This is a genomic window from Bacillus sp. USDA818B3_A, assembly GCF_009928415.1.
GTDB lineage: Bacteria > Bacillota > Bacilli > Bacillales > Cytobacillaceae > Neobacillus.
Genome location: NZ_JAABNN010000012.1, coordinates 57,672 through 115,342 on the forward strand (window position 1 = coordinate 57,672; position 57,671 = coordinate 115,342).

The 57,671-nt window shown below is 39.0% G+C and carries 49 protein-coding genes (2 of these 49 cut by a window edge); 23 read left to right on the forward strand and 26 right to left on the reverse strand.

The genetic code is table 11. The features are described from left to right. Nucleotides 1-211, reverse strand: partial view of a ParM/StbA family protein gene (locus tag GXK58_RS17770; protein WP_160724513.1) — the start only. Its footprint begins 947 nt before the window's first position; only the first 211 of its 1,158 coding nucleotides appear in the window; it begins with the start codon at nt 209-211; its stop codon lies beyond the left edge, outside the window. A gap of 994 nt (nt 212-1,205) precedes the next feature. Between GXK58_RS17770 and rluF the strand changes: the two genes are divergently transcribed. Beyond that, nucleotides 1,206-1,922 carry a 23S rRNA pseudouridine(2604) synthase RluF gene (gene rluF / locus GXK58_RS17775; RefSeq protein ID WP_160724514.1) on the forward strand — a complete coding sequence of 239 codons (717 nt, stop codon included), beginning with the start codon at nt 1,206-1,208 and terminating at the stop codon, nt 1,920-1,922. Between the two features lie 55 nt (nt 1,923-1,977). On the opposite strand, the gene GXK58_RS17780 is transcribed toward rluF, so the two are convergent. The 4 genes from GXK58_RS17780 to GXK58_RS17795 all read right to left on the reverse strand — a co-directional run bounded on the left by GXK58_RS17780 (nt 1,978) and on the right by GXK58_RS17795 (nt 7,410). Next, nucleotides 1,978-3,372 carry a sigma-54 interaction domain-containing protein gene (locus tag GXK58_RS17780; RefSeq protein ID WP_160724515.1) on the reverse strand — a complete coding sequence of 465 codons (1,395 nt, stop codon included), beginning with the start codon at nt 3,370-3,372 and terminating at the stop codon, nt 1,978-1,980. A gap of 133 nt (nt 3,373-3,505) precedes the next feature. Then, nucleotides 3,506-4,471 carry a DUF561 domain-containing protein gene (locus GXK58_RS17785; protein WP_160724516.1) on the reverse strand — a complete coding sequence of 322 codons (966 nt, stop codon included), beginning with the start codon at nt 4,469-4,471 and terminating at the stop codon, nt 3,506-3,508. A gap of 27 nt (nt 4,472-4,498) precedes the next feature. Further along, a complete protein-coding gene (locus GXK58_RS17790) occupies nt 4,499-5,743 on the reverse strand; it encodes an L-lactate MFS transporter (RefSeq protein ID WP_237389709.1) in 1,245 nt (414 codons plus the stop codon). Between the two features lie 65 nt (nt 5,744-5,808). Then, entirely contained in the window at nt 5,809-7,410 is a 1,602-nt protein-coding gene (locus GXK58_RS17795) for an acyl CoA:acetate/3-ketoacid CoA transferase (protein ID WP_160724518.1), read from the reverse strand. A 1,199-nt stretch (nt 7,411-8,609) separates the two neighbouring features. Between GXK58_RS17795 and GXK58_RS17800 the strand changes: the two genes are divergently transcribed. Then, entirely contained in the window at nt 8,610-9,848 is a 1,239-nt protein-coding gene (locus GXK58_RS17800; protein ID WP_160724519.1) for a saccharopine dehydrogenase family protein, read from the forward strand. Between the two features lie 2 nt (nt 9,849-9,850). After that, a complete protein-coding gene (gene nspC / locus GXK58_RS17805; RefSeq protein ID WP_160724520.1) occupies nt 9,851-10,978 on the forward strand; it encodes a carboxynorspermidine decarboxylase in 1,128 nt (375 codons plus the stop codon). A gap of 221 nt (nt 10,979-11,199) precedes the next feature. Here nspC and nasC read toward each other — a convergent pair whose 3' ends face one another. Both nasC and nirB read right to left on the reverse strand, forming a co-directional pair. Beyond that, nucleotides 11,200-13,335 (reverse strand): assimilatory nitrate reductase catalytic subunit NasC, encoded by a 2,136-nt coding sequence (nasC, locus tag GXK58_RS17810; protein ID WP_160724521.1) that lies wholly within the window; start codon nt 13,333-13,335, stop codon nt 11,200-11,202. A gap of 60 nt (nt 13,336-13,395) precedes the next feature. Further along, on the reverse strand, nt 13,396-15,759 hold the full coding sequence (nirB, locus tag GXK58_RS17815) for a nitrite reductase large subunit NirB (protein ID WP_160724522.1): 2,364 nt from the start codon (nt 15,757-15,759) through the stop codon (nt 13,396-13,398). A gap of 134 nt (nt 15,760-15,893) precedes the next feature. Here nirB and GXK58_RS17820 point away from each other — a divergent pair, with 134 nt between their 5' ends. Together GXK58_RS17820 and GXK58_RS17825 are read left to right on the forward strand one after the other, a co-directional pair. Then, entirely contained in the window at nt 15,894-16,049 is a 156-nt protein-coding gene (locus GXK58_RS17820) for a hypothetical protein (protein ID WP_160724523.1), read from the forward strand. A gap of 70 nt (nt 16,050-16,119) precedes the next feature. After that, on the forward strand, nt 16,120-17,325 hold the full coding sequence (locus tag GXK58_RS17825; RefSeq protein WP_160724524.1) for an MFS transporter: 1,206 nt from the start codon (nt 16,120-16,122) through the stop codon (nt 17,323-17,325). A 78-nt stretch (nt 17,326-17,403) separates the two neighbouring features. On the opposite strand, the gene GXK58_RS17830 is transcribed toward GXK58_RS17825, so the two are convergent. The 3 genes from GXK58_RS17830 to GXK58_RS17840 form a co-directional block, all read right to left on the reverse strand. Further along, nucleotides 17,404-18,411 carry a bifunctional glycosyltransferase family 2/GtrA family protein gene (locus GXK58_RS17830; RefSeq protein ID WP_160724525.1) on the reverse strand — a complete coding sequence of 336 codons (1,008 nt, stop codon included), beginning with the start codon at nt 18,409-18,411 and terminating at the stop codon, nt 17,404-17,406. A gap of 208 nt (nt 18,412-18,619) precedes the next feature. Then, nucleotides 18,620-19,570 carry a phosphodiester glycosidase family protein gene (locus GXK58_RS17835; protein ID WP_160724526.1) on the reverse strand — a complete coding sequence of 317 codons (951 nt, stop codon included), beginning with the start codon at nt 19,568-19,570 and terminating at the stop codon, nt 18,620-18,622. A gap of 92 nt (nt 19,571-19,662) precedes the next feature. Next, nucleotides 19,663-21,621, reverse strand: a complete 1,959-nt coding sequence (locus GXK58_RS17840) for a carbohydrate-binding domain-containing protein (RefSeq protein WP_160724527.1) — start codon at nt 21,619-21,621, stop codon at nt 19,663-19,665. Between the two features lie 197 nt (nt 21,622-21,818). Between GXK58_RS17840 and GXK58_RS17845 the strand changes: the two genes are divergently transcribed. After that, entirely contained in the window at nt 21,819-22,517 is a 699-nt protein-coding gene (locus GXK58_RS17845) for a polyphosphate polymerase domain-containing protein (protein WP_202171395.1), read from the forward strand. 42 nt (nt 22,518-22,559) lie between these two features. Further along, a complete protein-coding gene (locus tag GXK58_RS17850; protein WP_160724528.1) occupies nt 22,560-23,243 on the forward strand; it encodes a DUF4956 domain-containing protein in 684 nt (227 codons plus the stop codon). 55 nt (nt 23,244-23,298) lie between these two features. Here the strand turns inward: GXK58_RS17850 and GXK58_RS17855 are convergent, their stop codons facing one another. The 3 genes from GXK58_RS17855 to GXK58_RS17865 form a co-directional block, all read right to left on the reverse strand. Then, the gene (locus GXK58_RS17855; protein ID WP_160724529.1) at nt 23,299-23,856 is read right to left on the reverse strand and encodes a phospholipase D-like domain-containing protein; all 558 of its coding nucleotides are present in this window, start codon (nt 23,854-23,856) and stop codon (nt 23,299-23,301) included. A 133-nt stretch (nt 23,857-23,989) separates the two neighbouring features. Then, the gene (locus GXK58_RS17860) at nt 23,990-25,462 is read right to left on the reverse strand and encodes a tagaturonate reductase (protein WP_160724530.1); all 1,473 of its coding nucleotides are present in this window, start codon (nt 25,460-25,462) and stop codon (nt 23,990-23,992) included. 194 nt (nt 25,463-25,656) lie between these two features. After that, on the reverse strand, nt 25,657-26,535 hold the full coding sequence (locus tag GXK58_RS17865) for an AraC family transcriptional regulator (protein WP_160724531.1): 879 nt from the start codon (nt 26,533-26,535) through the stop codon (nt 25,657-25,659). Between the two features lie 194 nt (nt 26,536-26,729). Between GXK58_RS17865 and GXK58_RS17870 the strand changes: the two genes are divergently transcribed. The 3 genes from GXK58_RS17870 to GXK58_RS17880 all read left to right on the forward strand — a co-directional run bounded on the left by GXK58_RS17870 (nt 26,730) and on the right by GXK58_RS17880 (nt 30,722). Next, nucleotides 26,730-28,235, forward strand: a complete 1,506-nt coding sequence (locus GXK58_RS17870) for a UxaA family hydrolase (RefSeq protein ID WP_160724532.1) — start codon at nt 26,730-26,732, stop codon at nt 28,233-28,235. A gap of 69 nt (nt 28,236-28,304) precedes the next feature. Beyond that, on the forward strand, nt 28,305-29,318 hold the full coding sequence (locus GXK58_RS17875; protein WP_160724533.1) for a zinc-binding alcohol dehydrogenase family protein: 1,014 nt from the start codon (nt 28,305-28,307) through the stop codon (nt 29,316-29,318). A gap of 138 nt (nt 29,319-29,456) precedes the next feature. Further along, nucleotides 29,457-30,722, forward strand: coding sequence for an MFS transporter (locus GXK58_RS17880; RefSeq protein ID WP_160724574.1), 1,266 nt, complete (start codon nt 29,457-29,459; stop codon nt 30,720-30,722). 81 nt (nt 30,723-30,803) lie between these two features. On the opposite strand, the gene GXK58_RS17885 is transcribed toward GXK58_RS17880, so the two are convergent. The 7 genes from GXK58_RS17885 to GXK58_RS17915 form a co-directional block, all read right to left on the reverse strand. Next, nucleotides 30,804-31,508 (reverse strand): GntR family transcriptional regulator, encoded by a 705-nt coding sequence (locus GXK58_RS17885; RefSeq protein WP_160724534.1) that lies wholly within the window; start codon nt 31,506-31,508, stop codon nt 30,804-30,806. A 163-nt stretch (nt 31,509-31,671) separates the two neighbouring features. Next, nucleotides 31,672-32,682: a sugar kinase gene (locus tag GXK58_RS17890; protein WP_160724535.1), complete on the reverse strand. Its 1,011-nt coding sequence runs from the start codon at nt 32,680-32,682 to the stop codon at nt 31,672-31,674. 2 nt (nt 32,683-32,684) lie between these two features. After that, on the reverse strand, nt 32,685-33,332 hold the full coding sequence (locus GXK58_RS17895; RefSeq protein WP_160724536.1) for a bifunctional 4-hydroxy-2-oxoglutarate aldolase/2-dehydro-3-deoxy-phosphogluconate aldolase: 648 nt from the start codon (nt 33,330-33,332) through the stop codon (nt 32,685-32,687). Nucleotides 33,333-33,440: 108 nt separating this feature from the next. After that, the gene (locus GXK58_RS17900) at nt 33,441-35,078 is read right to left on the reverse strand and encodes a mannitol dehydrogenase family protein (RefSeq protein ID WP_160724537.1); all 1,638 of its coding nucleotides are present in this window, start codon (nt 35,076-35,078) and stop codon (nt 33,441-33,443) included. Next, entirely contained in the window at nt 35,044-36,156 is a 1,113-nt protein-coding gene (gene uxuA / locus GXK58_RS17905) for a mannonate dehydratase (protein WP_160724538.1), read from the reverse strand. Before uxuA ends, GXK58_RS17900 begins: the two co-directional genes overlap by 35 nt. A 15-nt stretch (nt 36,157-36,171) precedes the next feature. Beyond that, complete coding sequence (locus GXK58_RS17910) at nt 36,172-37,245, reverse strand: zinc-binding alcohol dehydrogenase family protein (RefSeq protein ID WP_160724539.1); 1,074 nt, start codon at nt 37,243-37,245, stop codon at nt 36,172-36,174. A 223-nt stretch (nt 37,246-37,468) separates the two neighbouring features. Continuing rightward, on the reverse strand, nt 37,469-38,731 hold the full coding sequence (locus GXK58_RS17915; RefSeq protein WP_160724540.1) for an MFS transporter: 1,263 nt from the start codon (nt 38,729-38,731) through the stop codon (nt 37,469-37,471). Nucleotides 38,732-39,105: 374 nt separating this feature from the next. Between GXK58_RS17915 and GXK58_RS17920 the strand changes: the two genes are divergently transcribed. The 3 genes from GXK58_RS17920 (at nt 39,106) to GXK58_RS17930 (ending at nt 41,480) form a co-directional block, all read left to right on the forward strand. Further along, nucleotides 39,106-39,543, forward strand: a complete 438-nt coding sequence (locus GXK58_RS17920) for a LytTR family DNA-binding domain-containing protein (RefSeq protein ID WP_160724541.1) — start codon at nt 39,106-39,108, stop codon at nt 39,541-39,543. A 14-nt stretch (nt 39,544-39,557) separates the two neighbouring features. Continuing rightward, on the forward strand, nt 39,558-40,007 hold the full coding sequence (locus tag GXK58_RS17925; RefSeq protein WP_160724542.1) for a DUF3021 family protein: 450 nt from the start codon (nt 39,558-39,560) through the stop codon (nt 40,005-40,007). A gap of 168 nt (nt 40,008-40,175) precedes the next feature. Next, the gene (locus GXK58_RS17930) at nt 40,176-41,480 is read left to right on the forward strand and encodes an alpha/beta hydrolase family protein (protein ID WP_160724543.1); all 1,305 of its coding nucleotides are present in this window, start codon (nt 40,176-40,178) and stop codon (nt 41,478-41,480) included. Nucleotides 41,481-41,598: 118 nt separating this feature from the next. On the opposite strand, the gene GXK58_RS17935 is transcribed toward GXK58_RS17930, so the two are convergent. Further along, nucleotides 41,599-41,880 (reverse strand): hypothetical protein, encoded by a 282-nt coding sequence (locus GXK58_RS17935; RefSeq protein WP_160724544.1) that lies wholly within the window; start codon nt 41,878-41,880, stop codon nt 41,599-41,601. A gap of 260 nt (nt 41,881-42,140) precedes the next feature. Beyond that, nucleotides 42,141-43,580, reverse strand: coding sequence for a 6-phospho-beta-glucosidase BglA (gene bglA, locus GXK58_RS17940; RefSeq protein WP_160724545.1), 1,440 nt, complete (start codon nt 43,578-43,580; stop codon nt 42,141-42,143). Nucleotides 43,581-43,754: 174 nt separating this feature from the next. Between bglA and GXK58_RS17945 the strand changes: the two genes are divergently transcribed. Beyond that, a complete protein-coding gene (locus GXK58_RS17945; RefSeq protein WP_160724546.1) occupies nt 43,755-44,465 on the forward strand; it encodes a GntR family transcriptional regulator in 711 nt (236 codons plus the stop codon). 42 nt (nt 44,466-44,507) lie between these two features. Here GXK58_RS17945 and GXK58_RS17950 read toward each other — a convergent pair whose 3' ends face one another. Both GXK58_RS17950 and yiaK read right to left on the reverse strand, forming a co-directional pair. Beyond that, entirely contained in the window at nt 44,508-46,067 is a 1,560-nt protein-coding gene (locus GXK58_RS17950; protein ID WP_160724547.1) for an MFS transporter, read from the reverse strand. A gap of 182 nt (nt 46,068-46,249) precedes the next feature. Further along, nucleotides 46,250-47,266, reverse strand: coding sequence for a 3-dehydro-L-gulonate 2-dehydrogenase (gene yiaK / locus GXK58_RS17955; protein ID WP_160724548.1), 1,017 nt, complete (start codon nt 47,264-47,266; stop codon nt 46,250-46,252). Nucleotides 47,267-47,504: 238 nt separating this feature from the next. Between yiaK and GXK58_RS17960 the strand changes: the two genes are divergently transcribed. Both GXK58_RS17960 and GXK58_RS17965 read left to right on the forward strand, forming a co-directional pair. Beyond that, on the forward strand, nt 47,505-48,341 hold the full coding sequence (locus GXK58_RS17960) for an AraC family transcriptional regulator (RefSeq protein ID WP_160724549.1): 837 nt from the start codon (nt 47,505-47,507) through the stop codon (nt 48,339-48,341). A 284-nt stretch (nt 48,342-48,625) separates the two neighbouring features. Continuing rightward, nucleotides 48,626-49,081: a staygreen family protein gene (locus GXK58_RS17965; protein ID WP_160724550.1), complete on the forward strand. Its 456-nt coding sequence runs from the start codon at nt 48,626-48,628 to the stop codon at nt 49,079-49,081. A gap of 37 nt (nt 49,082-49,118) precedes the next feature. Here GXK58_RS17965 and GXK58_RS17970 read toward each other — a convergent pair whose 3' ends face one another. Beyond that, nucleotides 49,119-50,081 (reverse strand): helix-turn-helix transcriptional regulator, encoded by a 963-nt coding sequence (locus GXK58_RS17970; RefSeq protein WP_160724551.1) that lies wholly within the window; start codon nt 50,079-50,081, stop codon nt 49,119-49,121. 111 nt (nt 50,082-50,192) lie between these two features. Between GXK58_RS17970 and GXK58_RS17975 the strand changes: the two genes are divergently transcribed. The 4 genes from GXK58_RS17975 (at nt 50,193) to GXK58_RS17990 (ending at nt 53,444) form a co-directional block, all read left to right on the forward strand. Beyond that, nucleotides 50,193-50,672, forward strand: a complete 480-nt coding sequence (locus GXK58_RS17975) for a GyrI-like domain-containing protein (RefSeq protein ID WP_160724552.1) — start codon at nt 50,193-50,195, stop codon at nt 50,670-50,672. A 14-nt stretch (nt 50,673-50,686) separates the two neighbouring features. Beyond that, entirely contained in the window at nt 50,687-51,154 is a 468-nt protein-coding gene (locus GXK58_RS17980; RefSeq protein WP_160724553.1) for a phage tail protein, read from the forward strand. A 253-nt stretch (nt 51,155-51,407) separates the two neighbouring features. Then, nucleotides 51,408-52,187 (forward strand): putative protein N(5)-glutamine methyltransferase, encoded by a 780-nt coding sequence (locus GXK58_RS17985; RefSeq protein ID WP_160724575.1) that lies wholly within the window; start codon nt 51,408-51,410, stop codon nt 52,185-52,187. A gap of 420 nt (nt 52,188-52,607) precedes the next feature. Next, nucleotides 52,608-53,444, forward strand: a complete 837-nt coding sequence (locus GXK58_RS17990; protein ID WP_160724554.1) for a class II fructose-bisphosphate aldolase — start codon at nt 52,608-52,610, stop codon at nt 53,442-53,444. Nucleotides 53,445-53,504: 60 nt separating this feature from the next. Here GXK58_RS17990 and GXK58_RS17995 read toward each other — a convergent pair whose 3' ends face one another. After that, nucleotides 53,505-54,125, reverse strand: a complete 621-nt coding sequence (locus GXK58_RS17995) for a GntR family transcriptional regulator (protein WP_160724555.1) — start codon at nt 54,123-54,125, stop codon at nt 53,505-53,507. Between the two features lie 300 nt (nt 54,126-54,425). Here GXK58_RS17995 and garR point away from each other — a divergent pair, with 300 nt between their 5' ends. The 3 genes from garR to GXK58_RS18010 all read left to right on the forward strand — a co-directional run. Further along, the gene (gene garR / locus GXK58_RS18000) at nt 54,426-55,319 is read left to right on the forward strand and encodes a 2-hydroxy-3-oxopropionate reductase (protein ID WP_160724556.1); all 894 of its coding nucleotides are present in this window, start codon (nt 54,426-54,428) and stop codon (nt 55,317-55,319) included. A 3-nt stretch (nt 55,320-55,322) separates the two neighbouring features. After that, nucleotides 55,323-56,759, forward strand: a complete 1,437-nt coding sequence (locus tag GXK58_RS18005; RefSeq protein WP_160724557.1) for a four-carbon acid sugar kinase family protein — start codon at nt 55,323-55,325, stop codon at nt 56,757-56,759. A 93-nt stretch (nt 56,760-56,852) separates the two neighbouring features. Continuing rightward, nucleotides 56,853-57,671 carry the 5' portion of a gluconate:H+ symporter gene (locus tag GXK58_RS18010; protein WP_160724558.1) on the forward strand. It continues 501 nt past the right edge of the window, so 819 of the gene's 1,320 nt are visible here — the first part of the coding sequence; the start codon lies at nt 56,853-56,855; its stop codon lies beyond the right edge, outside the window.

The following is a 57,671-nucleotide window of genomic DNA, read 5'->3' on the forward strand; positions in this document are numbered from 1 at the left end:
CATTGTTATCTTTTAGGGCAGGGGAGTGAACTTTGATATGAATACCATCCAGCGGGTTTTTATTATCAAGCTCTTCAATCCCAATGACAGGGCGATCCTCTGTATCACGGGCGATTATATTAGGTATATTCAATTGGTACTCTAATTCTCCGAAAATAGCCTTAATTGAATCATTTCCAACATCAATTGCTGCAACTCTAGACTTAGTCATTTATATCATTCCCTTTCATATTTAAGAGTTTTATGTATTAAATCTCTGTAACTATAAGGCTATATCAAATTGATAGATTCTTCAATGGGACATTTAGAATAGAAATAAAAGTGTAAAAAAGTAAACACTTTGTAAACTTTTCCAATGTTGTACACAGTTGAGTAAACATGAATACACAAATTGTATACATCCTTTGGTTTCAACGTGTATACCCTTTTGTTTTCATGTAAACAGATACGTAAACAAATTGCAAACAAAATGTATACATGTATACGCTAGAAGTCTACTAATTCGTATACACGTAAACAACTTTGTCTACTTGATTGTGTTCTTGTAAAAAATATTAGATCCGTTCAACACATAGTTACCTTTGTACCACTTGCATTCACTTCAAGCCACGATGTCCAGATTGCTTATTCTGGCACTTCACTGAATATTTTTTATAACAATGCTGATTCTTCATCAATTGACAAATATTTAAACGGACGTGATCTAGGTACTCACACCTGCCGTTGCTTCTCTTAATTCCCAACTACTAGTACTACATAAAAGGCAAGGGATTTATATAGGTAGAATCCTGCGCTGTTGATAAGATTGTTCCTTGAACCCAGCGAACTGAACAAGTTGACATGTAACTAGCAACCATTTTGTAATCATGTACACAATAATGTATACATGATTACAAATCCGTTTGCACCCCGTCATATTAACATGTATACAGTGTTGTTTACAAGAAAACAAATATGTATACATGTAAACATATTATTTTTTAATGGAAAATCCCCAATGAAATAACCCTCCCTTACTAAGGATTAGGCATGATACTTCTGTCATAAAATGGAGAGAAAATTGTCGTAACAGCAGAATCATGCTTTAAAATGGTAAGGTATGATTATAATAGTGCAAATAGGAGTTATGGTGACAGGCACCTAAACCCCTTGAAAAGGGCTGGGAATTTAGGTTATTCTTTTATCAGACAATTCCACTGAAGGTTGTGGTTAACATTAGGATTAATAAGTTTATTAGTGAATCAGGTAAGAGCTCCAGAAGAGGAGCAGATAAGTTAATTAGTGAGGGCAGGGTCACGATTAATGGGAAAACTGCTGAGATGGGCAGCCAGGTAGAGTCGGGTGATGAGGTTCGGGTTGATGGAAGTCTCATTAAGGTAAAGAAAGACTATGTCTATATTGCCTTAAATAAGCCTGTGGGCATTACTTGCACCACGGAAAAACATATAAAAGGGAATATTGTTGATTTTGTTAATCATCCTCAAAGGATTTTCCATATTGGCCGGCTAGATAAAGACTCAGATGGGCTGATCCTCCTTACAAATGACGGGGATATTGTAAATGAAATCCTCCGGGCAGAAAATAAACACGAAAAAGAATATATTGTCACTGTGAACAAGCCAATTACAGCTGAATTCGTTAAGAAAATGGCTGCTGGAGTGGAAATTCTAGATACCAAGACCCTCCCCTGCAAAGTTACACAGGTGTCGAAATATGTCTTCAAAATTATTTTAACCCAAGGTCTCAACCGGCAAATCCGCCGCATGTGTGCAGCCTTAGGCTATGAGGTGGCCAAGCTGCAGCGGACAAGGATTATGAATATCCATCTTGGCAATATGCCCATTGGCCAGTGGCGGGATTTAACCAAGAAGGAAAAAGAGCAATTATTTGAAGATCTTAACTACCAGCCAAGGGAATGGTAACACAACACGAAATAAGGGATGAACCGATAATCATAATTGCGGTTCCTCCCTTATTTCAGTCAACTCCTTGAAGAACACTCTCCATCTTCTTCAACTTCCGATAAATAACCGACCGGTCGATACCTAATTTCTTCGCCGCTTCCGTCGCATTTCCATTAAACTTTTCAAGAACATGCTTAATATACCTGCCCTCAACAATAGAGGTAAAATCTTTTAAAGTAGATTGTTTGTCCATATTGCTTTTTATAAAATGATCAATCGCAAACCAATCTGTCACCATATCCTCAGAAGAATGCTTGATGTTTTGCTGCTCGGTAACCACCAGCCGCTCAACATAGTTCCTTAATTCCCTGGCATTTCCGGGCCAATCCGATTTTAGCATCTTTTGAAACTCATCCGCTCCCAGCACCAGCTTTTCCCGGTACTTTTCATTAAACTCTGCCAGGAAAAAGGAGATTAACCCCACAACGTCCAATTTGCGGTTCCTTAGTGGAGGAATATGAATGGGTATGACATTTATTCGATAATATAGATCCTCACGGAACAATCCCTTCTTTACCATCTTCCATATGTCCCGGTTAGTAGCAGCAATAATCCGGCAATTAATCTGTACATTCCGTACACCGCCGACTCGTCTCACTTCATTATTATCAATAACCCTCAACAATTTTGCTTGCATTTCCAAAGGCATTTCAGCAATTTCATCTAAAAACAGAATCCCGTCATTGGCCATCTCAATAATGCCTTGCTTTTCTTCTGAGGCACCTGCGAAGGCCCCTTTCTCATAGCCAAATAACTCTTGTTCAAATAATGCCGGCGGAATGGCCGCACAATTAATCGTCACAAAAGGTCCCAGCACGCGGTCACTTTTACGGTGTAGATAGCGGGCAATGACCTCCTTACCCGTTCCTGACTCTCCGTAGATTAATACCTTGCTATCATAAGAGGCAATTTGATTGCAGACCTTTACAATTTGTTTCATGGCCAAGCTCTCAGCCACAAAATCAATCTCGGATCCTTTGTCAATTTTATCTTCTTTACTTTTATTCTTTATATTTACTATATTAGGGTCGACATTGAACATAGGGAATTTTCCATTATATTCGTTGGATGTAGTTACAACCAGCTGCACCTCTCCGTCCTTTTGTAAGATTGGGATAGAGGTGGATTTGATATGAAACCCTCGGTTCGTATCAACCGTTCGCGATACCCTTTGTTTGGTTTCAATGGCTTCCATTGTAATTGATCGTTTATAGTAACCTGCTTTTACTAAATCTTGAACATTCATTTTTAATAGTTCATCCAGCGAAATTCCAAGAGTCAGTGCAGTAAACTCATTTGATATAAGAATATTTCCCTTTCCATCCGTAACAAATAAAGTCGAAGGTAAATCGTTGATATCTTGAACCTTCAGATTACTCTTTGATTTATCAATTGCTCTTTTCTTCATTTCTATCAACGCCTCCTACTCACTTATCGCCTACATTATAACGAAAAAGCACTACCAAGACAGTGGATATATTATGACATTTCTAGAAACCAAAAAACAGCGCCTACTAAGGCACTGTTATTAGCAGCTTCTATTAAACTAGGACTAACTCTTTTTCTTCTTCCGCAACGGTTATTTTACCAAGTCTGTTTAATACTTCTTGAGCTTCTGCAAACATGCTGGTAATCATTTCTTCTACTGTTGTAATTTCATTCACTAAGCCGCAAATTTGTCCAGCCATTACAGAACCGCGGTCTGTGTCCCCTTCGAACACAGCTTTACGTAAAGAGCCTAAAGAAATCTTTTCTAATTCATCACGAGAAGCATTTTGTTTTTCAAGCTCGAGAAATTCTGCAATCATGCTGTTTTTAATGCTGCGTACGGGACCGCCAAGGCTGCGGCCTGTAACAGTTGTACTTGTATCATCGGCATTTACAACGGCAAGTTTAAAGTTTTCATGTGTTGGACACTCCACTGTTGCTAAGAAACGAGTTCCTACCTGAACACCTTGAGCACCTAATGCAAAGGCTGCAGCAATTCCCCGTCCATCAGCGATACCACCCGCACCCACAACAGGGATTGAAACCGCACTAACTACTTGTGGCAATAAAGCCATCGTTGTTGTTTCACCAACATGTCCGCCTGCTTCTGTACCCTCAGCAACAATGGCATCTACACCTAATGCTTCCATCTTCTTGGCTATTTTTACAGAAGGAACGACTGGAATGACTTTAATTCCATGTTCTTTAAAAATTGTCATGTAAGGAGCCGGAGTGCCTGCACCAGTCGTAACAATTCCTACACCTTCGTCAATGACTACCTCAATTAATTCCGGGATATTTTTCATCATCAGCATTAAATTAACGGCAAATGGCTTGTTAGTGATTTCTTTCGTTTTTCTAATTTCCTCACGAAGACGGTCCGCTGTAAGTCCGCCAGAACCGATAACGCCCAATCCACCGGCATTGGATACAGCACCAGCAAGTGGAGCCATTGCTATTTGTGCCATACCTCCTTGAAAAATTGGATACTTAATACCTAATAATTTTGTAATACTCATGTTCATCTTCCTCCAATATGATAAAAGTTAAGCCACTTTAGATGTAGTTGGGCTAGTTTGATTTTTATTTTCCAAAGCTTTAAATACAAATGTTAATGCGAAACCAACAAGTGCAATTACTAAGGCAATATAGAAAGCATTTGTGAATTGTCCATTATTTGCTGCAGCAACCGAATTGGCAATTCGCGGACCAAAGAAGGCTGCCCCTGAATAGCCGATAAAGGTTACACCATAGTTGACTCCGTAAAATTTCATTCCGAATTTCTCGCCAACAATGGAAGGGAAAATTCCCATCGTACCGCCGAAGCATAAACCGATTCCGACAATGGCAACCGCAAAGCCTGCCACCGAAGTGGATAATGCGATGGTTAACATCATGGCAGCAATAACGATATAGATAACCATTAAACAATTCGTCCGGCCGATTTTATCAGAAATAGCTCCCCAGAAAACACGTCCAGAACAGTTACTTAATGAATATAAACTTACAAATAGTGCAGCAGTTGCAGGAGTTAATCCAAACATGGTCTGTCCGATCACGGAAGCATTGGAAGTAACCATCATCCCAGAAAGGGCGCCGATTAGGAAAAGACTCGCAATAACATAAAAGATCGGTTTTTTAATCATTTCATTCCAAGGGATGTTTACGCCGCCTTTATTAGAACCGCCAGTTACCGCAGGTGGTGTCCATCCTTCTGGTACAAACCCAACTGGGCAAGCTTTTACTAATAAGCCGCAGCTTAAAATAGCCACTAAAAATGTGATACCTAGTGTAATAAGTGCAGATTGAACACCATTTGCTGTAATTAACGCATTGGCTATTGGAGCAATGACGATCGTTCCGCCGCCATAACCGGCCGTAACAATCCCGGCAGCAAGACCTCTTTTATCAGGGAACAATTTAACTGAGTTTCCGATGGTTGCTGAGTAAACAATTCCTTGACCAATACCAGTAATCACACCGTAGGTAATGTATAGCATCCACGGAGCAGTGGCTAAGCCTGATAAAATAAATCCTATCCCAAACATCGAACCGCCCAGCATAATGGCCGTTTTGGCACCGCCTTTATCGACCAGTTTTCCTCCCAAAATCATTGGGATTGGAGAGATGGCTGCATTAATGGTAAAAGCCATCATAATTTCCGGCATTGTCACATGAAATACGTTCGTTAATGGCATGGCAAAAATACTAAAAGCATAGATGGCTCCAACACAAATGTTAATTAATACTGACGCTATAAGAATCCTCCACCGATTAAGCTTCATTTTAATTGATTCCTTTCTATTTTGAATTTGCCGGCAAAGAGTTATAGCCCCATGCCAACTTATTAATTTTTTTATCCAATTTGAACCAACTCACGTTCTTTATTCACAGCCTTTTTGCCTTCAATAGCGGTCTTCAATTTACCCCAGTTTTCTTGGAACATCGCTGCATCCATCTCTTTTAGTTCTTCTGAAACAACTGGTGCAAATTCCATTTGATCAAGGATATCCTTTTGTAAATCCACACCTGGCGCGATTTCTGTTAAGGTAACTCTTCCATCAATCAATTCAAACACTGCACGCTCTGTCACGTACACCACTGGCTGATTGATTGTCGAAGCATACGCACCACTAAAAGTAATTTGCTGTACTTTTTTTATAAATTTCTTTGCTTTTCCTTCTTGTAAAATATGCAATTTGCCGTCTTCCACCTTTACCTGCAGACCACCTGCTGTAAAGGTTCCAGCAAAGACTAGTTTTTTAGCTGATTGCGAGATATTAATAAATCCGCCGCAGCCTGCGACACGGGTACCAAATTTACTTACATTTACGTTGCCATATTCATCGGTCTGAGCTAATCCAAGAACCGACAAATCAATACCGCCGCCATCATAAAAATCAAATTGAGAGTCATGGTCGACAATCGCCTCAGAGTTATACGCATGGCCGAAATCTTTCAAACCAGCTGGAACACCGCCAATCGATCCCGCCTCAGTTGTTAACATCAATTGATCGCTTACCCCTTCTTCCGCTGCCACGGTACCCACACACACAGGTATTCCAACACCTAAATTTAAGATGGTATTAGGCTTTAATTCTGCAGCCGAACGGCGGGCGATCACTTTCCGCTCATCAAGCGGCAAAGCTTCAATTCCTTCAACAGGGACTTTTACTTGACCAGAAAAAGCAGGATTATAATAGGTATTTTCTGTTTGGTAATGATTTTCCGGTTTCGCTACGACAATATAATCAACTAAAATTCCTGGTACTTTAATATCCTTTGGATTCAATGTTCCGTTTTTAGCGACTGTTTCAACCTGAGCGATAACAATTCCGCCAGAGTTGTGTACCGCTTGTGCCACTGGCAGAACCTCCATGTGCAAGCCTTCTTTTTCAAGTGTCAAATTGCCATTCTCATCTGCGACTGTCCCACGGATTAAGCCGACTTGGATTGGAAATGATTTATAGAATAGCCATTCGTCTCCCTCTATCTCAATGACCTTAACGATGTCCTCTTTAGTAGAAGGGGACATCTTTCCTCCTTCAACACGCGGGTCTACAAACGTCCCCATCCCTACTTTTGTAATGACCCCTGGGCGCTTTGCTGCAATTTCTCGGTATAACTGGGTGATTACACCTTGTGGAAGGTTATAAGCTTCACATTTATCTTCTTCAATTAATCTCGCCATGCCTGGAGAGGCAATCGCAATTCCGCCAATCCAGCGTTTGACTAGACCTTCATAACCTAAGTGGCTCATCCCTTTATCACGGCGATTACCTACCGCACTTGAGTGCATCACTGTTAAATTCTTAGGGTGTCCCGATTGCAAGAACCGCTCTTCAATTGAAATTCCCATTTCTTCAGCCCAGCAGGATAATCCAAACCCTGTTGCAGCAACTGTATCTCCATCCTTGATCAACTCGGCTGCTTTAGCCGCTGAAATCACTTTTGACATTTCCAATCACTCCTTAGATAGAATGTGAAATCATTCACATGTTCATCGAAAATAAATACCATCTATGATGGAATCTATATTCAGTTGTGAATCATTTCACAAATAACTTATAAATAAAATCCATATTAATCATGGAAGTGTTTGACTTGTGAATAAATTCACAATGGTGGTTAAAAAAATAATCTGTTATGTTTCTCGGTGTACTTTTTTTGTTTGTGAATCATTTCACTAACATCCTATGATAAAAAAATACTGCCGTCAACCGTACATAAAGCGATGAAAAACCATTCAAAAACTGTGGATATTTTGCAACTTAAAAGCTGTAAAATAATGTTTTAGAAACCAGTTAAAAGAAAAAAGGAGATAACATCAATCGTCAAACAAGTTTGTTACTAAGTTTGTTACTAATCCTAGAAGGGAATGTCTTACTATAGGCAAAAAAGCAACATAATGTTTAGATGTTCTATACATGAAATAATGATTTGGACAGATACTAATTAAAATATCAGGGGGAGAGATTAAAAAAATTTTTACTCCGCCACCAAATATGTAAAAGTTGCATTTTTGCCACTCTTATTTTTGATAAAGGAAAAGGGGAACAGCTCGGATCGTATATATAGAAGATAGTAACTATTTAAATAATGATCGTATGACACAAAATAATTGCTAAAAAAAATTCATTTTTTCGCTTGCTATTCTTTAAAGTTACTGCTAATATGAAGTAGCATGATTTTTGGAAAGCTAATATTCAATATATCTGGATCTTTCCAAGCAGATAACCTTGACCACTTCTTATGGAAGTTAAGGCCATACGGACAGCCGGGTCAACTGCCGATTGGCAACTTTGGTTGCCTTATTGATTGAGTTAGAAGCTCAAATTTTATAAGTTGGTTACTTTACAACCAGTGCACATTGCACACAACTTGTGAAACGGTCAATAAGAGTGGTAAAAGTGATTATTTGCTATATAGACTCTGATCCTAAAACGATATATTTTGAATATTAAAAAGCTTACTGCCAAAATGTCTATTTGACTGGTAGAGTATCGCCATGACTTGTCATGGATGTACTTTTTAATATTGAATATATCAAAGCAAGTGTTGTGCGCAGTCTTATGATTGCGTCTTTGCACTTGCTTTTTTTATTGTTACGGGTTCCGTTTTGCTTTTTTAAAAATCTAAAAGGTTAGGTGATAAGAAATGGGTAAAGCGCTTATTATCGGTGCAGGCGGAGTGGCATCAGTTGCCGTTCACAAATGTGTTCAAAACAGCGACGTTTTTGAAGAAATTTGTATCGCAAGCCGCACAAAATCAAAATGTGATGAATTAAAAGCTAAACTTGATGGCGGGAAAACAAAAATTACAACTGCACAAGTGGATGCAGATAATGTTGATGAACTAATCACATTAATCAATGAAGTAAAACCAGATATCGTCATGAACTTAGCATTGCCATACCAAGATTTAACGATCATGGATGCTTGTCTTGCAACAAAGACACACTATATGGATACAGCTAACTATGAGCCAGAAGATACGGCTAAATTTGAATATAAATGGCAATGGGAATATAAAGAGCGCTTTGAAAAAGCTGGCATTACTGCTCTTTTAGGCAGCGGTTTTGACCCAGGTGTAACTGGTGTATTCTCTGCTTACGCATTAAAACATTACTTTGATGAAATCGAATATATCGATATTCTTGACTGTAACGGCGGCGACCATGGCTATCCGTTCGCAACAAACTTCAACCCTGAGATCAATATCCGCGAAGTTTCTGCTAACGGACGTTACTGGGAAAATGGCGAATGGATTGAAACTGATCCAATGGAAATCAAGCGTGTCTATAACTTTGCTGAAGTTGGCGAAAAAGATATGTACTTGTTATACCATGAAGAACTTGAGTCTCTTGCGAAGAACATGCCTGGACTTAAGCGTATCCGTTTCTTCATGACATTTGGCCAAAGCTACCTAATGCACCTAAAAGCACTTGAAAACGTTGGAATGACTTCGATTGAGCCAATTGAATATGAAGGTAAACAAATCATTCCGCTTCAGTTCTTGAAGGCTGTATTACCAGATCCAGCTTCCCTTGGACCTCGTACAGTTGGTAAAACAAACATCGGCTGTATCTTCAGAGGGAAAAAGGACGGAAAAGACAAAACGTATTATGTTTACAACGTTTGTGACCACCAAGAGTGCTACAAAGAAGTAGGCTCTCAAGCCATCTCCTATACAACTGGTGTTCCTGCCATGATCGGTGCAGCAATGATCTTAACTGGCAAATGGAATAAACCAGGCGTATTCAATATCGAAGAATTTAATCCAGATCCATTCATGGAAGAGTTAAACAAATGGGGACTTCCATGGGTAGAGGATTTCAATCCGGTTCTAGTTGATGATGAACCTGCTAAGAAAAAAGCATCGGAGCTAGTTCGCTAAAAATGCGGTTTGAAGAACTACCAACACCGTGCTATGTAGTCGATGAAGCGCTAATCGAAAAAAATCTAAAGATCCTAGGCGGCGTTATGCAGCGTACAGGAGCTAAGATTGTTTTGGCACAAAAAGCCTTCTCGATGACAACAATGTATCCCCTCATTGGAAAGTATTTAAGCGGTACAACAGCAAGTGGATTATTTGAAGCACGTTTAGGCTTTGAGGAAATGGGCAAAGAGAATCATGTCTTTGCCCCTGCCTATCGTGATGATGAAATAGATGAAATTATCTCCATCTGTGATCACATTATTTTTAATTCTTTTTCACAGTTGGAAAGATTTAAAGAGAAAGCTTTAAAGGCTGGAAAAAAAGTAGGCTTACGGATCAACCCTGAATGTTCTACACAAATCGGACATGCTATTTATGATCCTTGTTCACCTGGATCTCGATTCGGGGTGATCATCGAGCATTTCCGTCCTGAGTTATTGGATGGCGTTTCCGGGCTGCATTTCCACACTCTTTGCCAGCAAAACTCTGACGATTTAGAAACCACTCTAAATGCTGTGGAAGAAAAGTTCGGAGAGTGGCTGCCGCAAATGGAATGGATTAACTTTGGCGGCGGTCATCATATTACTAGAGAAGATTATGATATTCCTAGATTAGAAGCTTGTATTAAGAGAATGCAGGAGAAATACGGTTTAGAAGTATATCTAGAACCTGGTGAAGCTGTTGCCCTTAATGCAGGATACCTAATCACAACTGTACTTGATACCCATCAAAATAAAATGGATTTAGCCATTTTAGATACCTCTGCATCCTGCCATATGCCGGATGTATTAGAAATGCCTTATCGTCCTCCATTGTTTGGCTCAGGCGAAGCAGGTGAAAAACCACATACGTATCGTCTTGGCGGCCAAACCTGCCTGACAGGCGATATTATCGGGGACTACTCTTTTGATCAGCCGTTAAAGAGCGGTGACCGTTTAGTATTTGGCGATATGGCCATCTATACAATGGTTAAAAACACGACATTCAACGGGATGCCATTACCAGCCATCGCTGTTAAAAAAACGGATGGCGATTGTGAAGTTGTTCGCGAATTTGGCTATCAAGATTTCAAAATGAGATTAGCATAAGAAAAGCGCAAGCGCCCTGGTTAGCGGCGTATGGCCTGGAGCGCTCCAACTGAGATAAAGGAAACACGAAGAGCGTAAGCGATTCGATGTTGACTTATCGTAGGGCGGAGCGCGAAGGACACTAGCCGCTAGGGCGCTGGAGCTAGACAATAAATATATAAAGAAAGAGGACGGTACTTTTGATTCACATCCGAATCAAGAGTACCGTCCTCTTTGCTTTTCTAATGGAAAGGGCTGACCTTCACCGCACTTAATTTGAATCCAGGCATCCGACAAACCGGATCTAATTCTGCTCCGACAAGGACATTGACGTTTTGCGAGTCCGCCCAATGAAACGGGACAAATATGGTATCAGGCCGAATCGATTCAGAATATTTGCTTCTCACAATAATGCTTCCTCTTCGTGATTCAATTTTGACTAAAGATTGATCTGGGATTTGGTAATTTGCCGCTGCAGCTGGATGAATTTCCATAAAGGATTCAAAGTTTCTTGCTGCTAACGCCGGGCTTTTTCTTGTCTGCACTCCGGTCAAGTAATGGGACATCACTCTGCCTGTTGTCAAATACAAGGGAAACTCCTTGCACACGTCCTCTTTTGGAACAACTGATTTGTTTGGAACGGTCACCATCACTGCTTTGCCATCATGATGGGCAAACTTCTCTTCGAACAGTCTAACTGTTCCTTTATAATCCGTTTCAGGACACGGCCACAATATTCCGCCTTCTTTACGGAGACGGTCATAGGTGATTCCATAATAGTCAGCAATTCCACCGCGGCTTGCCAAGCGCAATTCATTAAATATTTCTTCCGCTGATGAAAAGGAAAAATACTTCTCTTTCCCCAAGACATGGGCAATATCAACAATGATTTGCCAGTCATGTTTGACCTCTCCTGGACATGGATAGCTTGCTTCCCGTAACGTTACTCGTCCCTCGACATTTGTCATCGTTCCTTCATCTTCCAAGTAAGAGGATGTAGGCAAAATCAAATCCGCTAATTGGGCTGTTTCGGACATAAATAGGTCGACCGCAACAAGGAACTTTAATTTTTGCAAAGCTGTCTTTACGAAAGCCGCATTTGGGTTGGAGACAATGGGATTAGAGCACATTAAGAACATGCCCGTAATTTCTCCCTCATTAATTTTCTCAAATATTTCATAGGCAGAAACCCCTTTACGGGGCAGCTCCTCTGGATCAACTCCCCAAACATCTGCCACATAACTCCGGTGTCCATCATTCTCAATCGATCGGTAGCCCGGAAGCTGATCGGCCTTTTGGCCATGCTCCCTTGCCCCCTGACCATTTCCTTGCCCGGTAATCGCTCCAAAGCCGCAATACGGCTTGCCTATTTTACCTGTTGTTATGAGGATATTAAGGAAATTTCGGACAGCGGCATTACCATCTGTCTGCTGTTCGACACCTCTCGCTGTAAAAATCATCCCTGTTGCTTCTTTGCCAAACATGGTGGCTGCTTTACGAATTTGATCAATGGGGACTCCAGTTATTTCCTCTATATTTTCTAACTTTAAGGACAGAACATAATCTTTGACCTCATTAAATCCATGGGCACGTTCCTGAATAAAAGCTTCATCACAGTAATTTTCTTCGATGATCACCTTTAATAGACCATTTGCCAATGCTGCATCCGTTCCCGGCTTTAACTTTAGATGCAGGTCCGCCAATTTTGTTGTGGCTGTCTCACGCGGATCGATTGCGATAATAAAGGCACCATTTTCCTTTGCCTTCTCAAAATACGGCATAATCGTCGGCTGGCATTCGGCGATATTGGTGCCGGCTAAAATGATACAGCGCGTCAATGATACTTCGCTTAAACTATTTGTGAACCCTCTATCCATTCCAAAGGTTTGACTGGCGGCAGATGCTGCTGCTGACATACATAATCGGCCATTATAATCGATATATTTCGTTTTTAAGGCGACTCGGGCAAATTTTCCAAGTAAATAGGCTTCTTCATTCGTAATAGACGCACTCCCATAAACCGCTAAGGCATTTTGCCCGTCTTCTTCTTGAATTTTAGTGAATTGGTGTTTAATCTGTTCTAGCGCTTGGTCCCACGAGATCCGGATAAATTCTCCATTTACCTTTAACAGAGGATATTTTAATCGTTCCCTATTAAAGGCGTGCTGGTAGGCGTTCATTCCTTTAATACATAGGCGGCCTTGGGTAGTCGGGTTTTCCTTGCCAACCGTTTTATATTGTTTTCTTGAAACTACTGACTGTTCAATTAATTGCAGCTTACATTGCATACTGCAAAACGGACATTGGGTATTATATAATTTTTCCTTTTGTACTTCCTTTTGCTTTGTACGGAAATACTTTAACATTAGTTCCGTCAAGATTCCTCACCTTTTCTCCTTCAAACTTATCGTTCACCCGCATACATACCTTAGATGTCATTACTGTGAGTCACTCTCCACTAAGATCTTTTTTCTCATTGCCAGGTCCTCCTCCAGACGTTTTAACAATTCCTGCCGAAGCTCTGGATCAAATAAAACCTCTCTTATATGGATTAAGCCTAATCGCTCCGTCCATTGCCATGTACGCTCAAGGTAATTCGCCGATTCCCGGTAATACTGAACCAGCCCCATAATGATTTCAAATGCTTCTTCATCCGTCGGGGCAACCGTCAATAATTCTCCAGACCGGGCAATTCTCCCGCTTGAACCGCCTAGATAAATCTCCCAACCCCTGTCCATGCCAATGACGCCAATATCTTTTGTTGTAGAGCCTGCGCCATTATGCATACAAGCCGAAACACCCAATTTTAAACGATAAGGGGTCTTTAAAAATTCCAAGTTTTGCTCAAGCTCAACTGCTAACCTTAAAGAAGGCTGTTTATCGCACTGACAAACATGCTCCCCGATGCACGTTTTTACATTTTGCACCATATTGCCGTATGTGGAGCTTAAAGGCATATTTAAGTCGGCACAAACGGCTGATAATAGTTCTTTTTTAACATCCAATAAGTGAATTCTTTGTTCACTCGTAATCGCGATATTTTCAATCTCATACTTCATCGCAATATCTGCAATTTTACGTAACTGTTCCGCTGAAGTGACCCCGCCGTACATTTGCGGAATCAGTGTATAGGTCCCATTTGTTTGACTAATTGCATTCACTCGTTCATTTTCCAGATGAATTTCTTGTTTGTTTTCAAATTCAGGAAAGATCATGCCTAAGTAATACTCGACCGCAGGGCGGCAAATATCGCAGCCACTTGAGTTATACCAATTCAATTTTCCCATGACTTCCTGAACAGTCGTTAAGCCGAGCAGCTGCATCTCTTTTACCACTTCATCCTCTGTCAGTGAAGTACAAGGGCACATGGATTTCTGTGATATATTTTCATTACACTCATCACTGTTGATATAAGTTAGCAGTTCGGTGACCAGAGGCTTACATCCGCCGCAAGACCCCGATGCCTTCGTACACTTCCTAACTTCTTCAACGGTGGCCAATCCTTCCTTTTGAACAGCTTCAATAATCGCACCCTTAGTCACATTATTACAGTTACAGATCACTTCACTTAGAGGCATGGCCGCCACGGAATATCCATTCTCGTTAGGGGGGTGCAGCAGTGCCATTTTTTCGAAGTCTGATATATCTTTTTGTTTTAGAATCATATCTAGCAATCTCGTGCGATCTCTTGTATCCCCAATGAGAACCGCACCGATCATCTTATGATCTTGAAAAATTAACTTTTTATAGACTCGATTTACCTCATCGTATAGTTTTATGGCCTTCGATGCTGCATCCTCATGAAACTGCCCTACAGAAAAAACTTCTACGCCTGAAATTTTTAGTTGAGTTGACAGAACAGAGCCCTCGTAGCCTTGATCCTCTATTCCGCAAATATGTCCAGCTAACACCTTCCCTTGTTCATACAGAGGCTTTACCAGTCCATAAACCGTACCGCGGTGTTCCACACATTCCCCAACGGCGTAAATCTTAGGGTCACTCGTTTGTAAATAATCGTTCACAAGGATGGCGCGATTTACTTCAATTCCGCTTTGCCGCGCTAATTGGACATTCGGCCGAACCCCCACCGCCATCACCACTAAATCGGCATCAATCTTAGTTCCGTCTTTAAAAAGAAGCCCTTCAACGCGGCTAGTTCCGGTGATATTCTCTGTTTGTTTTTCAAAAAGGAACTTCATTCCCTGACTTTCCAGCTCTTCTTGAAGCATCTTACCCGCTGTTTGATCTAGCTGCCTTTCTAATAAATAACTCCCCTTATGAACAACACTTACGTCCATTCCAAGGTTGATTAGTCCCCTTGCTGCTTCAAGCCCTAATAATCCGCCGCCAATAACCGCTGCCTTTTCACCAGGCTTGGCGTGCTCCATGATGGTTTTACAATCTTCGATGGTTCGGAATGCTGTCACACCTTCTTTATCAGCCCCAGGGATTGGAAGGATAAATGGGGTGGAACCAGTCGCCATGATCAGATGGTCATAAGGAACTTCCCGGTTCTTATCGGTCATTACCACCTGTTTTTCTTTATCGATCGCTGCTACTGTTTCCCCTGTATATAGTTGAATTCGATGCTTTTCATACCAGTTGCGGTCATTAATCGTTATAGCGTCCATCGTTGTGCCGCCTTGCAGTACTGTCGACAAAAGAATCCGATTATAGTTGACATGCGGTTCACTGCCAAAAATCGTAATATCAAAAGCGTCAGGATTGATCGTCAGTATTTCTTCAATGCAACGGACACCTGCCATCCCGTTGCCGACTAATACTAGTTTCTGCTTCTTCATAACAAACCTCCAGCATTGTTAGAGTACCTGTCATAGCCATGAATAACGTTAATTATTTCATAAGTTGCGTACTAAGATATCATTCATGTTATATTTCCTCACACAAAAAATTCCATGTTAGAAGACCTTACAGCATGCATGACAAAAAAGTTTTGGCAGACTATTCTAACAACATGAAAAAAATTAGATGGGTGGAGGAATTTAAAATGAATAATCAAGTGAACTTTTTCGTCTTCATATTGCTGCTAGTGAAAGTAGTTTTTTCAAAAAAGCAAAATATCGGCTGGTAATTACAGTACTTATAGCAAACACCATTGGTATTAAAAATTACAATCACGTCCAGGAGGGGAAGTAATAGATATGAAGTTAGCAGAGCTGAAGAAAAGTGGTCATACACCATCATTAGTTGCGTCATTTTTATATTTTGATATTAGTTTTATGATTTGGGTTATATTAGGAGCACTTGGGGTCTTTATTACGAAGGATTTCGGTTTATCTCCTGCCCAAAAAGGCTTCATTGTTGCCGTTCCGATCTTGAGCGGTTCGTTTTTCCGGATCATCCTAGGCATTTTAACCGATAAAATCGGGCCGCGGAAAACAGCCATTATGGGGATGCTTGTCACCATGGTTCCACTCCTTTGGGGATGGTTGTTTGGCAAGTCCTTAACAGAGCTTTATTTAATCGGAATCCTCCTTGGCGTGGCTGGGGCAAGCTTTGCTGCAGCCATCCCGATGGCAAGCCGCTGGTATCCTCCTCATTTACAGGGATTAGCAATGGGGATTGCCGGTGCCGGTAACAGCGGGACACTATTTGCTACATTATTCGGCCCTCGTCTTGCAGAAAATATTGGCTGGCATAATGTAATTGGATTAGCACTCATTCCTCTTTCGATTGTTTTTATTCTTTATATCCTTATGGCGAAGGACGCACCTGTAAAGCCATCAGCCAAAACAACTTCGGAGTATTTCACTATTTTTAAACAAAAGGATACTTGGTTTTTCTGCCTCCTTTACAGCGTTACCTTCGGTGGTTTTGTCGGGTTATCCAGCTTTTTGAGTATCTTTTTTGTCGATCAATATCAATTATCAATGGTAAGTGCCGGCGATTTCGTGACCCTTTGTGTAGCAGCAGGCAGTTTCTTCCGTCCTGTAGGCGGGGCCATTGCTGATAAAATCGGCGGAGCACGCCTTTTGACCTTTTTGTTTATTGCCATAGCTCTATGTATGTTGGGCGTTAGTCTTCTGCCGCCGCTTGCACTTGTAACAGCTTTGTTGTTCTTCGGAATGCTGTTTCTTGGCATGGGCAATGGGGCCGTCTTTCAATTAATTCCACAGCGGTTCAGTGAAGAAATAGGAATGATTACCGGCATCGTTGGGGCTGCAGGAGGGATTGGCGGATTCTTTGTACCGAATGTCCTAGGAACGCTCAAACAAATAACAGGATCGTATGCACCGGGATTTATGGTTTATGCAGGGATTGGTTTAGCTGGCTTGATCATATTAACGATAGCCAGGTTAGCATGGCAAAAATCATGGACAGCAAGCGGGGCATCTAGACAGCTTTAATTTTTAAGAGTATCTACTAAAAAGGGACATCCCAACTTGGAATGTCCCTTTTCCCTGAATCCCTAACTTCTCAACAAATCAAAATATAAAATTACGCTGTGCATAATAGCTGACAATAAACAATAGTCCTTCAGTGAAAATTTTACTAAAAAAGAGGGGAATGTCACTTGTTTGGGTAAATAATTCAATCATTAGATAATTCCCGACTAGAATCATGACAGCTAAACAATAGTACTTAACCATTGTCATTGTAAGGTACTTCTTTGCTTTAAAAACTAGTTTCTGATTTACCAGGTAATTACTAATAGAGCTGATAATTCGTGCCCCCACAACAGAAATAACTAAGTTTCCTGTCAGCCAATTTAGGATAAAAAAGAGAAGCAGATCAATGATTCCACATGAAACAGAAGATAAGCTAAATTTCATGATGGGGAGATATATTCTTATCGAATCATATAAAGGGTGGAAGTGGCTGCCCTTATTATTATTTTCATAAATGGTTTTTATCGATATGCTATGAATCTTGTAACCAGAAGATTTGGCCTCTAATAGCTGATTCATTTCATATTCATACCGTTTCCCTTTGATTTGGAGCAGCCAGGGGAGCATATCTATCGAAAAGCCCCTAAGCCCTGTCTGCGTATCGTTGATTTTATGACCGGATACAAAAGAAAATATACCTCTTGTTATCGTGTTACCGATTAGACTTTTTAACGGCACCTTTCCTGTAAATTCCCTACTGCCTAAAACAAGCGTATTCTGATAAGAGGGCAGGGCCGCAGCCACTTGCTGAATATCCTTCCAACTGTGCTGCCCATCACAATCAGCACAAACCACACCATCGTTATCTGAAAGATGCCTAATTATATAGGAAAAGGCTGTTTTTAGCGCAGCTCCCTTCCCTTGATTGCTATCATGTGACAAGATGATACAGCCTTTGTTTGCCGCTTGCTCAAAGATTGGGAGGCAATTTTCCGTACTGCCATCATTAACAATGAGAATACTATAATTGGAGTTTTGATTAATTTCATCAATAAGCAGAAGTATTTTTTCGGTTGGTTCATAGGCTGGTATCAAGATAATCATTACGTCTCACCTCTTTTAATTAATGGCTGTGTTAAACATGGCTGTTGATTTCCACTCCAGGCACTTCGCTTTCCGTGGGCGTTTCGGTGAGCCTCCTCGGCGCTTACGCCTGCGGGGTCTCACCTGAAGCGTACTCCCACAGGAGTCTTCGTGCCTTCCGCTCCAATCAACAGTAGGTTTAAAAATCAACAATTTTCTTTAACTCAGCCTAATTAATAAATAAAATATCGCTGACCCCCCGCTCTTGACCTTTTCCTAGAGGGTTATTGACCACTCTTCCCATAAAATACATGGTGGATGATCCGCCGCCATCAAGGTTATATGCCTCTGTGCAGCCTAGGTCTTCAAATGTTTTAGCAAAATCGGTTAATGTCATTCCTTGACTTTCTTCACTTCTGCCATCTACTATAATAAAAACATAGTGGTTGGGTGATATGATGCCAATTCCGGTTCTTGGATTGGCGTCTTGGATGGAGCGGTTTCCAAAATTGGTGTCAATGCTTACCTGCCCGAAATCAGTAATCGCCGAGGAGTTTTCAACTAACGCAGGACCAAATGATAACGTTTGAGTAACTCCTTGTTCTACTAATTCTTCTGCGGTGGTTTCTGTTTCTTCATATATTTTCATCGAGCCGTCTTTATAGAGAGCGAGTCCCGTCCTTGCTGGTATGTCTCTAAAAATCTGTCCGTTCCGAATCGTGATACCTTCCTGACGAAAACCATAGTAATCGCCGTTTATGGCAAAGATTGCATTATTTTCCTTCGCAATTACTGATGTATTTTGAGTGATGTTATTACCAAATTCATTATTGGCAAATGCTGATTTTAGCGTGCTGCCAGATTTTAATGTTACGTCTGCCACATAGTAAACAATTGGATTACTAGAGGATCCTGCTGTCACTTTTTTTATGGTAATGGACTTGGTATCACTGGTATAACTCCAATCATCTGCACTGTAATCTTCCTCAATGGTGTTAGTCGTGTTACTTTCCGCAGTCTGTTCAGCACTTACCGTATTATTTAGTGCATTACTTACTTCAACATGCTCAATTAAGTATCGATCTGCCAATTGATAGATAATAATCCCAATCGTAATGACGATTATGGCCACAATAGAAATAACAATCTTCTTACGTGTACGTTTCTTTTGAACTTCCAATCGTCTGGTTCCCTCCTTCATGTAAATCTAAAGGGCAGAACACTAAAATTGCTGCTGCCCTTAGAACTTACTAGCCAAATCTCTAGAATCTATCAGGGACGGTTTCCTCCACCGCCGCCAGGGCCTCCTCCTGGACCACCGCCAAAGTTATTAGTAGAAGGAGTGGTAACTCCGGATTCATTCAGCCATGTCACGGTATCAGAAATTTTAAAGTCGACTACTTTTGTACCTCCTGTATAGTCACCATCGGTATAATATCCATTTGCTTCGCTTCCAGTCGACGAGCCACTGGAGTAAAGAGTATAAGAACCGCCCTTTTCTAGTTTTGGAGAACTAATGGTTACTGTTTGATAATCTTTCTCAGGTGCAAAAGTTGCAATTGTATTTCCTTCACTGTCTTCCAAATGGACAATGGTTCCTGCCGCCTGTGTTGCAGGATATGTCATCATGATTGAATATTGCTTGGAATCATCTGATACGGCCTGCGCCATTCCCGCACTTCCTGCCGCAATAAGCGTACCGCCGCTCATTGCAAAGGCTTGATCATAATCAAGTGCACCATTACCAGCATTGGTTGGTCCGCTGACAATTGCCGTGCCGCCAGACATTGAAATAGCACCATTGGAATCCAAGCCATCTCCTTCTGAATTCACATAAACATTACCGCCTTCAATGGAAAGCAAATTGCTGCTTGAAGAGGTGGATTGCATATCTGTGTTGGAGCCGTCTACTCCGCCGCCAACATTAATGCCATCATCCGTTGCATTCACTTCGATATTACCATCTGCAATGGTTATGACCGTACTTTCAATTCCTTCATAGCTTTTGCTGATGGTGATATCCCCGCCTTTAGTAAGTACGGCTGAATCCCCGTGGATTCCATCATCACCGGTAGCAATGGTTAATTTTCCGCCTGTAACGGTGACACTGTTATTACTATGAATGGCATCGTCTGAGGCATTAATATCAAGCGTTCCGCCTCCGATTCCAATCTCGGTTCCTGCCTTCAAACCCTTTGCACTTTCAGTATCTTCTTCTGTAGTTGTTGTAGTTGTTGTAGTCGTGTCCTGTTGCCCCGGCATTCCTCTATTTTCTTCCTTCTGAGCAATCGTTTCTGGGCTTCCGCCGCCTGTGGTAATGGAAAAATCCCCATCAGCAATTAATAATGATGTTACAGCCTGAATTCCATCGTTTGCAGCTGTAAGGTTGAACGTACCACCTTCAATGGCGATATTTCCCTTTGATTTATCTGTATCATTCGTTGATTTGATAGAATCTCCGCCAGATTGAACCGTAATATTTCCATTCTTTACAGCCACTAAATCCCGGCCTAATAAACCATCATCAGCAGACTTTACTTCAATTGTGCCGCCTGTAATTTTTAATTCGTCTTTACTTGTTATACCGTCATTGTAATTGCCCTCGACCACTAGCTTTCCGGTGCCGTTTATGGTTAGGTCACTTTTACTGAAGATGGCTGCATTCGGTTCATCCTCCGAACCTTCCAGGTCGTATTTTTCACCATCAGAGACATAGTTTTCTGTTCCCTTCTCTAAGGAAATGACCGTTTTTTCGGCTTTCTTTACATAAATAGGTGAATTAGTGGATGAATGGATCTCTGCCCCATTCAGTACGATCCTAACCGTTGCATCGTCCGCAGCATCGACAACAATCTGTCCATCATTCAGCTTTCCGCTTATCACGTAAGTCCCCGAAGTTTTAATGGTAACGATATTCCCATCTGCGATTGCTCCGCTAGAGCCTTCAATAGCAGCTCCTGTTCCTGTTAATTTAATAGATGTTGCATTACCACTGTTCCAATCACTGTATTGATCATCACTTTCATACGTCACCGTCCCGCTGATGACGTCAGCAATCTTTTTATTGCCAATCGTGCTCAAACTGTCAGCGTCGACCTCAGTAATAGTAGATGAGGAGGTGGTTGAGCCGCTGCTGCTGGTATTGTCACTGCTATTACTGCAGCCAAATAATAACGCCGTACATAATAGTGGGACTGCTAATTTTGAATATCTTGATTTTCTTTTTGACATAGTTATCTCCTTTATCAATCGCATATTTTTCATCTTGGAAATGTTAGGATTTCCTTTTGCTATGCTCCCATTATTAGATACCAACCTTAAAGAATCCTTAATAAGCAAATTTTTTTAAAAAGTTTAGTTAAGGTTTCTTTAAGGTTCGTTATGAATAATGTCAACTATGGAATAACGAATAGAGGAGAATGATGCACTTGAAAGCACTAAGTTTGAATGGAGTTAGAGGCAGGTATGAATTAAAGCATGAAATATCGAAAATGGATTGTTTCTTATTGAGAAATCGGTTAAAACATGTCATGCAGCCCGATCCCCATGCAAAAAATGACGGAAAGTATTTAATCCGAAGTGTCTACTTCGATAACTTCGATAATAAAGTCCTTAATCAGAAAAAAGAGGGATATATTGAAAGGGATAAGTTTCGGGTCAGGCTTTACGATAATAATACAAATTTGATTAACCTTGAAAAGAAGAGCAAGCGCAACAACATGACATATAAGCAAAAGTGTAAGATTACCGCTGAGGAATATGAACAAATCAGGCATGGAGACATTTCTTGGATGGAAAACGATCCAAGAACGCTGATACAGGATTTATTTGTTCAGATGAGCTTGTTTCAATTAAAACCGGTCACCATCGTTGATTACGAAAGGGAAGTATTTATTTATGAATATGGAAACGTCCGAGTCACTTTTGATAGTTCGATTAAGACAAGTTTCCGGAACAATGAGGTCCTAAATCCCAATATCCCGATGGTGGAAACCACCCCGGAAATTGTCGTCCTTGAAGTCAAATATGACGAGTTTCTTCCCGATATCATCAAATATCTGCTTCAGCTGGGGGATAGAAGCAGGGGGACTTATTCAAAATATCAGATCAGCAGGATGTTTGGTTAAGAACCGGATAAAAATAAATAACTATTTTTGGAGGATTAGTAAATGGAAAGTACAACTTTTAAAGACGTATTTAAATCTAGTATTTTGGAGAAAACGAGCAGCATCTCCATTGTGGATGCCCTTATTGGTTTGTTAGTAGCTTTCGCATTGGGATTGTTCATTTTCATGATATATAAGAAAACTTTTACCGGAGTCATCTATTCCCAAACCTTTAATATCTCGTTAATCATTATGACAATGACAACCTCTTTAATTATCGTTGGTATTTCATCCAATGTCCTCTTGTCACTCGGTATGGTAGGGGCATTATCGATTGTTCGTTTTAGAACGCCTATTAAAGACCCAATGGATATCGTTTATATTTTCTGGACAATCGTTACCGGTATTTTATGCGGGGCAGGATTCATAGGACTTGCAGTCACAGGTTCGCTTCTAATTGGTTTAGTTCTGTTTGTGTTTGTAAATAAAATCAAAATCGAGAACCCTTATCTGCTGGTGATTAGATATAATGAAAATTCAATTGAAAATTCATTGGAAAATGTCATTTCAGGGAATGCAAAGAAATATTCGCTTAAATCTAAATCTGTCATGCCAGGCAATGATTTCGAAGTTACCTATGAAATTCGGGTGAACGAAAATGATATGAACTTTATCAACAAAGTTTCTGCCATAGAAGGAGTAAAATCAGCAATCATGTTGAGCTATGACGGTAATTTTACTGCTTAATAAAGAAACAAAAAAGAGGGTGTCCCTTAAAACAAGGACACCCTCTTTTCCTTTCCTACCAATCTTCCAAATCACTGCTATTCCATAATTCATTAAATGTGTCGTTCATTGAGGAGGCTAAACTCGAATTCTCAACCGTTAGAAGGACCTCTTGATTATCTTCTGCAGAATCTTTCGTGTAGTTAAAGGAACCTGTTACTACTGTTTGATTATCAGCTATGGTTAATTTAATATGCATTTTTTCATTCGTATCGATTTTGATTGGGATATTAAGTTTTGCTAATTCGTTGAAAATCTCTTTACTATCTTCATTTTCCGTATTCTCCCCATCAGCGATCACTCGAACAGTAACTCCTCTTTCTGCTACTTCAGAAATGGCATCTACAATATCCTCATTATCAAGGTTATAGATAGCGATATTAATTTCCCTTTTTGTGTTATTAATGACGTTAATTAAATCCTCTTCCGGGTTCCCCTTATAGCCGGTTATTGCGTAGGATAACTTAGTATCACCTGCACCCTCCTTAATTGAACCCTTTACGATCACCCCTGCTAATAGAATGTTTAGGATGAGAGATATTATAAAAAAAACTGTAACTATTTTTTTGCGCAAAATCATACCTCCTGTTTTGTAATCTATAAACCTATTTTTTCGAATTTGTCTTAAATTAACCTTAATTTTTCTTTTAGAATAACAAGAGGACGGTTCCAAAGAAACCGTCCCTCCTTTTTATAAGACCCTAAAATTAGCTTTTGGCCTTCATTTTATTAACCTCTTCGATTGCTTCCTTCATGCCAAGTGTTTCAATTTTACAGAGATACTTTGTCACTGTTTCTGTTAACATTGGCACTTCATTTAGATCGAACTCCCATAACCTTTCATAGGAAAGTACAGAAGTAACTATTCGTTCTAAACCGTTCTCTGTTCCATCATAGTTTTGCCATAGAGTTTTAAATAGATCGAGAATATCTTGATCATCCTGCAATTGGATTTCTTCTTCGCCTCGTTTTCCTTTGTAGTAACTAATTAATGCACTCAGTGCGAATGTTAATCTTTGAGGCAGTTCCTTCTTTTGATCCACATACTCTAGTAGAGATGGCAGATCTCTTGTTTTAAATTTAGACAGGGAGTTTAAGGCAATGCTGCTTAAATAGTGACTTACAAAGGGATTCCTAAACCGATCGAGTACAGCTTCTGCAAAGGGTTTCAACTCTTCTTCTGGCAAATCTAAAACAGGAATAATCTCTTCATACACTAACTCTTCTGTAAACTTTTTGGTTGCTTCATTTGTAACAGCCTCCCCAACCGTATCCAGACCATATAAATAGGCGACAGGAGTCATGGCAGAATGAGCACCATTTAAGATTCTCACCTTTCTAGTTCGATAAGGTGTCATATCATCAACAAATGTAACATCAAGCCCTGCTTTCTCTGCCGGGAACTCCTCTTTAATCCAATCAGGACCTTCAATGATCCATGAATAGTATTGTTCCCCAACGACAACAAGGTCATCTTTATAACCTAACTCTTCTGTTATTTCATCAATGGTATCCCTTGGATAACCCGTTACGATCCGATCGACCAGGCTGCAGCAAAATGTATTTGCCTCCATAATCCAGTTTACAAATTCCTCTTCTAACTCCCAAGTGTCCGCAAATTGAAGGACAATTTCCTTCAGCTTTTCACCGTTTCGGTCAATCAATTCACAAGGGATGATGATAAAGCCCTTGGTTGAATCGCCCTCAAATGCTTTAAATCGGTGGTATAAAAGAGCGGTTAATCTCCCTGGATAACTTCTCTGTGGAGCATCTTCCAATCTATCATTTTCCTCAAAATAAATTCCGGCCTCGGTTGTGTTGGAAATGATAAATCTTAATTCAGGATTTTTTGCCAGCTCGACATACTCGGAGTAACTTGTATAAGTGTTAATTCCTCTGCTGATACAATTAATCACGCTATGCTCTCTAACAGCCTGCTTGTTCTTGATCCCCTGCAGGTAAAGAGTGAATAACCCGTCTTGTTCATTTAATTTATTTATCGTCGTTCCATGTTCTCTTGGCTGCACGACAACCACACTGCCGTTGAAATTTGCTTCTTTATTCATTTTGTCAATGATCCAATCAGCGAAGGCCCTTAAAAAATTCCCCTCTCCAAACTGAATGACCTTTTCTGGATATACCTTATAATCTTTCCATGATTCTTTCGTTAATTTTTTCATGATAATAAAACCTCCTTTAAATTACAATTGAAAACGTTAACATTATATAGACCTATTGTATCATCAATAATGGCAATAAAAATGACGGTTATTGTGATGTTTATACCATATTTTGATACCATACTTATTATTGTCTTACACTCGTATAAGAAGTAAAAAACCACAGGAACCTGTGGCTTTTGTTTCGCTCGCTATTAAAACTTTCGGGTCTTTTTATTCTCTTTCCGATATTGGGCTGGAGTTATATCCATATGTTTTTTAAAAATTCGATGGAAATGGGTCATGCTTTCAAAACCGCAATTTTCAGCAATAAAAGAAACGGATTCATTCGTCTCCAATAAAAGTTCTTTTGCTTTTATGACTCTTTTATTATTTAGATACACGGTCAATCCCAACCCGATCGTCTGCTTAAAAACTCTGCTGAAATGGGAGGGACTGACAAGGGCCTCTTTGGCAAGTTCTTTTAAGGTTAATGGATGACTTAAATTTTGATTTATATAGACTAAAATTTCTTTAACCCAATCAGGTCCATAGGCATTCGTTTCCATTAGCTGAGGTTTATGATCCACTTGAATACGAATTAAATCAAGGATGATTTGATGGACCGTCAGCAATGAAGCATGTCTAGATCCCAGCTCTTTTTTAAGTGTCTCTTGATTAATCGTTGAGAGTTGTTCTTCCAGCTTGTTTTGATTCTCTGGTTTCAGTGAAATCCTATAATTTCTTACCTTCTTAGCTATTTCAAACAAACTTAAATAAGAGAAAGAATCATCAAGTAATACATTATAAATGATTGTCGGGCTGAAAAAGATAATCGTCGATGTTACCGGGTCGTCCTTATCAGGTATGGCACGATGAATGATATTATTAGGAATAATAAATACATCCCCTTGATTCATGTCATAAAAAATATCATCGATAAAAAAAGTTCCTTTTCCACGGTAAACATAAACGACCTCATAATAATCATGTACATGTTCAGAAAGTTCTCTCTGAGGACTTTTGGTATCTTGAAAAATAAAGGAAAAAGGGAACAGTAAATGATTGTTTGAAATTCTTTGAACTGCCTTCATATTGAATCACCCATTTTATTTTATATCAAAAAAGAGTATAAACGAAGCAAAAAATGTCATTTATATTTCAAATTTTGATGATAAACTGAGGAGGACTTGAAAAATGAAAGGGCTTTCCACTAAGCGTAGATAAAAAAGTTAGTTAAGTGTTTTGGGTTTGACTAATAACCATTAAACAGGCTGGAGGGAAATAAATGAGTAAAGTAGTTCAATTGAATTCAAAAGATGATGTTGTTATTTCCTTACAAGTAATCCGAAAAGGAGAAACCATTCAGATTCACACGGATGAAAAAGATGTAATAAATATTACGATTCAAGAAGATATTCCAAAAGGACACAAAATTTTAGTCCACCCTGTAAAAGAAGGGGAAGATATTCTCAAATTTGGCTATTCAATTGGCAAAGCAAAGAGAGATATTTCCGTTGGGGAATGGGTTCACACCCACAATCTGGGGACGGGTTTAAAGGGAATACTGGATTATACCTATCAACCTATCAATCAGGTGGATATGCTTAAAGAATCTGAGCATACGTTCCAAGGTTATGTTCGTGAAAACGGTGAAGCTGGTATCCGAAATGAAATCTGGATTATTAATACAGTAGGCTGCATTAATAAAACATGTGAATTACTTGCAAAAATGGGCAATGAAAGCTTTAAGGATCGTGGAATTGATGGAATTTACCATTTCCCTCATCCATTCGGCTGCTCCCAGCTAGGCGATGATTTGTCCAATACACAGAAGCTGTTAGCTTCACTCGTTCACCATCCTAATGCAGCAGGTGTTTTAGTTGTTGGATTAGGTTGTGAAAACAACCAAATAGAACTTTTTAAAGAAGTTATTGGTGAATATTCTCCTAATCGAATCAAGTTTATGAAGTCTCAGGAAGTTGAAGATGAATTAGAAAGCGGTTTAAATTTAATTGAAGAATTAGTTGAATATGCCGAACAATTCAAACGCCAGCCGGTACCTGTCTCAAAGCTAAAAGTAGGCTTGAAATGCGGCGGCTCTGATGGGTTTTCCGGGATTACAGCCAATCCATTAGTTGGAGCGGTATCTGACTTAATTGTGGCAGATGGCGGAACAACGATTTTGACCGAGGTTCCGGAGATGTTTGGAGCAGAAACCATCTTAATGAATCGGGCAGAAAATGATGAAGTCTTTGAAAGTATCGTTCACTTAGTGAATGATTTTAAACAATATTTTATTCGTCATAATCAGGAAATCTATGAAAACCCTTCACCTGGAAATAAAGCAGGCGGGATTAGTACACTGGAAGAAAAATCGCTCGGATGTACCCAAAAAGGCGGACATGCGGTTGTGGTGGATGTCAGTTCCTATGGGGAACGAGTTGTAAAACCTGGCTTAAATTTAATAAACGCACCTGGGAATGACCTTGTCTCCGTTACCGCATTAGCAGCAGCTGGGGCACATATCGTCTTATTTACGACGGGAAGAGGAACACCATTTGGCGGACCAGTGCCAACAGTGAAAATAGCAACAAATTCCGATTTAGCCTCTCGTAAAAAGAATTGGATCGACTATAATGCAGGACAGTTAATTGAAGGAAAAACCATGGATGAACTAAAGGATGACTTATTCCAATATATCCTTGATCTTGCATCAGGTGAAAAGAAAACCAATAATGAAAAGTTTGGTTTTAAGGAGATTAGTATTTTCAAAGACGGAGTTATTCTATAACACCAGGAAACATCACAAAAGCGAGTCCATGATTTAAATGAAAATAAAGTAGAAGGAGTGTTATTCCAAATGAAAAGTATTGTTTGTGAACAGCCTAATCATTTTAAAATGGTTGATGTTGAACGGCCTATCGTTAAAGAAGGAGAAGCTTTAGTTCGCATTCGACGTATTGGTATATGTGGAACGGATTATCATGCATACAGAGGAAATCAACCTTTTTTCAGCTATCCTCGTACACTTGGTCATGAACTTTCTGGTGAAATCGAGTCGATTGGTGCGAATCCTGCTGGGTTAAAGGAAGGGGATTTTGTATCGGTCATTCCTTACATGGAATGCGGCGTGTGCATCGCATGCAGAAATGGAAAAACGAATTGCTGTACGGATATGAAAGTACTTGGTGTTCACATTGAAGGTGGAATGAGTGAGTGGATTTCCGTACCCTATAACCATTTAGTAAAAACAAATGGGCTGACACTGGACCAATCTGCTATTATCGAACCATTAAGTATAGGTGCACATGCGATTAGACGTTCGGAACTAAAAGAAGAGGAGTACGTTCTGGTCATTGGCGCAGGTCCAATTGGTTTAGGGGTCATGGCTTTTGCTAAGCATGAAGGCGCAAAGGTAATAGCAATGGATGTAAATGATGAACGGCTGGCGTTTTGCCGCGAATGGGCACGTGTGGACTATACTGTGAACGCACTGGATAACCCGCTGGAGAGTTTAAAGGAAATTACAAACGGAGAAATGCCAACCGTTGTATTCGACGCAACAGGTAATGTGAACTCTATGAACGATTCGTTTAACTATCCAGCACATGGAGGAAAGTTAATCTATGTTGGATTAACGAAAGGCAATGTTACATTTGATGACCCTACTTTTCATAGTAAGGAACTTACACTAATGGGAAGCCGCAATGCTACCCGCGAAGACTTTGTATATGTAGTGAATGCTGTAAAAACTGGCACAGTCGATACTGATTCCTATATTACCCATCGATCAAACTTTGATGAGATGATCAACCAATTTGAAGAATGGTTAACCCCAGAAGCCAAGGTCATTAAGGCTGTTGTAGAAGTATAATTGTTTAAGAAGATTTTATTTTTATGATTGAAAGAGGGGTTCCTCTTTCAATCAATATAAGTCAAAAGGAATAAATTGAACTTATCATCTATTTTTAGAAAGCGCTAACAGCACGGAGGGATATGAATGATATCGAAAATGTTCACAAAAGATAGACTACCTGTACTCATCTTATTATTCTTAGCAGGCGTAATTAACTATTTAGACCGTTCAGCATTATCCATTGGTGCTCCATTTATAAAAGAAGACCTTTCATTATCAGCCACACAAATGGGAATTATATTTAGTAGTTTTTCTGTAGGATATGCTATTTTTAATTTTATCGGCGGAATGGCGTCTGATAAATACGGTGCAAAACTTACCCTATTCGTTGCCATGATTGTATGGTCATTATTTAGCGGTGCCATTGCATTAGCCGTTGGATTTGCTAGTTTAATTGTTATTCGTGTTTTATTCGGGATGGGTGAAGGCCCGCTTTCAGCCACCATCAGTAAAATGGTAAATAACTGGTTTCCTTCGGATCAACGTGCCTCTGCTGTTGGATTAACCAATAGTGGAACACCTCTTGGCGGTGCCATTTCAGGTCCAGTTGTAGGATTTATTGCGATTTCTTTCAGCTGGAAGATCTCCTTTCTTCTAATTATGGTTATTGGTCTGGTTTGGGCAGTTTTATGGTGGAAATTTGTTAAAGAAAAACCGGCAGCATCCGCAGAAAAGTTAACAGTCGTAAAAGACAAACAGGTTCCCCAAGAAAAACGTCCATTAACCTTTTACTTAAAACAAAAAACAGTTTTATTTACAGCCTTTGCGTTCTTTGCCTATAACTATATTTTGTTCTTTTTCTTAACTTGGTTTCCTAGTTATTTGGTAGATGCCCGTCACATGGATGTTAAAGAAATGAGTGTCATTACCATGATACCTTGGATTGTAGGATTCATCGGACTTGCATCCGGCGGATTTGTTTCAGACTTTGTTTTCAAAAAATTCACACACAAAGGTGTGTTATTCTCCCGGAAAGTGGTTCTAGTAACTTGTCTATTTATTTCAGCTGTTTGTATCGGAGGCGCTGGTCTTGTCACAACAACAGTAAGTGCGGTCACTTTGGTTGCCTTTTCAGTGTTTTTCCTATACTTAACAGGAGCCATTTACTGGGCAATCGTGCAGGATGTAGTGGAGCAAAGCAGTGTTGGGTCCGTAGGAGGGTTTATGCACTTTTTGGCGAATACTGCTGGTATTATTGGACCAGCTTTAACAGGATTCCTTGTTGATCGATCCGGTTCATTCACATCTGCATTTTTATTGGCAGGAGGATTAGCCATCTTTGCTTCCTTATCGGTCATCCGTTTTGTTCGTCCTATTAAATATCCAAACACTAAAAATGATACTTTAAAAATGCCAGTATAAGACCTATCAATTCAACATGCACCAAAAAATCGACATGCTTTCTGCTTGTCGATTTTTCCTTTTAGGTCCCCGCTCAAGTGGTTAAGCAGTAAAATAATCGGGAAACATTTTAATTACTTTCGGGAGGCCTTCTTTTTTATAAAAATGTCTTCGCAATAGTTCCTCTGTTTTCTCCTCATCATTAGAGGTGATGCTATTAAAAATACCTTGATGTTCACTTACCACATTCTCCATATGGTTAGGTGTATTAAACTCTAGATAACGCACCCTGTTCAAATGGGCTTTCATTTGTGAAACAACCGTAACTAATGTTTCATTTTCCACTAGTTTCAAAAAAACAGAATGAAATAACTCGTCGTATTGTAGAAATTCAACATGATCACCCTTTAAAGCGGCTGTTTGTTGTTTTTCAAGTAATTCCACTGCCTTTTGTTCACTTTCTTTATGTCGGAAATCATCAGAATTCCAGTTTTTAGCTACCAGTTTGAGCGCACTTATTTCCAAGCTTTCTCTCACAAACATGTTTTCTGCGTATCTCTTTTCTGATATCAAAGCAACCCGTGCACCTCGCTGGGGAAGGATTTCAAGTAACCCTTCTTGCACAAGCATAAGAAAAGCTTCACGAATAGGAGTACGGCTTACCCCTAATACAGAACCGAGTTCACTTTCTGACAACATTTGCCCTGGTTTAAAGTTTAGCGTGATAATTTCTTCACGGATTTTTGAATAGGCTACTTTTCCAAGCGTTTTCCTCGCAGGAGAGGAGATACTTTCAAGGCTCAACATGACACGACCTTCACATTTTATTATTAATATACTAGTATACTTTACTTCCGTAAGCTGGTAAAAGTCAACAGAACTCCAACCTAATGAAAGAATTATAAAAAATCGCCCATTTCACTAAAACAGTGGAATAGGCGTAATGGTACTCTAACATTCATTTAAACTTCTAGCGGACTATTTTCCCTGGCCCGTTATTTGCAAAAGTGACTACTTCATCGACTGAAAATACATTGCAATCACCATGTACGGTGTGTTTTAAAGCAGATGCTGCTGTTGCAAATGTAATAAGTTCCTCAGGCTGTGTACGATTAAGAATTCCATGTAAAACACCTGCTGCAAAAGCATCACCGCCGCCTACCCGGTCAACTATGTGATCAATTTGGAAAATCTCCGACTGATATAGCTCCCCTTGATTGAAGAAGTTTCCTTGAAGCGTATTGGTTGAAGCAGAGATAATATTCCGGAATGTTGAGCTTAGATATTTAATATTCGGATACATTTCAGAAATTTTTGTGTAGTAATATCTTAAATTGTCCTCTTTTGAAATGTAATCAGCAGGTTCAATGCCAAGGATATAGACAGCATCTAACTCTCCGCAGGAACAAATATCAACATAAGGAAGTAATTCTTTAATTGTATCTGCTGCTTCTTGCTGGCTCCATAGTTTTGCCCGGTAATTAAAGTCAAAGCTTGTAAGAACCCCTTGTTCCTTTGCCTTTTTCAGCGCCAGCAATGTAAGATCCTTTAAGTTTTGGGATAGGGCAGGGGTTATTCCAGTAACATGGAAGAGCTCCACTCCTGAAAAAACTTCATCAAAATCGATCTCATCCTGCTTAAGGTTAGAAAAACTAGAGTATTTTCTATCATAGGTAACTTGGGAATTTCTTTGTCCTACCCCAGTTTCCAAGTAGTATGCACCTAACCGTTCTCCACCTTTAATTAAATAGTCAGTATGAACGCCATAAGATTTCAGCTGTCTCTCCACGGCAATACCTAGTGGATTCTCCGGGATTTTGCTGACATAATAAACATCATGTCCAAAGTTAGAAAGTGAAACGGCTACGTTTGCTTCTGCACCGCCATAATGCATGGTAAGCTGATCCGCTTGAAACAACCGTTCACCGCTATTCACAGAAAGACGGAGCATGATTTCTCCAAGTGTAACGATTTTTTTCATGGTTAATTCCCTCGAGCTTCTTTTACTTTTTGGGTATATTGCTTTGCATATTCAGTTATTTTGTTATAATCCCCAGTCTTAGCAGGAGCCACTAGATTGCCGCCTACACCGACAGCGACACAGCCATTTTTGATCCATTGATCGATATTATCCAAGCTGACTCCGCCTGTTGGCATAATGTTCACTTGTGGAAGAGGAGCCTTTACAGCCTTTACAAACTCTGGGCCAAAGGCGTTACCAGGGAATAGTTTAACAATGTCCACCCCAGCTTCTAACGCATGTTTCATTTCAGTAATCGTCATGCAGCCTGGCATATAAGGAATTTGATAGAGGTTGCAAAGTTTAGCCGTTTCTCCATCAAATGCTGGACTAACGACAAACTGTGCACCAGCAAGGATGGCAATTCTTGCTGTCGTTGCATCAAGAACGGTCCCTGCTCCAATAACAACCTCAGGATTCTCACTATAAACAGAAGCCAGCTCTTTGATTACTTCATCAGCTCCCTGGACTGTAAATGTAACCTCAATCCCAAGAATACCGCCTTCTACACATGCTTCAGAAATCTTAACCGCTTCTTCCTTAGAATCCGCCCTTACCACGGCTACTACGCCACATTCAGATAACCTCGTCAATACATCAAGTTTTTTCATTATTTCATCGCCATTCCCTTCGTTCAATTTTTAAAAGTTAGAATATAAAATTAATTTTACAACGTGATATGGAAAAGGGCCATGACATTTCTCATGGCCCGCCTATTCTTAGTTAACTCCCGCGGTTTTCTTATCCAATACGATATACTTTTCCAAAGTACGTCTGACTGCACCCGTACCAGCAAGCATTTCATAGAAGATAGACTCAATCTTTTCGCCTAATCCTATTTCGTACAAATTGACACCAAAGATGGTTTCATTTGATAGGATCGATTGGATGTTAGACGATTGAGCACCCAGGGAAACTCCTTCAAGAGCCGATTGAAGAGTCTCTAATAACGGATCAGGGCTAAGAGTAAATGGCCTTCCTTCATCATCCATCCCGAGGAGATATCGGCACCAAGCTGCGATAGCAAGCGGAATCGCCACAAGGTCTGCCGGATTTAATTCTTCTCTTTCCACATAGGATTTGAGTGTTTCACCGAAACGGATTCCTACTTTTTGAGATGTGTCGGTTGCAATCCTTTGTGGCGTATCCGGAATATATGGATTAGAGAACCTCTCATTCAATACTTCGTCGAGGAAGGCCTTAGGGCTGATTATCCCAGGATCAACAACGACCTTAAGTCCTTCTTCATAACCGATCATTTCTACAAATTTTCTTAAGGTTTCATCTTTCATTTCATCCGCGATCAGGGTATAGCCTAATAAGCAGCCGGAAACAGCCAATGCTGTATGGAGCGGATTTAGACATGTTGTCACTTTCATCGTTTCCACCTTATTAACTGTTTCTCTGTCTGTAAAGATTACTCCTGCTTGTTCCAGGCACGGCCGTCCATTAGTAAATTTGTCTTCAATGACAAGATATTCACTGGCCTCTGCATTAACGAATGGCGCCGTATACGTATGCTTGGGCGTGACAATGATGTCCATGCCGCTAATCCCTTGCTCCGTAAGAGCCTCTTTTACCTTTTCAGATGGCCTTGGCGTAATTTTATCAATCATGCTGTGAGGGAAGGTGATTTTTCCTTCATCCTCGAGATAAGCAATGAAGCCTTCCTCCACAAATCCCCTCTTCTGCCACTCCTTTGCGATTGTTAAGATGGATGCTTTGAGCTTATCGCCATTATGTGAACAGTTATCCATGCTGACGAAAGTCATTGGATATTGGCCTTTTAAATATCTGCGATAGACTAGTGCTGTTACAATGCTCATCGCATGGACCGGGCTTTCCAATCCATTTTCAAAATCCTTCTCAACAATGCCGCTGAATTGCCCTGATGAGTTGGTCAAGGCATAGCCTTTTTCCGTAATTGTAAAGCTAGCCATTTGCAAACTTGGATTTTCGAATATGCCGACAAGTCGATTGAACTCGTCTTTTCGGTTATAATCAGCTGCAATTGTATCGATAATGCTGTTAATGACAGTCTTTTCAAACGACCCGTTCGCTTTCATTGTCACAAGCAGGGTCAAATTATCATATGGCTTATTTAACCGGTCAATCATGTCAAAATCAAATGTTCTCACTGCGATAATTCCGGTTTCTGCTTGTCCTTGGTTTAACAGTTTTTGATGTGCATTGGCAACAAAGCCTCTAAAGATATTTCCGGCACCAAAATGCACCCACTGCGGCTTTTCGCTTGTATTTTGGGCAACCTGATCAAAGTCAAATTGCGGAAGTTCGACTCCTATTTCACGCCAGGCTTCAGCATCATTTATTATACTGCTTCTCGTTAACTGTAGCACTCAGCTCTCTTCCTTTCTCTTTTTCCAGGCTGTCCCACACACCCAGCATATACATAATTCCAAGTGCTCTGTCATACAGTCCATAACCAGGACGGCAGTGTTTCTCTTCGCCCCAAAGGTGACGGCCGTGATCAGGGCGGACATAACCCGTAAATCCACTCTCATGGTAAGCTTTGACGACTTCAGCTACATCGACGCTTCCATCTTGGCCGCGGTGAGATACTTCAATGAAATCACCATTTTCAAATACTTTCACATTTCTAATGTGCGCAAAGTGAATCCGATCATGGAATTCACGAATCATAGCCGGCAAGTCATTTTCTGGATTGGTTCCTAATGAACCTGTACAGAAAGTTAACCCGTTATAAGGGCTGTCTACAAGATTAAGGAATCTTCTAATATATTCTCTGTTTCGAATAATACGAGGCAGTCCGAAAATAGGCCAAGCCGGATCATCAGGATGGATAGCCATTTTCACATCATATTCTTCACATACAGGGATCACTCGTTCAAGGAAGTATTTCAAGTTGTCGAATAAAATATCCTCGGTCACACCTTCATAGGCTTTAAATAAATCGTCCAATTTAGCTAAACGTTCCGGTTCCCAGCCAGGCATTGTGAAATCTCCGGCACCCTCAAGAATTTTATTAACCATGTCCATAGGATCATTGGTAATCGCTGCTTTTTCATAAAATAAAGCATTTGAACCGTCAGGTAATTCCTTATATAGATCCGTCCTTGTCCAGTCAAAAACCGGCATGAAATTATAACAAATGACCTTCACTCCAACTTTAGAAAGCTTCTTAATCGTATCAATATAAATATCGATATATTTATCCCTTGTAGGCAGTCCGATTTTGATATCATCATGAATGTTTACGCTCTCCACAACTGCTGGGCTGAACCCTTTGCTGCGAATTTGGTCCGCAACTTCCTGAATTCTTTCCATTTCCCATTCTTCCCCTGCAACCTTATCATGCAGGGACCACACAGCTCCCATTACACCTGGAATTTGTCGTATATGGTCAAGTGTAATTGAATCGTTTCCTTCTCCATACCATCTCCATGTCATCTTCATTACTATCCACTCCTTTTAGTTATTGGCTTTATGAAAGCTATATGATTCTAGCAAGCCCTCTTTTCTTACCCTAGAAAAATCTAAGAGGACCTTCCGCGCTGCATCTGGATTGGTTTCAATTAAATGGATCGCTTCTTTCACTTGTTCAAACGGGAACGTATGAGTGACGAAGCTATCTGTGTCAATTTTTCTATTATTAAAAAGATCAATTACCTCTGGGAATTGGTTTGTCTGTAATCGTGACCCGCTAACAGTCAATTCCTTTTTGGTGATTTCTAATTGAGGGATTCCTGACCTTTCTTCAGAAAATCCCATGACCACAATTCTTCCGGCTACCGAAGCAAGTTGGACAGCTTGTTCAAATGTCTTCGTCGTACAAACTGCATCGATGACAACATTAGCTCCCATTCCCTCAGTCCATTCATTTATTTTTTGGAATGTATCCTCTTTCAGAGGGTTTAGTGTAAAATCGGCGCCAAGGCTTTTGGCATAAGATAATTTTTCTTCACTTAAATCTGAGATGATACAGGTTGCACCTCTATGCTTGGCAACTTGCAATGCACAAATCCCAATAGGGCCGGCTCCCATGATAAACACAACATCTCCTGGCCTAACATCCCCGCGCCAATTTGCCTGTGCGCCAATTGTGAAGGGTTCAACTAAAACAGATTCTTTCCAATCTAATGCAGGGTCGACTTTATGAGCCATTTTTTCTGGGACAACCACATACTCTTGGTAACCGCCATCCATATGAACCCCAAAAACCGTTAAGTTCTGACAGACATTTTGTCTTCCATTTCGACATGCATAACATTCTCCGCAGGTCAAAATTGGTTCGATCACAACATGATCATCTGCCTTAAGAGAAGTAACTCCTTCACCCGTTTTTATTACTTGGCCAGTCACTTCATGCCCGATTACACGCGGGTAGGTAGCAACAGGAGAGGTCCCGTGATAGATATGGATATCTGAACCACAGATACCAGCCATCTTCACCTGAATTAGTACCTCATTATCATGTTGAATTTGAGGCATCTCTTTTTCAATTATTTCAAGCTGCCCTGGTTTAACCACTTGAATCGCTTTCATTTTTCATACTCCCTCTTTTTTAAATACTAGTATACCAGTAGAGGTATAACAAGAAATTCCAATTAAATGTATACCCTTATTGTACTGGTATACTTGTATACTAGTCAATTATTACCGATCATTAAGAGAACTTTATGATTTTTTGCTACGTTAGAGACTTTTTTCCATAAACTAAACGAACAGCCCTGATTGACAGAGATAGTTAATGCTCAAAACGGCTAAATTAGATTACCTTCTCCGTCAAATCAGCGTTATATTTCTTAGTAATAGGCTTAACAAACTTAATGACTGACAATGAAGCAAAGACGGCTAATCCGCCTGCCAATAAAAATGCTGCTGTGTAGGTACCAGATACTTGGACAAGGTAACCTGTTAATGTTGGCCCAATGATTCCTGCAGTATTAGCTAAAAAGTGCATAAACCCTCCGACAGAACCTACATTCTTCTGGTCAACAACATCATTAACGATAGCCCAGTAAATTGCTCCTGTTAAATATAGGAAGAATACAGATAGCGCTACCAAAGTTACAGCAGCTACCGTGGTCGTAACAAGTCCGGCAACCCCAATGCAAATGGCGGATGTAAACAGACAAGACACAAGCACCACTTTTCGTGCAAACAAGGCTTTTCCTACTTTTCTATATACAAAATCAGAGACAAGTCCGCCTGAAGCAAGACCGATAAAGCCCAACACCCATGGAATGACAGTAACAACGCTCATTTCTTTAATACTTAAGCCGCGGGCATTGGTTAAGTAACTTGGAAACCATGTTAAGAAGAAAAACAAAATATAATTATAGGCAAAGAATGCAAAAGCGGTAAATAATACAGTTCTTTGTTTTAAATAATATGACAACGGTATTTTTTCACCTGATTGGTTTTGATTTGACTTGGCCGAACCATTATTTTGCTTGCGCTCACCAGCGGGTTTATCTTTAACAAACATCCACCAGCCTGCTGCCCAAAGAATTCCAATTACCATAATAATAATGAAAGAGATTTTCCAGCCATAATTCAAGGCGATAATTCCAACGATAGGGCCGGCAATTGCTCCACCTAGTGGTGTACCGCTATTAGCAAGTCCAATTGCAGTTGCGCGTTTATCAGATGGGAACCAGTTATTAATCATTTTATTGATTGTAGCCGATAACGGTCCTTCACCCATTCCAAAAAGAACCCTAATAACAATCAAGCTGACAAGGCTGAATGCTAATGCAACAGCACCGCTGAATAAAGACCATACAACCATGGCCACAAAAAGAGTCAACTTTGCACCATAGCGGTCAGAAGCCATGCCGCCTATGAAATTAAAAACCGCATATCCTACAGAAAAGCTACTAAATACGATTCCTAGTTGAGTAGGAGACAAATGTAAATCTTCAGTAATAAATGGTGCCGCAATCGAAAGTGCCGATCGGTCCAGATAGTTCACAACACCTGCTAAGAAAAGAAAAATTAAAACAGTAGTTCTACCTTTAGAAAACATAATTTTCCTCCTAAGTATATTTTGGTTTGGTTTTGAAACCGTTTACCTAAAGTTATAAAAAAATATTACTATAGTAAAAACCCTTAATTACTTGTCTATCACTCCTTTAGTTTATATCCTGTAAGCCGTTTCATTAAATAATATTAGACGTCTACACAGAGATAGTAACATATTTACATACTAGTATACTAGTGTTTTTTTAAAATTTTATGTTTTCTTTTTTAATTAAGAATCTATCCAAACAGATAGACGTGGGCTTACGACTGTTGATACTTAATGGAAATTACATTATTTTTTTACGATTCGATTTTATTAATAGAGGCATTTTGATAAAATTAATAAAAGTACGATTTTGAAATTTCTTGGGTGATGGTATGAAAATTTCAGTAGAAGAAATTAACAAAGAATTAGAAGAGGAAATCCTCATTAGATGTCATGAAGTTGATGACGAAATTTACGAAATCGTCAACAAGCTGAAAACTGAAGATCAATTTGTACTGGGATATCAACATGATAAAGTTCATCGTATTAAGCTTAGCGATATCTATTATTTCGAGGCGGTGGATGGCAAGGTATTTAGTTACTGCAAGGATCACGTTTTTGAGGTCAAACAAAAGCTTTATGAATTAGAGGAATTAAGCAAAAATAACAACTGCTTTCGTGCATCCAAATCTACCATTTTGAACATCAAAAAGATTTCATCTATTTATCCGTCCATCAGCGGCCGATTTGAGGCGGTGCTTGACAACGGTGAACGTGCTGTTGTCTCAAGACAGTATGTGCCAGTCCTAAAGAAAATGCTGGGATTGTAAAAGGAGGGATAAATATGAAGATGTCCAAATTTCTACAAAAGATTTTGAAGGATTTCTTGATGATCTTCGCATCCATCGTCATAATCATGACTATATTGCGGCAGCTATATGATCCTTCTCTGGCCTTTGATTTGAATGATATGTATATCATTATGGCTTTTTCACTTTTAAGTGCATTCATTGGATTTATATTGTATTCCCCTATTGAGCTGGATGAAAAGAAAATACGAATAAGAATGGCGATTCACTTTTTCACTTTGGAGATTGTATTGATTGCACTTGCCAGTGTCTTTGGTATTGTGAATAGTGCATCAGACGGAATCATTCTTGCACTGCAAATTGCTTTCATCTATATCCTGGTTCGTCTGCTTTCATGGCGAAATGATAAAAAAGAAGCTCAAAAAATCAACGAAAAACTCAAGGCATTAAAAAAAGACACTAATGAATCATCAATAAAATTATAAGGTATCAGTTGTCATTAACTGATTATTAGGCGGTACGCTTCATTGCTTACTGCCTTTTTTGCAACTTATTTGCCCGTGGATACAACTTACTGTTTTTCTATATACTTCCTTTTCGTAATTTTTTATGATGAGTCCATAATAAACTTTTCAAAAAAAGGGGTAATTACAATGGGAATTTTACTATTACTGATTGCTTTAACCTTCGAGATTTCTTTTGCCATCTACTGTATGGCAACGAAGCATAATCATAAAAAGATAAAGAATTGGATCAGGCTTTCAATATTTATTGCTTTTGTCATCCTCTCACTTTCATCGGTGATTGTCTGGAGTTTCCGCTGGGCACTGCTTGCAGCGCTGCTTTTTCTATTAGCGGTTAAGGGGACAGTCTCCCTTATCCGTAATAAAGAAAATAGTAAAAAATACAAAACTTCAACCAGTGTATGGAAATTATTCGTTATGATAGTTGCAATAGTCTTTGCTCTTGCACCTGCAATTGTATTCCCACAGCATAAATCACCAAAAGTGACAGGGGAATATACAGTCGCGACTGCTGCTTACACATATGTTGACAAAAACCGTATAGAGGAATTCACCCACAAGGGAGACAACAGATTGGTGAATGTAGAATTTTGGTATCCCAAAAATGCAAAAGGAACATTCCCATTATTGGTGTTTTCACATGGGGCATACGGTATTAAAGCAAGCAATACTTCAACCTATAATGAACTTGCAAGCCACGGTTATATCGTCGTTTCAATCGATCATCCCTATCACTCCTTTTATACTCGCTCTGAGGATGGAACAGTAGCTACAATTAATACTGATTATAATCGTGAAGTCAGCAATCTCAATAAGGATGGGATCTACACGAACGAACAACTCTATGGACTCATCCAAAATTGGATGAAACTGCGGACGGACGATATGAACTTTGTCATTGATACGATTCTTAAAAAAGCTAAAAATGACGATAATCCCATTTATCAACATATTAATACAGAGAAAATTGGCGTATTCGGGCATTCAATGGGCGGCGCAGCAAGTGTTTGGTTGGGAAGAGAGCGCAGTGATATAAGTGCGGTTGTAAATATTGATGCCCCGTTCTTCAGTGAGCTTGTTTATAAGAAAGATATTGAAGATTTTACGGCAAGCAGCAAATCCTACACGACGCCGCTTCTTAATATTTATTCCGATGATGTTTGGGGACAGCTCGAAAACAACTCCCTTTATGTGGCGAATAAACCTAATAATGAGCACTTTAAAGGCGCATACACAACTCACTTTAAAGGGGCCAAACATTTAAGCTTGACCGATTTGCCGCTATTCTCTCCAATACTTGCAAATATTCTTCAAGGAGGAAAAGCAGACATTGATAAATATTACTCTATTGAAAAGGAAAATGAGCTCATTCTTAAATTTTTCGATTATAAATTAAAGGATATAGGCACTTTCACTTTAGAAGAAACCTATTGATATAATTATGAAGGTTACACAAATAAATGGCTAGGAGTACCCCCCTGGCCATTTAACCTACACAGAATATCATGCATTTTTTAATCTAATTCCCGGAATATTGCTCCAGGTACTTTTTCTAACCATTGTTCCATAACATGAAACTTAAAAAAACAATAATCCATAACATCGGAAGTAAGTTTATTAAAACTGCAAATCGTTTCCTTTTCACTCGAAACACCCAAGATAAAATGGAAGCAACGATTACTGCAATTGGATATAAAGAAATAACTAAGACAAATGAAACATTAGCTGCATTCATGCCATTGTCGAAGCTCATAAACGACAATCCCCAAATAACAAACCACGGAATAAAGGATAGCACATATAAGATTTGGCTAATAAGTAGATACGATTTCATAAGTAACTCCTTTCTAAAAGTCTAAACCATTCCCATACTATCTATATAACTAAATAATGAGGACAGTACAATAATTTAAATTTGGGTTGAGAAAATAAAAACTTTATTAGTTCCACGTGAAACATATTTTTATGATATCTAATTTAGAGAACATACATAAAAAATAAGCCAGATAAGGATTCAATTACTGAATTGTCTTGTCTGGCTCACTACTTCCTATTTTATATTCCGATATTAATTCACATTTATCTCATTGAAATTTATAACTCTTCACCATTCGTTTGAATCACTTTTTTGTACCAATGAAATGAATCTTTCTTAGATCTTTCCATTGAGCCATTTCCTTCATTATCTCGATCCACATAAATCATACCATAACGTTTTTTCATTTCACCTGTTGTAAATGACACGATATCGATGATTCCCCAAGGAGTATAACCAATTAAATCCACGCCATCGTAGTTTACTGCTTTTTCTAATGCTTCAATATGCGATTTTAAATATTGAATGCGTTCTGGGTCATGGATAGAGCCATCTTCTTCTACCGTATCAATCGCACCAAAACCATTCTCAACGATGAATAATGGAATTTGGTATCTGTCATAAAAACGGTTTAATGTATAACGAAGACCAGTTGGGTCGATGGACCAGCCCCAATCACTTGCTTTAATGTATGGATTTTCAACACCATTAGGTAATCCGCCATTTAAGATACTGCCTAGATTTCCCCTTACAACATCACTCTTAACAGTTGTGGACATGTAATAGCTGAATCCAAGATAATCAACCGTACCATTTCTTAGAATTTCATCGTCTCCATCTTCAAACTTGATATTATACCCGGCACGTTCGAATTCTTTTAATGCGTATTTCGGATAAATTCCGCGCACCTGAACATCAGGGAAGAAGTAACGCTGTCTCATTTCTTCTTCAGCTAACATGATATCCTCTGGATTACAAGAATAAGGATAGATCGGCACGTGTGACACCATAGCGCCAATTTGGAACTCTGGATTAATTTCTTTCCCCTTTGCGACTGCCAAGGCACTGGCAACTAGTTCATGGTGGGCTACTTGATACATAACCTCTTTCGCATCTTCGTTTTCTTCCACCATAACACCTGAATTTGTCCATAAGAAGATTGGATTATTGACGTCCATTTGGTTGTTGATCTCATTGAAAGTCATCCAGTATTTCACTTTGTCTTTGTAACGTTTGAAGCACACTTCAGCGAATTTCGCGAAGAACTCCACTACCTTACGATTTCGGAAGCCGCCGTACTCCCTTGCTAGATGTAATGGCATTTCAAAGTGAGATAACGTAATAACTGGTTCAATTCCATATTTCAACAATTCATCAAAGACATCATCATAGAATTGCAATCCTTCTTGGTTTGGTTCCGCTTCATCCCCATTTGGAAAAATTCTGCTCCAGCCAATCGATGTCCTTAAGCATTTTAATCCCATTTCAGCAAACAAAGCGATATCTTCTTTATACTTATGATAGAAATCAATGGCGACCTGGTTCGGGTAGAATTCGCCCTCTTCAATTGTTTGTGTGATTTTCCTTGGTACGCCATGGGCACCTGCAGTCATGACATCCACAACGCTTGGCCCTTTGCCGCCTAGATTCCAGCCACCTTCAAATTGATGAGCAGCCAAAGCACCGCCCCATAAAAAATCCTTTGGAAGTTTTGTCATTTTATTTCCTCCTCTTCTAATAATGTAACTATTAAACTATATGGATACATTATAATTGTACCGGTATAATTTTTCAATAACGGTACAAAATATTTAATAACAAATAATATTATTTGAAGGTTTATGTTATACTGCAAATATAAAACAAAGTAAATAAATTAGTGGGGAAATGATATGTTAAAGTATCAGCAAATCGCAGCAGAAATTGAAAAATATGTTGAAGAAAACGCTCTTCAACAAGGAGATAAGCTGCCAGTATTAGAGGCATTAATGGCTCAATTCGAAGTGAGCAAGAGTACGATTACTAAAGCTTTAGATCTGTTGGAGAAAAAAGGGGTAGTCTTTCAAGTAAGAGGCAGTGGAATTTTTGTTAGAAGGCATAAGAGGACAGGTTATATTAGTCTGCTTTCAAATCAAGGGTTTAAAAAGGATCTTGAAGAATTTAATTTAACCTCTAAAGTCATTGAATTAGATGTGAGAAAACCAACACAAGAAGTCGCTGATAATTTAAACATGGGACTCGATGAAGATGTCTATTATGTAAAAAGAGTAAGGTATATTAACGGCCAAACGTTGTGCTTTGAGGAGTCCTATTATAATAAATCGATTATTACGTATTTGAATAAAGAAATAGTTTCCGAATCGATATTCCATTATATTAGAGAAGCTCTAGGATTACGGGTCGGCTTTTCCGATATGTTCCTTCATGTGGAAAAACTGAATGAAACTGAAGCGAATTATTTAGGTTTGAAGACTGGTGAGCCTAAACTCTACGTTGAGACTATTTTCCATTTAACGAATGGACAGCCATTTGACTTTTCAAAGCTAACCTATAACTACAAACAATCGCAGTTCTTTATTCAGGCGAATAATGAATTGTTATAGCAGGGCGGGAGCTATTTCCCGCCCGCAATTTATTTGCTCAATTTATTTTTGTACTTCCTTCATCTCATAATTTACTTTTATTCGCGGGAAACTATCTGTGGAATTGCCTCCCCATAGTTTCTCATATTTATAACCGGTAAGGGATTCAACCACTTCTTTTGTTCTAGGATCTACATCTTCTTTGCGTCCGTTGTATTTCAGACGGCTAATTTCATTAACTAGAATAGCATGCGTTTCTTTATTTAGTTTAAAGGTGAATGCTGCTATCAATGCGACCAGAAGCAGTCCAGTCACCCCAAAAACCATAATCCCTACAATTGTATGAACGGCACTGACTGGCTGTGTGGCAGCCTTTTGAACAAAACCACCCGCACTTAGGACCACACCAACAAGGAACGTTGCGAGAGCGACAGAGGATTTTCTAAAGAATGTCATGACTGATGCAAAAATACCTTCACGTCTTTGTTTCGTAATCATTTCATCTACATCCGGAATAAATGGAAATACATTCCACGGGATAAATTCCAGCATACTTCTGCCAATTTGATAGACGAACGAGATGATTCCAATAGTAAGGATTAAATTGCTCGGTTGTATTAAATAAGCAGCTCCAAATGCTAATAAACAAACAATCATTGTAGAATAAGATATTTTAAATAGATTAACCGGCCCAATCTTAATTAATAGGTACCCATAGACAATCGCGCCTGGTATTCCAATGATACTAAGAGAAAGTAAATTGGCTGCAACGGCAGATGTAGTATTCAAAGCATAGACACAGAAGAAAACGAATACTGCGTTAAAGATATCTTTACCTGTCATCGAACAAATATAGATAAGTAAATGTTTGCGGAAACTTTTCACTTTAAAAGTGGATGCAAGGTCATTTAATGTTTGACCAATTGCCTTTAGAGATTTACCAAAGCCTTCAGGATGTTTCTGTTTATTGATAATCTGTTCCATCTCTTCAGGTGTAACTTCTCTTTCCCATGTAGTACGGTAGGAAATAAATACACAAACCGCATAAACAACTGCGAAAAAAGCACCATTGATAAAGAACGCCATTGAGTTGTCTTGACCTAATACACTAAATAATTGACCTGGAACAAAGGTTGCTAAGAAAGTACCAGTTGCTGAGATGAACATTCTTGCTGAGGATAATTTTGTTCTTTTATTAAAATCTGTTGTCATCTCTGATGGGAGCGTTTCCCAAGGAATCAATACCATTGCTGCAATTAATTCAAAAAGCAAGTAAGTGAGCAGATAGTATAAATAACCCATGTCTGTCACCCATAGCAGAATGTAACAAAGCATTAAAGGTGAACCAGCCAGTAAGAAAAAACGGCGTCTGCCAAATTTTCGACCTGCTCTAAATTTTAAGAGGTTATCAGATAAACTGCCCATAAATAAACTGAAGACAGCATCAACTATACGGGCAATTGCAATAATTGAACCAGCTTCCACAGGCGATAAACCGGCATACTTAGTATAGAAAAAAATTAGCCATGCACCTATAATTGTAAAGGCACCTCCGCCCATCAGATCGGTTAATCCGAAGCCAATGCTTGTCCGAAGGGTGATTTCTTTATCTTTTCTAGACATATGTAACTCCTCCTATATGAATTAATTAAACACGCATTAATATTCTAAGCGCTTTCAATTTTAACCTAAAAGAAAAGGAGCAAGAACGATTTAATCCTTTTCTTGTTTGCTTTAGATTACTAAACTAACAAATTTTGCTGAGATTCATATAGGGAATAAAAAGTTAAACCCCTTCATTGATATTACATGTCTAATATTTTTTGCCAGATGGCTTCATTAACAGGAATTCCTTTTTCTAAATTCTCTTTTCTCGTTTTTACTGTCCTTTCCCCAGGATAGGAAACCCTTTCATTTTCTTCTGCAGGCTCAGTTAGATGTAAATAGTCAATTGCATCATTTACTGCATTTTCAATAAAGGCCTGCCCTGAGATTTTAATCGGATCAAAGGCAATAAACACTTGTGAGGCCTTATAACATGATATCCCGGGTGCTGGTTTTTCCCCATCAATTTTATTAGTAGATAGCCCGCCCGATAGAAGGGTTACAATCATATCTAAAAGGATAGATAGACCCGAACCTTTCCAATAACCTGTGGGCAATATGCGCATGGATTTTTCAATTTCCGCCGGGTCTCTTGTCAAATTCCCCTCGCTATCGAATCCTCCATCAATAGGAAGCAGTTCATTTTTCAATCTAGTTACTTCCAATTTTCCATAAGAGAACTGGGACATGGCCATGTCCAATACAATATTTCCTGCTTTTCTTGGAACTGCCATAACCAATGGGTTATTCCCGATTCTCATGTCCTTCGAACCCCATGGCGGCATACATGATTCTGTATTTGTCCAACAGATTCCAATAAATCCGGCATTCGCTGCCTGCCAGCCATAATTTCCTCCACGCATCCAATGGTGGGTATTTTTAATTGTAACCAGTCCCATACCATTTTCACGTGCAATCTCCATCGCCCGATTCATACAAAACTTTGCATTTAAATCTCCAGGTCCGAGGTTACCATCATATCTTTCAATTAACCCGATATTATCCAATTTCGTTGGCTCAGCGTGAATATCCACTAATCCTCTTTCAATATAATCAACAAAACGCGGAACTCGATTCAGACCATGTGAATATACGCCATCCAAGCTTGCCTCCGTAAATAATAACGCACTTTCTTGTGCACGGTGGAGTGAAAAGCCCTTTTTTACTAATACACGTGTAATCTCTTCCTTCATTTTTTCAAATGATACCCTTTTCATTTTGTTGTCCTCCTTTTATTGATATCATCTTTATTTATTTATCTATCTTTCTGGATTCTCATTTGTCTTTTTCAATTATTTATTTCTACTTAAATACAGACAAATGGTGGAAAATTCCCTTGCAAATAAATTTATATAAGGTTTTACTTGAAATAAATGTATTACATTTTGATAAGAAATCAAATATACAATTTAATTATATTTGTACTATTTCACTATGAAAAAGAGAGTGATACAAATGGAACAACTTTCTGAATTAGATATATTGGAGAATATGTTTGTACACTTCACGTATGTTGCTAACCGTGAATGCACTCCAAATTGGAAGTTTAAAGGGAATGAAATATTCGATAAACACAATCTTATATTGGTTTACGATGGAGAGGCTGAAATAACTTGTAATAACCGAAAATATAGGATTTCCAAAGGGGACTTGATCTACTTTAAACCTCATGATTTTCGATTAGGGTCCACTTTCCAGGATAAATTAATGAAATGCTTTACAGTAGATTTTCTATATACATGTCCGGTCCTTAAAAATAACGAATGGCAGTATTTAGATATAAATCTTCCCTTTGCATCTGTTGAGAATATCCATGATGATTTTCTCTTTTCAAGACTAATAGATTTATTTTCTAATTTCGCAAAGACTTGGCTGTCCGGAAATCATAATAAAATGACTAGGGGAAGGGCTATGTTTATGGAAATACTTACATTGCTTTTCCAGTGGAAGTTTAACGATCATTTCAATTACGATAAAATACGCAAAATTGATCATGCTATTAATTATATGACTGAACATTATTCCTCCCAGATAAAGCTGCAGGAAATTGCCGATAGTTTAGGCATTAGCCTATCCTACTTTGGAAATATATTTAAAGAGATAACAGGAAAACCTCCAATCGCCTACCTCATTGCTATTCGAATAAATAAGGCAAAAGATTTATTAATGGATGGTTTTTCAGTTTCAGATACAGCACAAATGGTTGGTTTTAATGATATTTTTTATTTCAGCAAATGCTTTAAAAAACACGAGGGGATAAATCCCTCACAATTTGTTAAGATTGATATTTAAACTAAGAATAATTAAGGGCATGGATTTAGAGCAATAATTTAAGTCGTTAATGCACGCTCAAGCCAAGAGAGAGTGCTTCGCTGAAGCTTATAACTTCCAGGTAAAAGAATTGGAAACAATAATTCATACAACTGTTAACATGCACTCTAAATTTCAACACTAAAAGGCTGACTCAAAATTTAATTTTGGATCAGCCTTGTTGTTTATAAAGGTATGGCTGTCCACGAATGAACAAATGAGAATTAACATATTTATTAAAAAACTGGCCGATTGGAGTTGGTTGCTTGAGCAATTTTAATCCAGAAAAACTATTTGTGGCATACAGCAGTGGCGTTACTGCTACGGAACCTGTTATCCCAAGATGTTACACACTCACTCACTCTGATTTTACTGGGAATTTATTTTTAACAATTGGAAGTCGTTATGCCTGGGAAAATATCAATCCTAATAGAGATGATGTATTAGGGGTATGGAAACAAAATGAAAATTCTCTGTACTTTTATGTTTTCTTATATATAGACCAAGGTGAATATAATATAAATGTATCTGCAAAACGCAATGAAATATTTAAACGGGAACTACCACTTGCATTAACAGCTATTCAATACGGGGATAGGTTCTTATTCGACGTGCACCCTAGTCTGGAACAATCTTTAATAATAGTTAACTTTATATCGGCCTATCCTCAGTTTGCTAGACAAGAAAGTTGGGGGCCCTTCCGCCATTTTTCATACAGATAATTATCTAAGATGTAAAGCCCAGGTTTAACCGTATTAATTATGGACAGTATAGGAATAATCTCTCTTGTAAAACTTCTAAGACTTCCTTTGGTACTTCCCTGACCTTAATATCCCCACCTAAGAAAGAAAGCCAATTTGTCATTTCGGTTAATTCTTCTGAAATATTAACATTGATAAAAGTCTTTAAAATGGCTGTTGTTTGGTAAGGATTCGTATAGGAAATGGAAACATTCAATGGATGGTATTTTCTGAACTGGCTAATCGCCTTTGGACCCAGTTCAAGGACAAGGTTGATTTCTCCTTCTTGGCTGCTTAATTTTTCTAAAATTTTTTTCTTATTTAATCTTTTCTTCATTGGAAAAGGTTCAACATTGATGAGATGGTCAACTTGATAAATCTCCCTCTTTTCTTCCTTTATGTCTAAGCCATCAATTAGCCAAAGGCTTTTTTGGTTATAAAGATTCAAGAGGTAAATAGGAAAAGACTTTATCATCTTCTCTTCTTCGATGGTAATCAACAAATGGCGATCCAAAAGAAGGAGTTGGATAAGCTTTTCTAACATGGGGTGCGGTAGATCTGACAGTTCAAGCAAATCGGGATTATTGGGGTTAGTCCCTTCAAAAAACAAGATTTGATTTAAAAGAACAAGGTCATCTTGCTGGTTTTCTGAGATGAGGCCCAGTAATTTTTCAGCTAAAGACTGACGACTCTTTAGATAGGGAAGTTGTTGATTTCGCGTGGCCATGAACGCGATAAAAAGAGCCTTGACCTCATTATCGGTAAAGCGGACTGTAGGCAGGACAGAGTTGTTCATGACAAAATAACCGCCATCCCTTCCAACTTCAGCGACAAGCGGCATCCCCATTGCTTCAATTTCTCGAATATCTCGAATAGCTGTCGAACGAGAGATGTTAAATTCCTGCATAATCTCAGAAATGGTAAAGTGGGACCGGTTATTGATATACCGCATGATAATATTGATCCGTTCAACTTTTTTCATCGGGATCTCCTAAACAGTATCATTTTTTGACATAGTTAAAGATTATTATAAACCTATCAAATGAAGAGATAAAACCATTTGACAAAATTTTAATAAAGGGATGATTTGAATATGACAAATTATACTCTAGAAGAAAAAGATAGCTTTACCGTTTTAGGTATTGGAACTGAGCTTAAGAGCCACTACACAGACTATGCTGGAATCACAAAGGAAAAGACAGACTTTTGGTCAGCTCTCAAACAAGATGGAAGACTTGAGATGTTAAAAGCCGTGTCCACAAATGATTACATTTTTGCTGTAAATGAAGCAGTAAATAACAAGATGATGCATTATGCCGGTGTCATGACAAAGGAATCATTACCTGAAGCATCCAGAATAATTCAATTTCCTAAAGGAGAATACTTGGTTGTTAAAGGAGAAGCAGAAACAGCTGAGGTGTTGAGTAATATGCTCACTGGTATTGCCTTTGGTCAAGTCTTGCCAGAGGCAAAGAATTTTGTCTATGTCGGCGGTCCAAATACATCCGTTGAGATGGGACAGAGAAACGGCTTAGTCTATGGTGAAATGTGGATTCCTGTGGTTAAAAAATAAAAGGAGGAAAGGAAATGTCCTATACCGTTGATTTTAAAAATGTGTCTACGGTTGGCTTAGAGTCTTCACCAACAGCAGAAACACTTGCTGGTTTACGTGCAAATGAAGCACGTTACTTTATGAACAAATACAAGCATGAATTTTCGGTTGTTCCAGCTAGTGAGTCCTCTGAGACCCTTGATTATGTTAATCGCATTTTAAAGGAAGAACGTGATATTGAATTTGCAGCTAAACCTTTAGAAACATCCCGTTTTCAAGTGGAAAATATCAATTGGGCCTTCGTTTTTTATGAGGATGGTCTTGAGGTCAACGTCCTGTATACGGTTGATGGGCCTAAACCTAAACGAGCTGTTGGTTTTAAGCTTTCTGAGGGGATGGAGGTCCCAAAAGAGTTAGAAGGGAAGTTCAAATTTGCCAGGCAAAAGTCTAAATTGGCTGGAACCATTCGTGGCTCGTTTTTTGTAATTAAAGGAGAATATTAATAACCAAGCAGCACCCCTTCATCAAATTAGAGGGTGCTGTTGATTTTATGCAGACATCCTATAACTTAGGTAAGGTTCTTCTCACCTGTTTAGGCGGCAGCTTTTAAACATGCGTCATTACTCTCTCAATAACTAGTCTTTGCTTCTTCACCTGAATGTAGTTTGGTTAAAAGAAGGACTTTCTCAATCTTTAAAGAACTTTTTAAAATAGCTGTTTTAAAGGTGGGTGTTTTTTATAGGAACGAAGCTTCTTATTGATGGCCAAATTAAAAAAAGTATAATCAAAAAGCTCCAGACTGCTGGGTGTGTTTTCGCTGAAGAAGAGGCCGAGCTTCTTATATCTGAGGCGCGGACATTGGATAACCTCACCGCTATGATCAATAATCGAATAGCTGGTTCTCCACTTGAATATATCCTTGGTTGGGCGAAGTTCTGTGGACACAATATAGCAGTAGAACCTGGAGTCTTCGTCCCACGCCGTCGTACCGAGTTTCTCGTCCATCAAGCGGTTAGTTTGTCTCTGCCTGGGGTTAAAGTTGTTGACGTTTGCTGCGGTTCTGGCGCAATTGGTGTAGCGATTGCCAAAGCTCTTGGTTGGATTGAGTTGTATTCAACCGATATTGACCCTACTGCAGTGCGCTGTGCTATCCGAAATGTTACTAGCCTGGGTGGTCAAGTATATGAAGGTGACCTTTATAAGCCTCTTCCCTCTTTTCTTCGTGGGAAGGTAGACATCCTAATAGCGAATACACCATATGTGCCTACCGACCAAATAAAGCTGCTTCCCCAAGAAGCTCGTCTACATGAACCGAAGGTGGCACTTGATGGAGGGGTTGACGGACTTGATATTCAGCGAAGAGTAGCAAAAGAGGCAACTCTTTGGCTGACCGCAGGAGGACACTTATTGATTGAAACGAGCAAAATGCAGGCACCCCAGACCGTTGAAATTTTCTCTCAATATGGACTAATGCCACGGTTAGTGCACTGCGATGTGTTTGACTCTACTATCGTAATTGGGACCAATCCGCTTTAGAAATTACACGAGAAACAAATCCTTTTACAATACTTTAGATTCTTTGGTTACTTATGGATAGGTTGCCTTCATCGTTCATACTTTCCCACACCAGTCCTATTATGGACCGGTGTTTTTCTGTTTCCCTAAAAAACATCATTTACTTATGATACGGTTCACCACCCCTATTTAACCAGCTGTTTTTTACAACAAATTTAAAACTATAATTTACTTCCTTAAACAAGCTGGATTCTGAAAAACCTCATTGTACTCCGATATCCAAATGATAAAGTTGGCCGTATTAAGCTTAGTGATATCTATTATTTCGAAGCGGTGACGGAAAACGAATAGTATTTAAAATCGAAATAAACTGTATACAAAAAACAAAAAGTTGTATACAATATTCTCAACTTAAATCTATCAAATAAGGAGAATACAATAATGTTAGTGAATACAAAAGAAATTTTAACACAGGCACAACAAGGACAATATGCTGTGGCAGCTTTTAATGTATATAACTTAGAAACAGCCCAAGCTGCTATCCAAGTAAGCGAGCGGGAATGTACACCCGTGATTATTGCTCTAGGAGAACGTTATTTTCCTACAGTAGATGTTGAAGGTTTTTCTGCCATGATCAAAGCAATGGCGGAAAAAGTAAAAGTTCCCGTTTCACTGCATCTTGATCATGCTTATGAAAAAGAATCCATCATTCGGGCAATTCGAGCTGGTTTTACCTCTGTGATGTACGATGGTTCGAAATATGATCTTGAACAAAATATCCATTTTACCAAAGAGATTGTAGAAATTGCCCATATGGCAGGTGTCTCTGTTGAAGCAGAAATCGGCTCTGTGGCAAGGGGAGCATTCTCAGATGAAGAAGAAGGCGATGGGACTTTAACGGATCCACAATCTGCTAAGGCATTCGTAGCTGAAACAAACGTTGACTTTTTAGCTGCTGCGATTGGAACAGTTCATGGAATGTATAAGGGCGAACCAAAAATCGACTTGTCTCTGCTAGAAAAGATTCGTGATGCGGTTGGCATCCCGCTTGTTCTGCATGGCGGTTCAGGAACACCTGATGATGTTCTAACAAGAGCAATCGAATTAGGAATCTGTAAAGTAAATGTCAATACAGAGGTTTCCATGGCAGCGGTCTCTTACCTTGAAAAATATGCTAAAAACAAACAAATGGCCCATCTATCTACCATCATGGCAGAAATGCAGCGAGCAATGGAGCCAGTCATGACGAAATTTATCCGTTTGTTAACGAAAAAATAACAGAACAAAAATTGCCCTCAGAATTTACCGAGGGCAATTTTTTTTATCCATTCAATGGTTTCAATTACTCATAACATGCAGATAAAAATTCAAGTCCGTTTCCAAATGTTTTTTCATCAGAATTTCAGCCTTTTCACCATCTCTTGCCTTGATTGCCTCATAAATTTCTTCATGCTCATCAATAAGATGTGGACGATTATAGATAACAACCGTTTTTCTAAACAAATAAATAATCGCCTGCATCCGATCAATGATATCAATCATGACAGGATTATTGCTCGCCTTCACAATATCATTGTGGAAACTTTCATTGGCAGACATGATTTCTTCTTTCGTGCCCTTTCTGCCAATCTCCACATACTCGTATAGTTTTTTAATTTCATTTTCTTTTAAAAAGTTAGCCGCACATCTTGCTGAGTACCCTTCTAACAGGATCCGTACATTAAACATATTTCGTAAATCCTTCTCCGTTGGATTTACCACTCTCTTGTTAACGACTAGTCCTTCATATTCTAATTTCCGTATCGAATCTCTTATCGGTGTTCTGCTGACGCCAAGCTCAGCAGCAATTTTTTCTTCGCCGATCTTAGTACCGCCAGGAAGCTCACCATTTAAAATTTTATCGCGGAGAATTTCATAACAATGATGATACGCCGGTCGTGAGCTGTTACTTTCAAGCACAAATTTCACCCCAGTTTTACAATTCTAATTACATCCATAGTATCAAATTATTTTATAAAAATCATTATAGAGGAACAAGTAAAAGCTCACCAAGTATACGAAAATTAAATAAATGTACACAAATTCGACAAAAAATGTATACAAAAAAATTTTTTTAGTATACAATGAAACCGTAAACATAAGAGTAAGCGATTGCTTACAATCTTTCAATTCCAAAGCGGATGGTTCTATCATTTGGGAAAAACATTTTTCAAGGGGTTATCGGCTTTTCATAACATAATGCATTGGGAGGAACACAATATGACAAAAAAAATTGGCTTTATCGGACTAGGAATCATGGGAAAACCTATGGCTTTAAACCTTATTAAAGCAGGACATACATTAACAGTTAATGATCTTAACCAAGAAGCAGTACAAACATTATTGGAAGCGGGTGCAGCGGAAGCACGTTCACCAAGAGAAGTAGCAGAAAATAGTGAAATTATTATTACTATGCTTCCGGCATCTAAGCATGTACAATCTGTTATTTTAGGCGACAATGGAATTTTAGCAGGAGCAAAAGAAGGCTCCATCATTATTGATATGAGCTCCATTACCCCTGCTGTTTCGATTGAACTTGCCGAAGAAGCGGCAAAAAAAGGCGTTGGCTTCTTGGATGCACCTGTCAGCGGCGGTGAACCTAAAGCAATTGATGGTACTTTAGCTATCATGGTTGGCGGTAAGGAAGACGTATTCGAAGCAGCAAAAACAGTTTTATTCGATATGGGAAGTGCGGTTACATTAGTTGGGGATAGCGGTTGCGGAGTTACTGCCAAATTAGCTAACCAAATCATTGTAAACCTTAACATTGCGGCAATTTCAGAAGCGCTTGTATTAGCAGCCAAAGCTGGAATTAATATCGAGAAAATGTATCAAGCAATTCGAGGCGGATTAGCAGGAAGTGCAGTGCTTGATGCAAAAGTTCCATTAATTCTTGAAAGAAACTTTGCACCAGGCGGAACGATTGCGATCAATATGAAAGATATTACAAACGTAATGGATACGGCTCATGAAATTGGCGTACCGCTTCCATTATCAAGCCATCTATTAGAAATCTTCCATGCATTAAAAGTTGATGGAAAATTAATGGATGACCACGGCGGTATCGTTCAATACTATGAAAAACTAGCAAATGTTGAAGTAAAGGGGTTCTAATCAATGAGTTCAAATAAAAGATTAGTAGAAGAAGTTTTTAGCAAGATCCCTTCTGTTGATACAAGTCTTGTAAATGAAATGATTGAGAAAGAACTTAAGAATTTAAATAAAAAAATCATCGTACTCGATGATGATCCAACCGGTGTTCAAACCGTCCATGGAATTTCAGTTTATACAGATTGGTCTTTAGACAGTATCGAAAAAGGGTTCCAAGAGGATAACTCGATGTTCTTTATCTTAACAAATTCACGTGGATTTACAGCTGAAGAAACTACAAAAGCGCATCAAGAAATTGCTGCTAATATTGTGGAAGCTGCGAAAAGAAACAATCGTGAATTTACGATTATCAGCCGTGGTGATTCAACATTAAGAGGCCATTATCCGCTAGAAACCCAAGTGTTAAAAGAAACGGTTGAAGCAAGCTCCGATAACAGATTTGATGGTGAAGTAATCCTTCCCTTCTTTAAAGAAGGCGGACGCTTCACAATTGATAATATACACTATGTTCAATATGATGAGTATCTAGTTCCTGCAGGGGAAACAGAATTTGCGAAAGACCGTACCTTTGGCTATACCAAATCACATTTAGGCGAGTGGGCCGAAGAAAAATCTAACGGTGAATATAAAGCTGAAAATATGACGTATATTTCGCTTGAAAGCCTGCGTGCACTAGATATCGAAACAATTGAACAACAGCTTCTCAATGTTGGAGATTTTAATAAAGTCATTGTAAATGCCGTGGATTATGCGGATGTGAAAATCTTTACCATTGCTTTAATTAGAGCTATGAATAAAGGAAAGAACTTTATGTTCAGAAGCGCAGCTGCTCTTACGAAAGTGATCGGAGGAGTAAGCGATAAAAACCTGCTCACCCGCGAGGAAATTATGAGTGAAGACACCAACCATGGCGGGTTAGTCATTATTGGTTCACATGTAAAAAAGACAACAGAACAGTTTGAAGAGCTTAAAAAATTGGATACCGTTGAATTTATTGAATTCAATGTTCATCTTGTACTAGAACCCGAGAAGTTCGAGAAAGAACTTGCTAGAGTTGTAGAAACGACCAATAAGCTTATTATTCAAGGAAAAAATGTTGCGGTTTATACAAGAAGAGAAAGATTGGATCTCGGAGAAGACAAAAAAGAAGAAGAATTAATGCTTTCTGTAAAAATTTCCGATGCTGTTACAAGTATCGTAAAACGGTTAGAAGTAAGACCTTCCTTTATTATCGCAAAAGGCGGTATTACATCTAGTGATGTGGGAACAAACGGTCTTGAAGTGAAAAGAGCTACTGTAGCTGGCCAAATTCGACCAGGAATTCCAGTCTGGACAACAGGCAGCGAAAGCAAGTTCCCGGGAATATCCTATGTTATCTTCCCAGGGAATGTAGGGACAAAAACAGATTTAAGAGAAGTTGTAGAAATGTTAAGTAAGAAGTAATCAAAGGTTTGGCCTCTCCGTATGGAGTAAACACTATCTAAGTAACTCCTTACGGAGGCTGGCCGTTTTTTATGAAGGGGAGAGGGAGAAAAAATGCCAATAATTTCGGTTATTATAGGGGTTGCTCTGTTATTAGTATTAATGATGGGCACAAAATTAAATGCTTTCGTATCATTAATTATTTCTGCACTAGTGGTAGGTGTCCTAGAAGGAATGACACCTCTTAAGGCAATCGAATCCATCGAAGCTGGTTTAGGTGGAACACTTGGACATCTTACCATGATTATTATCTTTGGTGCTGTCCTTGGTAAGTTGATGACCGATTCTGGCGGTGCGCAGCGAATTGCCACAACATTAATTAAGGCTTTTGGTCAAAAGAGAGTTCAGTTGGCTGCTGTTGTTACCGCTGCCATTGTTGGAATTGCTTTATTCTTTGAAACTGGGGTTGTTGTTTTAATCCCATTAGTATTTACCATTGCAACAGCTGCTAGAGTCCCAGTTCTATATCTTGGTATGCCAGTCATTGCGGCTTTGATTACCATGCATGGATTTGTACCTCCTCACCCTGGCCCTACGGCAGTTGCAGATGTTTTTGGTGCAAATATCGGTATCACCATGATTTACGGAATCATCATAGCAATACCTGCATTTGTTCTTGCAGGTCCCGTTTATACAAAATTATTTAAAAAAGAATCGTTAGAAATTGAAATTCCAAAAGGACTATTTAATCCTAAGGAATTCAAAGAAGCAGAACTTCCTAAATTTGGAGTTAGTCTTTTCACAGCTCTTTTACCAGTTATTTTAATTGGATTACAAGCAATCGTAGAAATTTTTGCTCCTAAATCAGCAATTGCTCCGGTTACTGATTTTATCGGTAATGCGAATATAGCCCTATTAATTTCAGTCATTGTC

Coding starts and splice junctions, on each gene's coding strand:
- GXK58_RS17780 (WP_160724515.1), bottom strand. CDS start 3,372: ATGAAGAAAAGAGCAATTGATAAATCAAAGAGTAATCTGAAGGTTCAA.
- GXK58_RS17785 (WP_160724516.1), bottom strand. CDS start 4,471: ATGAGTATTACAAAATTATTAGGTATTAAGTATCCAATTTTTCAAGGA.
- GXK58_RS17795 (WP_160724518.1), bottom strand. CDS start 7,410: ATGTCAAAAGTGATTTCAGCGGCTAAAGCAGCCGAGTTGATCAAGGAT.
- GXK58_RS17800 (WP_160724519.1), top strand. CDS start 8,610: ATGGGTAAAGCGCTTATTATCGGTGCAGGCGGAGTGGCATCAGTTGCC.
- nspC (WP_160724520.1), top strand. CDS start 9,851: ATGCGGTTTGAAGAACTACCAACACCGTGCTATGTAGTCGATGAAGCG.
- nirB (WP_160724522.1), bottom strand. CDS start 15,759: ATGAAGAAGCAGAAACTAGTATTAGTCGGCAACGGGATGGCAGGTGTC.
- GXK58_RS17820 (WP_160724523.1), top strand. CDS start 15,894: ATGCATGACAAAAAAGTTTTGGCAGACTATTCTAACAACATGAAAAAA.
- GXK58_RS17825 (WP_160724524.1), top strand. CDS start 16,120: ATGAAGTTAGCAGAGCTGAAGAAAAGTGGTCATACACCATCATTAGTT.
- GXK58_RS17830 (WP_160724525.1), bottom strand. CDS start 18,411: ATGATTATCTTGATACCAGCCTATGAACCAACCGAAAAAATACTTCTG.
- GXK58_RS17840 (WP_160724527.1), bottom strand. CDS start 21,621: ATGTCAAAAAGAAAATCAAGATATTCAAAATTAGCAGTCCCACTATTA.
- GXK58_RS17850 (WP_160724528.1), top strand. CDS start 22,560: ATGGAAAGTACAACTTTTAAAGACGTATTTAAATCTAGTATTTTGGAG.
- GXK58_RS17860 (WP_160724530.1), bottom strand. CDS start 25,462: ATGAAAAAATTAACGAAAGAATCATGGAAAGATTATAAGGTATATCCA.
- GXK58_RS17865 (WP_160724531.1), bottom strand. CDS start 26,535: ATGAAGGCAGTTCAAAGAATTTCAAACAATCATTTACTGTTCCCTTTT.
- GXK58_RS17870 (WP_160724532.1), top strand. CDS start 26,730: ATGAGTAAAGTAGTTCAATTGAATTCAAAAGATGATGTTGTTATTTCC.
- GXK58_RS17875 (WP_160724533.1), top strand. CDS start 28,305: ATGAAAAGTATTGTTTGTGAACAGCCTAATCATTTTAAAATGGTTGAT.
- GXK58_RS17880 (WP_160724574.1), top strand. CDS start 29,457: ATGTTCACAAAAGATAGACTACCTGTACTCATCTTATTATTCTTAGCA.
- GXK58_RS17885 (WP_160724534.1), bottom strand. CDS start 31,508: ATGTTGAGCCTTGAAAGTATCTCCTCTCCTGCGAGGAAAACGCTTGGA.
- GXK58_RS17890 (WP_160724535.1), bottom strand. CDS start 32,682: ATGAAAAAAATCGTTACACTTGGAGAAATCATGCTCCGTCTTTCTGTG.
- GXK58_RS17895 (WP_160724536.1), bottom strand. CDS start 33,332: ATGAAAAAACTTGATGTATTGACGAGGTTATCTGAATGTGGCGTAGTA.
- uxuA (WP_160724538.1), bottom strand. CDS start 36,156: ATGAAGATGACATGGAGATGGTATGGAGAAGGAAACGATTCAATTACA.
- GXK58_RS17910 (WP_160724539.1), bottom strand. CDS start 37,245: ATGAAAGCGATTCAAGTGGTTAAACCAGGGCAGCTTGAAATAATTGAA.
- GXK58_RS17915 (WP_160724540.1), bottom strand. CDS start 38,731: ATGTTTTCTAAAGGTAGAACTACTGTTTTAATTTTTCTTTTCTTAGCA.
- GXK58_RS17920 (WP_160724541.1), top strand. CDS start 39,106: ATGAAAATTTCAGTAGAAGAAATTAACAAAGAATTAGAAGAGGAAATC.
- GXK58_RS17925 (WP_160724542.1), top strand. CDS start 39,558: ATGAAGATGTCCAAATTTCTACAAAAGATTTTGAAGGATTTCTTGATG.
- GXK58_RS17930 (WP_160724543.1), top strand. CDS start 40,176: ATGGGAATTTTACTATTACTGATTGCTTTAACCTTCGAGATTTCTTTT.
- GXK58_RS17935 (WP_160724544.1), bottom strand. CDS start 41,880: ATGAAATCGTATCTACTTATTAGCCAAATCTTATATGTGCTATCCTTT.
- bglA (WP_160724545.1), bottom strand. CDS start 43,580: ATGACAAAACTTCCAAAGGATTTTTTATGGGGCGGTGCTTTGGCTGCT.
- GXK58_RS17945 (WP_160724546.1), top strand. CDS start 43,755: ATGTTAAAGTATCAGCAAATCGCAGCAGAAATTGAAAAATATGTTGAA.
- GXK58_RS17950 (WP_160724547.1), bottom strand. CDS start 46,067: ATGTCTAGAAAAGATAAAGAAATCACCCTTCGGACAAGCATTGGCTTC.
- yiaK (WP_160724548.1), bottom strand. CDS start 47,266: ATGAAAAGGGTATCATTTGAAAAAATGAAGGAAGAGATTACACGTGTA.
- GXK58_RS17960 (WP_160724549.1), top strand. CDS start 47,505: ATGGAACAACTTTCTGAATTAGATATATTGGAGAATATGTTTGTACAC.
- GXK58_RS17970 (WP_160724551.1), bottom strand. CDS start 50,081: ATGAAAAAAGTTGAACGGATCAATATTATCATGCGGTATATCAATAAC.
- GXK58_RS17975 (WP_160724552.1), top strand. CDS start 50,193: ATGACAAATTATACTCTAGAAGAAAAAGATAGCTTTACCGTTTTAGGT.
- GXK58_RS17980 (WP_160724553.1), top strand. CDS start 50,687: ATGTCCTATACCGTTGATTTTAAAAATGTGTCTACGGTTGGCTTAGAG.
- GXK58_RS17990 (WP_160724554.1), top strand. CDS start 52,608: ATGTTAGTGAATACAAAAGAAATTTTAACACAGGCACAACAAGGACAA.
- garR (WP_160724556.1), top strand. CDS start 54,426: ATGACAAAAAAAATTGGCTTTATCGGACTAGGAATCATGGGAAAACCT.
- GXK58_RS18005 (WP_160724557.1), top strand. CDS start 55,323: ATGAGTTCAAATAAAAGATTAGTAGAAGAAGTTTTTAGCAAGATCCCT.